General features: G+C 56.0%; 51 protein-coding genes and 1 pseudogene. 13 read left to right on the top strand and 39 right to left on the bottom strand.

Annotated elements, in window-relative coordinates:
* Nucleotides 1-7: 7 nt before the first annotated feature.
* Nucleotides 8-574 (bottom strand): nitroreductase family protein, encoded by a 567-nt coding sequence (locus RBR60_RS07720; protein WP_320355401.1) that lies wholly within the window; start codon nt 572-574, stop codon nt 8-10.
* 27 nt (nt 575-601) lie between these two features.
* The gene (locus RBR60_RS07715) at nt 602-1,261 is read right to left on the bottom strand and encodes an XTP/dITP diphosphatase (protein ID WP_320355399.1); all 660 of its coding nucleotides are present in this window, start codon (nt 1,259-1,261) and stop codon (nt 602-604) included.
* Between the two features lie 425 nt (nt 1,262-1,686).
* Between RBR60_RS07715 and iorA the strand changes: the two genes are divergently transcribed.
* From iorA to RBR60_RS07690, 5 genes are all read left to right on the top strand, one after another.
* On the top strand, nt 1,687-3,543 hold the full coding sequence (iorA, locus tag RBR60_RS07710; protein WP_320355397.1) for an indolepyruvate ferredoxin oxidoreductase subunit alpha: 1,857 nt from the start codon (nt 1,687-1,689) through the stop codon (nt 3,541-3,543).
* 49 nt (nt 3,544-3,592) lie between these two features.
* Nucleotides 3,593-4,180 carry an indolepyruvate oxidoreductase subunit beta gene (locus RBR60_RS07705; protein WP_320355395.1) on the top strand — a complete coding sequence of 196 codons (588 nt, stop codon included), beginning with the start codon at nt 3,593-3,595 and terminating at the stop codon, nt 4,178-4,180.
* 447 nt (nt 4,181-4,627) lie between these two features.
* On the top strand, nt 4,628-5,470 hold the full coding sequence (locus tag RBR60_RS07700; RefSeq protein WP_320355393.1) for a diguanylate cyclase: 843 nt from the start codon (nt 4,628-4,630) through the stop codon (nt 5,468-5,470).
* A complete protein-coding gene (locus RBR60_RS07695) occupies nt 5,434-5,889 on the top strand; it encodes a GNAT family N-acetyltransferase (protein WP_320355391.1) in 456 nt (151 codons plus the stop codon). The genes RBR60_RS07700 and RBR60_RS07695 overlap by 37 nt, the downstream gene beginning before the upstream one ends.
* Nucleotides 5,886-6,803 (top strand): DUF2156 domain-containing protein, encoded by a 918-nt coding sequence (locus RBR60_RS07690; protein ID WP_320355389.1) that lies wholly within the window; start codon nt 5,886-5,888, stop codon nt 6,801-6,803. Before RBR60_RS07695 ends, RBR60_RS07690 begins: the two co-directional genes overlap by 4 nt.
* 118 nt (nt 6,804-6,921) lie before the next feature.
* Here RBR60_RS07690 and RBR60_RS07685 read toward each other — a convergent pair whose 3' ends face one another.
* The 10 genes from RBR60_RS07685 to RBR60_RS07640 all read right to left on the bottom strand — a co-directional run bounded on the left by RBR60_RS07685 (nt 6,922) and on the right by RBR60_RS07640 (nt 22,383).
* A complete protein-coding gene (locus RBR60_RS07685) occupies nt 6,922-9,813 on the bottom strand; it encodes an EAL domain-containing protein (RefSeq protein WP_320355387.1) in 2,892 nt (963 codons plus the stop codon).
* A gap of 38 nt (nt 9,814-9,851) precedes the next feature.
* Nucleotides 9,852-10,955, bottom strand: coding sequence for a lipocalin-like domain-containing protein (locus RBR60_RS07680; RefSeq protein ID WP_320355385.1), 1,104 nt, complete (start codon nt 10,953-10,955; stop codon nt 9,852-9,854).
* Complete coding sequence (locus RBR60_RS07675) at nt 10,952-13,543, bottom strand: FtsX-like permease family protein (RefSeq protein WP_320355383.1); 2,592 nt, start codon at nt 13,541-13,543, stop codon at nt 10,952-10,954. The genes RBR60_RS07680 and RBR60_RS07675 overlap by 4 nt, the downstream gene beginning before the upstream one ends.
* Nucleotides 13,540-14,307: an ABC transporter ATP-binding protein gene (locus tag RBR60_RS07670; protein WP_320355381.1), complete on the bottom strand. Its 768-nt coding sequence runs from the start codon at nt 14,305-14,307 to the stop codon at nt 13,540-13,542. Before RBR60_RS07670 ends, RBR60_RS07675 begins: the two co-directional genes overlap by 4 nt.
* Before the next feature lie 188 nt (nt 14,308-14,495).
* Entirely contained in the window at nt 14,496-14,807 is a 312-nt protein-coding gene (locus RBR60_RS07665) for a hypothetical protein (protein WP_320355379.1), read from the bottom strand.
* Nucleotides 14,808-15,065: 258 nt separating this feature from the next.
* Complete coding sequence (locus tag RBR60_RS07660; protein WP_320355377.1) at nt 15,066-17,396, bottom strand: hypothetical protein; 2,331 nt, start codon at nt 17,394-17,396, stop codon at nt 15,066-15,068.
* A gap of 17 nt (nt 17,397-17,413) precedes the next feature.
* Nucleotides 17,414-18,271, bottom strand: a complete 858-nt coding sequence (locus RBR60_RS07655; RefSeq protein ID WP_320355375.1) for a hypothetical protein — start codon at nt 18,269-18,271, stop codon at nt 17,414-17,416.
* A 257-nt stretch (nt 18,272-18,528) separates the two neighbouring features.
* Nucleotides 18,529-19,206, bottom strand: a complete 678-nt coding sequence (locus tag RBR60_RS07650; RefSeq protein ID WP_320355373.1) for an arylesterase — start codon at nt 19,204-19,206, stop codon at nt 18,529-18,531.
* Nucleotides 19,207-19,229: 23 nt separating this feature from the next.
* The gene (locus RBR60_RS07645; protein ID WP_320355371.1) at nt 19,230-21,728 is read right to left on the bottom strand and encodes an ABC transporter permease; all 2,499 of its coding nucleotides are present in this window, start codon (nt 21,726-21,728) and stop codon (nt 19,230-19,232) included.
* Complete coding sequence (locus RBR60_RS07640; protein ID WP_320355370.1) at nt 21,712-22,383, bottom strand: ABC transporter ATP-binding protein; 672 nt, start codon at nt 22,381-22,383, stop codon at nt 21,712-21,714. Before RBR60_RS07640 ends, RBR60_RS07645 begins: the two co-directional genes overlap by 17 nt.
* Nucleotides 22,384-22,517: 134 nt before the next feature.
* Between RBR60_RS07640 and RBR60_RS07635 the strand changes: the two genes are divergently transcribed.
* On the top strand, nt 22,518-22,949 hold the full coding sequence (locus tag RBR60_RS07635) for an NUDIX hydrolase (RefSeq protein ID WP_320355368.1): 432 nt from the start codon (nt 22,518-22,520) through the stop codon (nt 22,947-22,949).
* Between the two features lie 12 nt (nt 22,950-22,961).
* On the opposite strand, the gene RBR60_RS07630 is transcribed toward RBR60_RS07635, so the two are convergent.
* From RBR60_RS07630 to RBR60_RS07570, 13 genes are all read right to left on the bottom strand, one after another.
* Nucleotides 22,962-23,813 carry a rhomboid family intramembrane serine protease gene (locus tag RBR60_RS07630; RefSeq protein WP_320355364.1) on the bottom strand — a complete coding sequence of 284 codons (852 nt, stop codon included), beginning with the start codon at nt 23,811-23,813 and terminating at the stop codon, nt 22,962-22,964.
* A gap of 29 nt (nt 23,814-23,842) precedes the next feature.
* Nucleotides 23,843-24,880, bottom strand: a complete 1,038-nt coding sequence (gene rlmN / locus RBR60_RS07625) for a 23S rRNA (adenine(2503)-C(2))-methyltransferase RlmN (protein ID WP_320355362.1) — start codon at nt 24,878-24,880, stop codon at nt 23,843-23,845.
* 28 nt (nt 24,881-24,908) lie between these two features.
* Entirely contained in the window at nt 24,909-25,232 is a 324-nt protein-coding gene (locus tag RBR60_RS07620) for a hypothetical protein (RefSeq protein ID WP_320355360.1), read from the bottom strand.
* A gap of 100 nt (nt 25,233-25,332) precedes the next feature.
* Nucleotides 25,333-25,950, bottom strand: coding sequence for a PIN domain-containing protein (locus RBR60_RS07615; protein WP_320355359.1), 618 nt, complete (start codon nt 25,948-25,950; stop codon nt 25,333-25,335).
* Nucleotides 25,950-26,300: an STAS-like domain-containing protein gene (locus tag RBR60_RS07610; RefSeq protein WP_320355357.1), complete on the bottom strand. Its 351-nt coding sequence runs from the start codon at nt 26,298-26,300 to the stop codon at nt 25,950-25,952. The genes RBR60_RS07615 and RBR60_RS07610 overlap by 1 nt, the downstream gene beginning before the upstream one ends.
* A 15-nt stretch (nt 26,301-26,315) precedes the next feature.
* On the bottom strand, nt 26,316-26,513 hold the full coding sequence (locus tag RBR60_RS07605; protein WP_320355355.1) for a hypothetical protein: 198 nt from the start codon (nt 26,511-26,513) through the stop codon (nt 26,316-26,318).
* The gene (locus RBR60_RS07600) at nt 26,500-27,225 is read right to left on the bottom strand and encodes a hypothetical protein (RefSeq protein ID WP_320355353.1); all 726 of its coding nucleotides are present in this window, start codon (nt 27,223-27,225) and stop codon (nt 26,500-26,502) included. The genes RBR60_RS07605 and RBR60_RS07600 overlap by 14 nt, the downstream gene beginning before the upstream one ends.
* A gap of 32 nt (nt 27,226-27,257) precedes the next feature.
* Entirely contained in the window at nt 27,258-29,081 is a 1,824-nt protein-coding gene (locus RBR60_RS07595) for a UbiD family decarboxylase (protein ID WP_320355352.1), read from the bottom strand.
* Nucleotides 29,078-29,581 carry a pyridoxamine 5'-phosphate oxidase family protein gene (locus tag RBR60_RS07590; protein ID WP_320355350.1) on the bottom strand — a complete coding sequence of 168 codons (504 nt, stop codon included), beginning with the start codon at nt 29,579-29,581 and terminating at the stop codon, nt 29,078-29,080. The genes RBR60_RS07595 and RBR60_RS07590 overlap by 4 nt, the downstream gene beginning before the upstream one ends.
* Nucleotides 29,578-29,838: a DUF4405 domain-containing protein gene (locus RBR60_RS07585; protein WP_320355348.1), complete on the bottom strand. Its 261-nt coding sequence runs from the start codon at nt 29,836-29,838 to the stop codon at nt 29,578-29,580. Before RBR60_RS07585 ends, RBR60_RS07590 begins: the two co-directional genes overlap by 4 nt.
* A gap of 137 nt (nt 29,839-29,975) precedes the next feature.
* The gene (locus RBR60_RS07580) at nt 29,976-33,686 is read right to left on the bottom strand and encodes a pyruvate carboxylase (protein ID WP_320355346.1); all 3,711 of its coding nucleotides are present in this window, start codon (nt 33,684-33,686) and stop codon (nt 29,976-29,978) included.
* Between the two features lie 54 nt (nt 33,687-33,740).
* On the bottom strand, nt 33,741-34,607 hold the full coding sequence (locus RBR60_RS07575) for a hypothetical protein (RefSeq protein ID WP_320355344.1): 867 nt from the start codon (nt 34,605-34,607) through the stop codon (nt 33,741-33,743).
* The gene (locus tag RBR60_RS07570; protein WP_320355342.1) at nt 34,607-36,298 is read right to left on the bottom strand and encodes a glutamine--tRNA ligase/YqeY domain fusion protein; all 1,692 of its coding nucleotides are present in this window, start codon (nt 36,296-36,298) and stop codon (nt 34,607-34,609) included. The genes RBR60_RS07575 and RBR60_RS07570 overlap by 1 nt, the downstream gene beginning before the upstream one ends.
* Before the next feature lie 162 nt (nt 36,299-36,460).
* On the opposite strand from RBR60_RS07570, the gene RBR60_RS07565 reads away from it, so the two are divergent.
* Nucleotides 36,461-37,015: an inosine/xanthosine triphosphatase gene (locus RBR60_RS07565; protein ID WP_320355340.1), complete on the top strand. Its 555-nt coding sequence runs from the start codon at nt 36,461-36,463 to the stop codon at nt 37,013-37,015.
* Here the strand turns inward: RBR60_RS07565 and RBR60_RS07560 are convergent.
* Entirely contained in the window at nt 37,012-37,890 is an 879-nt protein-coding gene (locus tag RBR60_RS07560) for a pyruvate, water dikinase regulatory protein (protein WP_320355337.1), read from the bottom strand. The genes RBR60_RS07565 and RBR60_RS07560 overlap by 4 nt on opposite strands.
* A gap of 165 nt (nt 37,891-38,055) precedes the next feature.
* Between RBR60_RS07560 and RBR60_RS07555 the strand changes: the two genes are divergently transcribed.
* Nucleotides 38,056-38,643, top strand: a complete 588-nt coding sequence (locus RBR60_RS07555; protein WP_320355335.1) for a hypothetical protein — start codon at nt 38,056-38,058, stop codon at nt 38,641-38,643.
* Here the strand turns inward: RBR60_RS07555 and mnmH are convergent.
* The 3 genes from mnmH to RBR60_RS07540 form a co-directional block, all read right to left on the bottom strand.
* Nucleotides 38,586-39,836 (bottom strand): tRNA 2-selenouridine(34) synthase MnmH, encoded by a 1,251-nt coding sequence (gene mnmH, locus RBR60_RS07550; protein ID WP_320355450.1) that lies wholly within the window; start codon nt 39,834-39,836, stop codon nt 38,586-38,588. The genes RBR60_RS07555 and mnmH overlap by 58 nt on opposite strands.
* Before the next feature lie 93 nt (nt 39,837-39,929).
* Nucleotides 39,930-40,433 carry a dihydrofolate reductase family protein gene (locus RBR60_RS07545; protein ID WP_320355333.1) on the bottom strand — a complete coding sequence of 168 codons (504 nt, stop codon included), beginning with the start codon at nt 40,431-40,433 and terminating at the stop codon, nt 39,930-39,932.
* A 4-nt stretch (nt 40,434-40,437) separates the two neighbouring features.
* Complete coding sequence (locus tag RBR60_RS07540) at nt 40,438-40,827, bottom strand: hypothetical protein (RefSeq protein ID WP_320355331.1); 390 nt, start codon at nt 40,825-40,827, stop codon at nt 40,438-40,440.
* 237 nt (nt 40,828-41,064) lie between these two features.
* On the opposite strand from RBR60_RS07540, the gene RBR60_RS07535 reads away from it, so the two are divergent.
* The 5 genes from RBR60_RS07535 to RBR60_RS07515 all read left to right on the top strand — a co-directional run bounded on the left by RBR60_RS07535 (nt 41,065) and on the right by RBR60_RS07515 (nt 45,966).
* Entirely contained in the window at nt 41,065-42,168 is a 1,104-nt protein-coding gene (locus RBR60_RS07535) for a hypothetical protein (RefSeq protein WP_320355330.1), read from the top strand.
* The gene (locus tag RBR60_RS07530) at nt 42,165-42,674 is read left to right on the top strand and encodes a hypothetical protein (RefSeq protein ID WP_320355328.1); all 510 of its coding nucleotides are present in this window, start codon (nt 42,165-42,167) and stop codon (nt 42,672-42,674) included. Before RBR60_RS07535 ends, RBR60_RS07530 begins: the two co-directional genes overlap by 4 nt.
* A 211-nt stretch (nt 42,675-42,885) precedes the next feature.
* Nucleotides 42,886-44,133, top strand: a complete 1,248-nt coding sequence (locus tag RBR60_RS07525) for a glycosyltransferase family 4 protein (protein WP_320355326.1) — start codon at nt 42,886-42,888, stop codon at nt 44,131-44,133.
* Nucleotides 44,120-44,836 (top strand): class I SAM-dependent methyltransferase, encoded by a 717-nt coding sequence (locus RBR60_RS07520; RefSeq protein WP_320355324.1) that lies wholly within the window; start codon nt 44,120-44,122, stop codon nt 44,834-44,836. Before RBR60_RS07525 ends, RBR60_RS07520 begins: the two co-directional genes overlap by 14 nt.
* A 257-nt stretch (nt 44,837-45,093) precedes the next feature.
* The gene (locus tag RBR60_RS07515; protein WP_320355322.1) at nt 45,094-45,966 is read left to right on the top strand and encodes a hypothetical protein; all 873 of its coding nucleotides are present in this window, start codon (nt 45,094-45,096) and stop codon (nt 45,964-45,966) included.
* Nucleotides 45,967-46,006: 40 nt separating this feature from the next.
* Here RBR60_RS07515 and RBR60_RS07510 read toward each other — a convergent pair whose 3' ends face one another.
* The 10 genes and pseudogenes from RBR60_RS07510 to RBR60_RS07465 all read right to left on the bottom strand — a co-directional run.
* Nucleotides 46,007-47,263 carry a type IV pilus twitching motility protein PilT gene (locus RBR60_RS07510; RefSeq protein WP_320355320.1) on the bottom strand — a complete coding sequence of 419 codons (1,257 nt, stop codon included), beginning with the start codon at nt 47,261-47,263 and terminating at the stop codon, nt 46,007-46,009.
* 30 nt (nt 47,264-47,293) lie between these two features.
* Entirely contained in the window at nt 47,294-48,220 is a 927-nt protein-coding gene (locus RBR60_RS07505; protein ID WP_320355318.1) for a hypothetical protein, read from the bottom strand.
* 39 nt (nt 48,221-48,259) lie between these two features.
* Complete coding sequence (locus RBR60_RS07500; RefSeq protein ID WP_320355316.1) at nt 48,260-50,698, bottom strand: immune inhibitor A domain-containing protein; 2,439 nt, start codon at nt 50,696-50,698, stop codon at nt 48,260-48,262.
* Nucleotides 50,691-51,413: a type II secretion system protein gene (locus RBR60_RS07495; protein ID WP_320355314.1), complete on the bottom strand. Its 723-nt coding sequence runs from the start codon at nt 51,411-51,413 to the stop codon at nt 50,691-50,693. The genes RBR60_RS07500 and RBR60_RS07495 overlap by 8 nt, the downstream gene beginning before the upstream one ends.
* A gap of 15 nt (nt 51,414-51,428) precedes the next feature.
* Nucleotides 51,429-51,869, bottom strand: coding sequence for a hypothetical protein (locus RBR60_RS07490; RefSeq protein WP_320355312.1), 441 nt, complete (start codon nt 51,867-51,869; stop codon nt 51,429-51,431).
* Nucleotides 51,866-52,372, bottom strand: coding sequence for a type II secretion system protein (locus RBR60_RS07485; RefSeq protein WP_320355310.1), 507 nt, complete (start codon nt 52,370-52,372; stop codon nt 51,866-51,868). The genes RBR60_RS07490 and RBR60_RS07485 overlap by 4 nt, the downstream gene beginning before the upstream one ends.
* Nucleotides 52,372-53,583 carry a type II secretion system F family protein gene (locus RBR60_RS07480; protein ID WP_320355308.1) on the bottom strand — a complete coding sequence of 404 codons (1,212 nt, stop codon included), beginning with the start codon at nt 53,581-53,583 and terminating at the stop codon, nt 52,372-52,374. Before RBR60_RS07480 ends, RBR60_RS07485 begins: the two co-directional genes overlap by 1 nt.
* A gap of 1 nt (nt 53,584) precedes the next feature.
* Nucleotides 53,585-55,303: a GspE/PulE family protein gene (locus tag RBR60_RS07475; protein ID WP_320355306.1), complete on the bottom strand. Its 1,719-nt coding sequence runs from the start codon at nt 55,301-55,303 to the stop codon at nt 53,585-53,587.
* 9 nt (nt 55,304-55,312) lie between these two features.
* Nucleotides 55,313-56,860: an ExeA family protein gene (locus RBR60_RS07470; protein ID WP_320355304.1), complete on the bottom strand. Its 1,548-nt coding sequence runs from the start codon at nt 56,858-56,860 to the stop codon at nt 55,313-55,315.
* Nucleotides 56,861-56,896: 36 nt separating this feature from the next.
* A pseudogene (locus RBR60_RS07465) lies at nt 56,897-57,671 on the bottom strand (type IV pilus secretin PilQ); the annotation flags it as partial.

Genomic DNA, 57,671 nt, shown 5'->3' with positions numbered 1-57,671 from the left:
TCTGCACTTACAGAAGAAGCCCGGCAAGGTCACGCTTAGGCACATGATGCACCCCCCGCTCATCCCGCCAGTACCGCACGGAACCCTCCGGCTCCATGGGTTCCAGCACCACGGTTTCCGCAGGCTTTCCCAGGGCGAGGGTCAGGAGAATTTCCAGATCTTCAGGAATTTTAAGAACCTCCCGGAGAACCCCCTTATCCATGTTTGCCAGCATGCAGCACCCAAGCCCCCTTTCCGCAGCCCCCAGAGCCAGGGTCTGAGCGGCAATGCCCAGATCGCAGAAAACAAGGGAACCCCCCTTCACGGGCCCGCAGATCACCACATAGGCCGCAGGACGTTCTCCTGGCTCCGGCCCCTTCCAGTCCTTTAAATAAGCGGCCCACCCAAGGGCCGGAAAAATCCCGGCCCTTTCTTCTGAATCCAAAACCAAACGGTAGCGCAGCACCTGCAGATTTCCCGCCGATGGAACAAGACGGGTAAAATCCACCAGATCCTCCAGCACCTGCCGTCCCGGCACTTCTCCCTCCACAAAACGGCGGATGGACCGGCTCCGGGTCACAAGGGACTTCAGCATTTTCTACCTCCTAATTTTTCAAAAAAATCAGGTCTCCTCTGAACGCACGCAGGCAAAGCGCTGGAAACGGGGAAGATTCTGCTCAAGCCATATGAGAATTTTCTCAAACTCGGCCCGGACTTCCTTTAAAGCCCTTCCCCTGTGGCTGACCGCAGCCTTTTCCGCCAGATCCGCCTCCCCAAAGGTCTTACCCAGCTCGGGACAGAAAAACAGGGGATCATAGCCAAAGCCCTTTTCCCCTCGGGGTGCGTCAAGAATCTCGCCCTGGCAAAGGCCTTCGTAGGTCAGGGCCTGGCCTGTGGGTACGGCAATGGAAATCACACAGTGGAAGGCCGCTTTACGATTTTCCACTCCTCGCATGGCAGCAAGGAGTTTTTCATTGTTGGTCGCATCCGTAGCTCCTTCTCCTGCATAACGTGCGGAATGTACGCCCGGCGCACCATCCAGGGCTTCCACAGCAAGGCCGGAATCATCGGCCATGGTGGCAAAACCCAGATACCGGGCTGTGAGGGAAGCCTTTTTATAGGCATTGGCGTCAAAGGTATCCCCATCTTCATCAATCTCCGGAATGGGACCAAAGTCCGAAAGATTTCTGATATCCACGGGAAATCCTTCCAGCATGGCCGCAAGCTCCCGGACTTTTCCCGGATTCCTGGTTGCAAGAACCAGAGTGATTTTCTGTTTCATTTCTTCTTCTCCCAACGGTCCTGAAAGGCCAAAAGATCGGCACGCATCGTGCTTATGCTTAAATCACAAAGCTTATAGTCGAGGGGACTCGCCTTGTAAAGGAATGCCACCGTTTCCCGGACAAAGTCCAGATCTTAAAAGGTAGACATGGGACACGAAGAAAGAGATCTGTCCAGAAGCGTTCATCAACTCCGCAGCCCACGCGTAAAATCGTCAGGAAGGGCCATCATAAAAAAGGTTTACACCCCGAATACCCTTGGTATATGAATTTCCGACATTGTATGCGGCGCGTTCCAGGATCCACAGATCCGGCGTACGCCCCCAAACGCCTCTGCACCTTGCCTCAAGTGGCCCCTTCCTTTTTCCGGATGCCCCCTGAAGCAATGCGGAGCTTCTCGCCGTCATTTTTACCCAAGGAATTGACCATGCACAGACTTCTCACCGACAAACCCGGCGAAGCCATGTTCCTGCTCGGAAACGAGGCCATCGCCCGGGGAGCCATGGAAGCGGGTGTGGCCTTTACATCCACCTACCCCGGCACGCCTTCCTCCGAACTTTCTCTGAACTTCTTTCAGATGTCCAAGGAAAGTGATCTTTATTTTGAATACAGCACCAATGAAAAGGTGTCCCTGGAGGTGGCTGCCGCTGCGGCCAACTGCGGTATCCGCAGCATGTGCATGATGAAGCACGTGGGACTGAACGTAGCTGCGGACGTACTCATGACCCTTGCCTATGTGGGGGTTACGGGTGGCCTTGTCATCCTCACGGCCGACGATCCCTTCATGTTCTCCAGCCAGAACGAACAGGACAACCGTTATTACGCCAAATTCGGCGGCCTGCCCATGCTGGAGCCCTCCTCCGTGGAAGAAGCAAAGGAAATGGTGAAAGAAGCCTTCACCCTTTCCGAAAGCCTGGGTCGCCCCGTCCTCTTCCGCACCACCACCCGCATCAACCACTCCACCGCCGTGGTCACCCTCGGGGAGCTGCCTCTCCGCAAGACCAAGGGAAGCTTCAAAAAAGACCCCATGCGCTGCGTCACCGTGCCTGCGGTTTCAAGGGGGCTCCATGTGAAGCTCCTGGCCGACCTCGACAGAGCCCAGGAAATGGCGGAAAGCTCTTCCTTCAACTTCGTTGAGGGTGAAGGCCGTTTCGGTGTCATCGCCAACGGCGTGAGCTATACCTATGCGGCGGATGCGGTGAAGGATCTCAAGGCCGAAGGACAGGTCAAAATCCTGCGTCTGGGCTTCACCAATCCCATGCCCGCAAACACCATCAAGAATTTCCTGAAAACCTGCGACAAGGTTCTTGTGATTGAAGAGGGCGAGCCCTTCATGGAAGAGGCGGTCAAGGCCTTTGCCCAGGAAGAGGGTCTCACCCTTCCCATTGCAGGAAAGGACAAGACCCTCTTTTCCCGGCTCTACGAATTCGATCCCGCCATGGTGCGGAAAAACGTGGCCACCTTCTTTGGCTTTGACTGCCCGGCCACCCAGGCCGTGGATGCCTCCGGCATTCCCGATCTTCCCATGCGGCCGCCCACCCTCTGCGCCGGATGCTCCCACAGATCCGTCTTCTATGCGGCCAAAAAGGCCTGCGAAGGCATGGATGTGGTCTTTCCCTCGGATATCGGCTGCTACACCTTAGGCTTTCTTCCGCCCCTCGGCATGGGGGACTTTGTGGTCTGCATGGGCGCTTCCGCTGGCACGGCCTGCGGCTTTTCCACGGTAACGGATCAGAAGGTGGTGGCCTTCATCGGTGATTCCACCTTCTTCCATTCCGGTCTTTCCGGGCTCATCAACGGGGTGTTCAACAACCACAACTATACCCTCGTCATCCTCGACAACCGCACCACGGCCATGACCGGCCATCAGCCCAACCCCGGCGTGGATATGACTGAGCTTGCCATGGAAAACTACAACATGGTGGACATCGAGACCGTGGTGCGGGCCGTTGGTGTTAAGCATGTTTCCGTGGTGCGGGCCTACAACGTGAAAAAAACCATGGAAGCCATACGGGAAGCCGTGGCCTTTGAGGGTGTTTCCGTCATCATTGCCAAGGAAAAATGCGCCCTCTACGCCAAGGCCCTCAAGCAGCTTAAGGGCAAGCCCTTCCAGGTGGACCCGGAAAAATGCAAAAATCACAGGGAATGCGTGGACGCCCTGGGATGCCCGGCCTTTTACCTGGAAAACAACATGCCCCGCATCCATGCCCACCTCTGCGTGGGATGCGCCCTCTGCGCCCAGGCCTGCCCTGAAAAGGCCATTGTTCCGGCAAAGAGCCTGTAAACGCCAACGGGCCGGTATTCCGGCCCTTATCCAACAATAAGGGAAACCCATGGAACCCAAACGTCTCATCATTGTTGCCGTCGGCGGTCAGGGCAACCTGCTCGCCTCCCATGTTCTTGGTGAAGCCGCCCTCATGTCCGGCATTCCCGTACGCATGAGCGAAATCCACGGCATGGCCCAGAGGGGCGGTGTGGTGGAATCGGCTCTTGTGTTCGGAGATGCCCGGTCCAACATCATCTCCGACGGGGAAGCCGATCTCTTTGTGAGTTTTGAACCCTGCGAGGCTCTGCGGGCTCTGAAAAAATGCAACCCCAATACCGTGACCATCACCAACACCCGGCCCCTGCCCCCCTTCACCGCCGTGATCGGCAGGGGAAAATATCCGGAACTGGATACGGTGACGGAAGTGCTGAAGGCCAAAACCGGCCGCCTCATCGCCTTTGACGCCACAAGCCTTGCCGAGGAAGCGGGCAACCCCATGTGCCTTAACATGGTTCTCCTCGGCACCCTCGTGGGCACAGGCATTCTGCCCATTTCCGCAGAAGCCGTCCGGGAAGCCATCCGCACCCGCACCAAAAAAAGCTTTGTGGACATGAACTTAAGCGCCTTTGAAAAGGGTTTTGCAAAAGCCGCCTGACCCCTTCCAAGCCCAGCGTCTGGGCTTTAAGCGAACCCGTTTCTTATTTCTGTCTTCATCCCCCTGGGCCAGTACGCCTCCAAGGATCTGGCCCAGGGTCGCATTTTTTTAAGTTCTACCCTTTTCTCCTTGGATCTTCCATCCCCGCACCTGGCTATGCTATGGTACCCCATGGAAGCGGAAACTTTGAAGTCCCCTCTCCGCTCCCGTAAAAAGGGCTGTGTCTGGTTTTCAGATTTCCTGATCCAAACCCTCTTTTTGTTTCATCCGGATTTTCCGCGCCCGCGACATCTTGCAATGGACCCAAGGCTTAAGGAAACCTCCACATGACACGCATTCTCGTTGTGGACGACGACAGCGCCATCCGTTCCGCCATGGAAACCTATATCCGTATGGGATGGTTTTGACACCGCCGCTGTGTCCAGTGCAGAGGAGGCCATCGCCTACATGGAAAGCAAAGGGCCTGTGGATGTGGTGATTACCGATATCATGATGGGCGGCATGTCCGGCCTTGAACTCACCGATCACATCCGTTCCCACTATGACACGGATGTCATCATCATGACCGGGTACAGCGCCGAATATTCCTATGAAGAGGCCATTCGCAGGGGAGCCAGTGACATTCTTTTCAAACCCGCACGCTTTGAGGAGATCCTTCTGCGCCTCAAACGGGTTCTGCGGGAAAGAAAGCTCACCCAGGAAAGGGAAATCATGATGGCCAAGCTCAAGGAGTTGTCCATCACCGATGAACTGACCCGGCTTTACAATTCCCGGCATTTTTACACCCGCATCGAAAAAGAGGTGGAGCGCTGCTACCGATACCAGCACTCCCTATCCCTCCTGCTCCTCGACATTGACCATTTCAAGGATTATAATGATACCTTCGGTCACCTGGAAGGAGACCGGGTACTGATGCGCATGGGCACTATCATTAAAAACTCCTTGCGGGCCATGGATTCAGGATTCCGCTATGGCGGCGAAGAATTCACCATCCTTCTACCGGAAACCCACGCAGGCGAATCCCTGGTGGTCGCCCGCCGCATTCAGGAAGCCTTAAGCTGGGAAAAATTTCTGCCTGCCAGCACCTCCAGCCCTGTTGAGGTCACCGTGAGCATCGGCGCCACCGAGTATCGGATGCAGGAAAACATCACCACCTTTATCCAGAGGGCGGATATGGCCATGTACTGCTCCAAGAAAAACGGCCGCAACCAGATCACAACCCTTCTGGACACCCATTCCAAGGAATACCTCCAATGCCTCAATTCCTGGTCCTCCAAGACCCCGGACTGAATGAATGTCTGGAAATTCTCACCCTCTACCAGACAGAAAACTGGTGGCAGGGACCTCCGGACACCCACATGGTTGCCCGCATCGTCGCTGGTAGCCATCTTTTTTTGACCGCCCAAATAAAGGGCCGCATCATCGGTATGGGCCGAGTGATCAGTGACGGCGTATCCGATGCCTACATCCAGGATGTCACCGTAGCCCCACCGCACCGGGGAAACAACATCGGAGGCCGTCTCATTGAAGAGCTCTGCCGCCTTCTTTTTGAGCAGGGCATCGAGTGGATCGGCCTCATTGCCGAGCGGGGCTCCCATCCTTTTTATGAAAAGCTGGGTTTTGGGGTCATGCCCAGGTCCCTGCCCATGCTCCATGAAAAAACCCTTCACATCATGGGCCTTGGCCCGGAACATTCGGAAAGCAGATGAAGTTTCACAAGATCACCCTGCAAGACTATGACAGACTGGCTCCTTTTTTCAGAAATCAGGCCTACCCGCTGTGCAGCTATTCCCTGCCTTCCCTTCTCTCCTGGCAGACCCAGGCCTATTATCCTGTGGCCGCCCTTACGGAAGACAGCCTCATCATCGCCGCGGAATACACCCAGAAGACAGAACTGAGGCATCTGATCCTGCCGCTGGCTCCGGAAAAAGACTGGACGCCCGAGGCCCTGCATCGGCTTTGCCTGGATTCCGGTTTTCCCACCTACTGGTTTGTACCCGAAACCTGGATCCGCAAGGTGGGAGAAAAGGACCTTGAGGTTTTCTTTCGGGTGGAAGAACAAAGCGCCTACACGGACTATATTTACCTCAAAGAGGATCTTAGCGAGCTCAAGGGGAGAAAATACTCCAAAAAACGCAACCTCATCTCTCAGTTTGAACGCAGCTTCACGGAAGACCGCATTCACATTGCCGCCATAGGCCCTGAGGATATTCCCGAATGTCTGGATTTTCTTGAGCTCTGGTGCAGGGAAAGAAACTGTGAGCGGGATCCGGAAGCGGACATGGCCTGTGAAAAAATCGCCGCAGCCAACGCCATCCGCCTCATTGACGACTCGCATTTCAGAGGCCTGCGTCTCTCAATCGATGGCAGGCTTGTGGCCTTTGGCATTGCCAATCGCCTCACCCAGGACATGGGCGTACTCCACTTTGAAAAGGCTCTCGGGTCCATCAAGGGACTTTATCAATATTTTGACCGGGAGTGCTGCCGCAGGCTCTTTTCACCGGATATCGTGTTCATCAACAAGGAGTCGGACATGGACGAGCCGGGGCTGGCCCATGCCAAAAACTCCTACCACCCCATCCGCAAAGAAAAATCCTTTGTTCTCACGGCAAAAGACCTCTGATCCCAAGGGAAAAATTCTCCATCCCCTTGGCCCATAAAAATCCCGGAATCCGCATTTTAAGACTTCTCGCGCAGATTCCGGGAATTTTTTCTTCTCTTCTGGAAAAATCCTTCCGTCTTTACCCCACCATCCGGCTGGTGAGGGCATTTTTCAGGTCCAGGGAGGCAGGGGCGGGTTTGCCGATCAAAAAACCCTGAACATAATCCACGCCTATTTCCGACAAGAGGGTCAGGGTTTCGGGTTTTTCCACAAACTCCGCCACCGTGCGGATGCCCATTTCCCTGGCCACCTGGACAATGGCCCGCACCACGCTGCGATCCTCCTGTCTTTCGTGCAGGTTCCGCACAAAAGAGCCGTCAATCTTGATAAAATCCACCCCCAACTCCCGCAGGTAGACAAAACTGGTGAACCCCACACCAAAATCATCCAAAGAAAAACGGCAGCCCAGGGCCTTCATCTGGCTGATGAACTCCAGGGCCCTGTCCATATCCTGGATGGCTGCGGTTTCCGTGATCTCAAAAATCAGCCGCTTGGGATCTGCCCCCGTTTCCTGGATGCTTTTTTTCAAAAAAACCGCCATCCCCGCATCCGCAAGATCCCTGCCCGAAAGATTCATGGAAAAGGATACCAGTCGTCCCTTTTCTTTCAGCCGGGTCTGGTAGGCAAAGGTTTTCCGCGCCACCACCCGGTCGATGGAACCCACCAGACCATGTCGTTCCGCAGCCTGGATAAAAGCGCCGGGCAGCACAATCCTGCCGTCCGGCTCCCGCAGGCGCACAAGCGCTTCATAGTGCAGAACAGTTTGCGAGGACACATGGAGAATGGGCTGATACCAGACCTCAAAACGGTCTCCGGCCAGGGCATCCAGAATGCGTTGTTTCTGATAAAAGGTAGCCCGTTTCAGCTCCCCTTCCCGATCTTCGGGTACAAAAATTCTGCACCGGTTTTTCCCCAGCTCCTTGGCCTTGCCCAGGGCGGCATCCAGTACGGCAAGAAAGGTGATGGCATCCCCCGCGTGCTCGGGAATGAGGGCCAGACCCACGGATACGGTCAGGCGTACGCCTCCGTCTTCAAAACGGCTGGCCTCCACATGGCTGCGGATTTCCTCTCCCAGAGCCAGGCATTCCGCAGCCCCCATATTCTGCACAAAAACAGCCATCTGATCTCCGCCAAAACGTCCCATGAACCAGGAATTCGCATGCAGCCGGGCATCCAGGATCTGACGCACACTCCGGATCAGAAATCTCAGCACCCGATCCCCTTTGGCGTAACCGATCTGATCATTAACCAGCTTGAAGCTGTCAATGTCAATGAGCATACCCGCACCGCCACCGGAAAAGGCTTCTCCCAATCTGCGGATGAAACTGTCCCGGTTGAGAAGGCCGGTCTGAACATCATAGGTTTCCAGGTACAGGGCTCGCGCTTCCGTCTGCTTTTTTTCTGTGATGTCTTCCTGGATGGCCAGGAAATTGACGATTTCCCCTCCCAATCCCCGCACCGGTGAAATGAGCCCCTTGCCCCAGTAATACCTGCCCGTCTTGGTCTTGTTTTTAAAATCACCCCGCCAGGAATGACCGGAAAGGATAGTTTCCCAGAGCGCGGCATAGGTTTCAGGCCGGGTTTCTCCTGAAGCCAGGATGCGGGGATTCTGACCAATGGCCTCTTCCCGCAGGTAGCCTGTCACCTTTTCAAACATGGCGTTCACATAGGTGATATGCCCTTCCCTGTCCGTGATAAAAACAATGTTCGTACTCTGCTCCATGGCCATGGTCAGCTTCTGCAGCTCGGCCTCCACCCGTTTTTTTTCCGTGATGTCCTGCACCGTGCCCACAAGCCTCTGCACCTCACCTTCGGCATCCCGCACCGCCCTGCCCGTGACCGAAAGCACCCGCAGCTCGCCATCCACATCAATCCCGTGTTCAAGCCCAATGGTTCTGCCATCCGTCCAGGCCGCATCCAGAGCCTCGCGCACAGCCTTTCTGTCGCCTTCGCTCACCCGTCGCAAAAAGGTTTCCAGGGAAGGTACGCTGCCCTTTTCCGGCATGCCCAGGATCCTGAACATCTGAGCGCTCCAGTAGACCTTATCCGTGCCCCGCTCCCACTTCCAGCTCCCGATGCCCGCCATCTTCTGGGCTTCGGAAAGATTTTCTTCACTTTCTTTTAAGGCCCGCAGGGTACGCATGGCGTCAGAGATATCCCGCACCAGCATGGCAAAAACCGCAACCTCGCCGGTTTCAATGCGCTGCAGGCGCAGCTCCGCCTCATAGCAGGTTTTGTCCTTGCGGCAGATATGGGCTGTAAAAAGCCGACCGCATTCCGTACTCTGGTCCATATCTTCCACCAGATCCCGGAATCCCTCTTCCGTAAGCCCCATGAAAAGTTCCCAGGCGTGGCACTCCCGCAATTCCTCCAGCGCATATCCGGAATTGAACAGGGCGCTGGCATTGGCTTCCTCAAAAAGGAGGGTTTCCGTATCAATGAGAAAGATCTCTTCCTTGAGATTTTCAAAAATACGGCCAAAGCGCCGTTGCAGTTCCCTGGCCCTGCGGGCTTCTCCCACATCCATGACACTGGTGATCTTGTAGCGTCTGCCTTCCTTGTCCTGCAAAAGCCCGGCTGTGGCCAGAATCCGGAGAGGGCTGCCGTCTTTATGCAGAACTTCCCATTCCATGGAAGGTTCTGCGCCGTTTTTAAAAAAAAGATCCAGGGCTTTCTGTCCCATCTCCCTTTTTTCCGGCGGCAGCATCCGGGTAAAAGATTTTCCCAGAAGCTCTTCCCTTGTGTATCCGTAAATACGGGTATAAGCGGGATTCACATCCACAAAACAGCCCGCTTCATCCACAATGCAAAGGCCCGTATCCGCCACATCCCAGGCCCCAAGACGCAGTCTGTCCGCTGCATCCAGTGGATCCGCCCCCTTTCCCAGAACCTGGGAAAGTTCACGGATACGCCGCTCAAGGGTTTCAAGGACCATTTCAAGGTCCTGGGGTAAAACGGATGTCTCGGCCATAATAACCTTCCTCTTTTTTAAAAAAAATCAAACGCTTTTCACAGTCGTCCCGCCAGGGACCCCGCATAGCCCGTTAACTCGGCATAGCCTTGTCCTTTCACGGATTTTCCCCTGTGCCTGCCCGAAACAGCAATGCTGCCCTCCCAGTACACCACACTGCCCGGCGTTTCCTGAGAACGCATTTCCTGATCTTCCAGACGGCTTTCCAGGAAGAGAACAAGATCCAGGGTGGGAATCTTCAGGCGCCACGAGGCGGGATAAAGCCCTCCCGTCCCAGGGCTGCGCCATGTGGACAAAACCGATAATGCCACATCTTTCATGGGGATTGGAAGGCTTTTTCCCTCCGGATCCACAAGCGTTCCCGATGTCATCAGGCCGCTGCCATCCTTGGCCCGTACCTGAAAAACCATCAGATCATACCCATCGGCAAGCTGGATGGAAAACCAGTCCCAGCCCACGGCCTCCGGGTCCAGGGGTTCTGAGGAGAATTCATGGTCCATCCAGGAAAGCCCCCTCACCCGGTAGGATTGCCCGCCCATCTCCACCATTCCCTCTGTTTGCAGCCGGGTAAAGGAATAATAGCAGCTCGCCCTTTCCGGTGCGTTTCCCTTGAGGCTGTATCCCCCTTCCCCATGCAGGATCAAAGGTTTTTCCGGAACCAGATCCAGGTGAAAGGCAAAATCCGGACTTTCCGCCGTCAGCGTGTGCCGCCCTTCACCCAGCCCCAGACGCCAGCTTCCCATGGTCAGGGTAAAATGTCCTTTCTCCATGGAAACCTGCACCAGGCCAGGATTTTCCCGCATAAGTCGTGAGGCATGGACATGCCTTTTTCCTTGCATATCTGAGACCGCGGCATGGGCCATCCATACCTCTTCCGCGCGCCAGGCCGAGGGGTTTTCAGACGGTGGAATCCGGCCTGGAGCCACGAGGCGGGAACGAAAAAAGGTCAGTTGATACCCGAAATCCCGGCCTGCTTCCGTCCGAACATTTCCCGTGTAGTACCACCATTCCGTACGAAAATCCCGATGCGGACCGTGATCTTCAGGAAAACGCAGGTCACATGGGCCCTCCACCCTGGGAAAGTCCTTGGCAAAGGTCCAGAAAGGCAGAAGGCAAAGACAGAATATTCCGATGATCTTCATCCATTTCCCTCCCGAAGGGCGTCCGCTGGCCGGGCTTTCAGGGCCACGGCAATGGCAGGGCCTGCGGCGAGAAATCCTGCGCCTGCAATCAGACCCAGCCCAAAAATCAATCCCTGAACATCAAGGCTTACGATAAAGGTCCACCCAAAGGACTGGCGGTTGACGCCATGGATGAGCAGCCAGGAAAGCACAGCACCGCAACCAAGGCCCGCAAGAAGACAGAAGATCAGCAAAAGGCTCGCCTCCCAGCGCACCATACCGCGGATCTGGGACCGCGAAGCTCCCAGGGCCTTCAGGGTGACAAACCCCACCTTGCCTGCCATCACCCTGAGGGTGAGGGTAGTGGCCACCCCCAGTCCCGCAATGGCAAGGGCCATGGAGAGAAGCACAAAGGTAATGGCAAAGGTCTCATCAAAAATCTTAAGAATCCTTTTTCTCAGAAAAAGCCCGTCTGCCACCTCAATCTCATCCCCAAAATCCGCCAACAGACGACTCTGCAGACCTCCTGTCTCCGCCTCCAGCGCTCTTGCGTTCAGGTTCCTTTCCTTTTTTGCAAAAAGTCGCACACCGGAGATGATATCCCGTCCCGTTTTCCGGGAAAGGGCCTCTCTGTCACAAAAAAGCGCCAGGGTTCGGGTTCGGAAATCCCGAACCACAGCCTTGATTTCAAAAAGAACGGGCTTGCCATCCACCACAAACTCCAGCCGCATGCCAGGCGCCAGGCCATGGAGATGCAAGCCGGGTTCCGAGACAAGCAGGCCAAGGGGGCCTTCGTCCCTCGTACTCAGAACTGTCCTGGGATCACCGGACACAGCCAGAAAATCCCCATGCCGGAAAAGAACCTCAAGGTCCATGGCCTCCAGGTCAAAGGCAAGCCCTCCTTGTTCAAGGTGAATCCTGCGATAGGAAAGAAGATCCCAGCCATCAAGTCCTTCAAGCCGATTTTTCACCTCAGATCCCAGGGAATAGCGGTAACCATTCCACTCCGCCATTCTCGGCCGCACAAATAAGTCTCCCCCTATGCTCTGCTCCACCCAGGTGCGCACCGTCTCCCGAAAACTGGTCACCATGACCGAAAGGGCCACAAAGAGGGCCACCGCCGTGGTCAGCGATCCGGCAGCAAGGGCAATGCGGCCTCCGCTTTCCCGAAACTGGCGACCCGCAAGAAAGGCGGAAGGGCCGAAACCACGGCCCAGAATACGGGCCAACCCCGGCCCCATCCGGGCAAAAAACCACGGCATGAAAAGAGCTGTTCCGCCAAAAAGGGAAAAGGCCGCAAGGTAAGCCCCAAGAGGCAAGCCCCAGAAAGTGGGCAGCCTTGAAAAAAAAGGAACGAGAACCCAGAGTGCAAGGCCCAGCATCAGGGATCGCGCCTGTTTTTTTTCTCCCCCGCCCAGAATATCCGATACTGCAAGAACCCCCTTGGGAGAAAGTCCCATGGCCTGCAAGGCCGGTTGCAGGGCAGCAAGGGCAGACACCAGGAGCGTCAAGCCCAGGGTGAGAAAAAAATCCTGAAAACGAAACGCAAAGGCCGCACCAGCCCTACTTCCCCAGAACAGGGTGGAAAGCGTTCCGCCCACGCCTTCCTGCAAAAAAGGATAGGCCAGCAGGGTGAGGGGCAGGGAAAAAAGCCAGCCCCAAAGCCCCAGCATCAGGCCTTCTGTCAGAAAAAGCAGAAAAACACGACTGCGGGAAACCCCTAAGGCCCGGAGCATGGCCACTTCCCCACTGCGGGATGCGGCGTTCAGAGCAACCACGCTATAAACAAGGAACATCCCCACAAAAAGGGAAACAAAGCCCATCACAAGCAGGTTCATGCGGTACGCCCGCACCATGGCAAGACCTGTGTTCCGGAAATCCGACGCGGGCTTCAGCGTAAGATCCGGCGAAAGCAGGGCCTGGATGCGGTGGATCGCCGCACCCGGCCGAAGGATGAGATCCACCCGATCCACCACGCCAATGCGACCGGTACTTTCCTGGAAAGTGGCCAAGTCCCCAAGGGCAAGGCCGCCACCTTCGGCCAGGGCCAGCCCCTCGTCCACCAGAATGCCCGCCACAAATACCCTTGCGGGTCTGCCGCCGTGCAGGATTGTGAAGGCATCGCCCGGTTCAAGATTCAGGCGATGGGCCAGGCTTTCGGTGAGAAGCAGGGCTCCGGGGTGCGTCACAAGCTCCGCAATCCCCCCTCCGGCTTCCCCATCCGGACGCCAAGCTCGGAACGGTGGATCCAGAAAGGGATCCAGCCCCATGAGCAGAAAGGGGCGCTCTTCTCCTGTCTCCTGCCTGCGGGCCTGGACATGCACGACTGAAAAGGGTGCTGCGGCCCGCACATCCGGATGGTGTACCAGGCTTGCCACCAGCCCTTCCGGAACCCCTTCGGCTCCGGATGTGATATGAAATTCCGCTAAGCCTGTAATCCGGTCCATGGATGCGGAAAAGGCCTCCCCTGCGCCATCAATGGCCATGCGTACGCTTGAAAAAACCGAGGCCCCCAGGGCAATGGCGAAAAGGGCCGCAAAGGTTCTCACCCTCTGACGGCGCAAATGACGCAGAGAAACCCGGAACAAAAGAAAAAAAAAGACTCTCATCCCGGACCTCCTCCGATCCCGCCGTCCACAAGGTGAATCACATGGCTTGCAAAGGCATCGGCCATATCACTGTGCGTAGCCATGATGAGGGTCCGTCCCTCTTCTACCCGATCCGCCAGCAGACGGATCACGGCCATGGCGTTTTTTTCATCGAGGTTCCCCGTGGGTTCATCCGCAAGGAGCAGGGGCGGGTCATTGATCAGGGCGCGGGCAAGGGCTACCCGCTGCATTTCTCCGCCTGAAAGTTTTGCGGGCAGATGCAGGGCCCGATGGCCCATGTCAAGGGATGCCAGCAGGGTTTTGGCTTTTTTTCTCGCCTCGCCCTCCCTTCTGCCCGCAAGCAAGGCGGGAAGAAGGACGTTTTCCTCCGCAGAAAGGGTGGCAAGCAGGTTAAAGGTCTGGAAAATCACCCCCACCCCATGGCGACGGAAGCTGTCCAGATCCGGATTCAGGCCAGAGGAAAGATCCTGATCGCCCACGCGGAGGGTTCCGGAATCCGGCCGATCCAGACCGGCAAGGAGAGACAGGAGGGTGGTTTTTCCGGAACCGCTGCGACCTTTTAAAAGAACAAAAGCGCCCTTTTCCACATCCAGATCCACATGATCCAGGGCCATGAAGGGTTTTTCCCCTCCTCCATAGAGACGGCACAGGGCCCTTGCCTGAACCAGAGGACCTTCACCCCTCCGGAGCACAGAAGAAGACTCCGCCCTGAACAGGGGCATGGCCGAACCCTCACCTGCCTCCCCGCCTTCCTGCACACGCATGGGGCCTCCTTTATTCTTTTTACGGATAAGATTTTCTTACAATGGATTCAAAAAATCCCACTGTTGATTTTGATCCGCCCTCAGAATCCCGGCAGGGCAGCATGAAATCATTCTTTTCCTGCTAAAAAGGCGGGAGGCCTCGCCTTCCCGCCCGAACCATTTTTTTTTAAGAATTTACCACAAACCCCTTATCCGGCAATGGACACCGGCGCATACCGTCCGATCTCTTCCATGGTTTTCTCATAGCGTCCCCGCATATCCACGTGGGCTTCATCAATGCGGTCTTTCACCGGAGCCCACTGTGCAGGGCATTCATAGCGAAGCTGGTGAATACGATCTTCCAGCTCCGCCACGATCATGTGCAGATCCTCAATGTGCGGGGTCACCTTTTCCTTGTCCGCGGAAGCCAAACGGTCGAATTTCCGCATCATGTCATAAAGCTTGGCTTTCCATGCGGTGAGTTCCATTTCCGTACCTTTGCAGTAGTCTTTGACATCCATGGTGGTACTCCTTGCTTGGGGTAAGAATTCTTGGAGGGAAAAGAACAGGAAGGAAAGATATCGGGTCACTCAGAAGAACAGAGCAACCGAAGGACTGGCGAAAAATTAAGACCTCCTTTCTTGCTTGTAAAGGTGAGCCGAAAAGAACGCCGGTAAAAAATGGGGGTTACGCAAAATCCCCATGCTTCCCACACCGCAACAGAATTCTGGAAGGGTTTCCCTCCGCGCCCGCTTGACGCGGAGGGAAACGCCCTTTACCTATTCCACACTGAAACCCACAATGCTGGCATCTTCGACAATGGTTCGTCCCTGCTGGTTCACCGCGTCAATGATGTCTACGCCTTCATCAATGCGGCCGTTGCGATTCACATCCACGATCACATAATACTTACCCGGTTTCATGGGGGCACGCCAGATGGTCATCATGCCAGCGCCATTGTAACAGGACGGCTGGATGGCAAGGGTGGATTTACGCCCCCGCACATCCACAGCGTCGTTCAGTTCTCCTGCGTGTCCATATTGGCTGAGATCAAAGGTCTTTGCATCCACAATGTACACGTCCACATAGCTTCCATAGTAAATACCGGCGATCTCCTCTTTCGGATTGGGATTGTCAAACCACCTGAAATAGGGATTAAAGACTGCCTTGACCCCATACCCGCCTCCTGTGGGATTGGTGCCTCTGCCATCGGCCTGGAACAGATCCCTGTAATCGCAGTATTCGGAATATACGGTCCAGTGCTGCTGCCAGGTATTCCCAAAAACCCCACCGGAAGCAATGTTGGCGTAAGAAACCCGGGGCAGGCCATTGGCTTCCGTATTCAGAATCACAATCCCCAGCACCTTATCATCCCCATCAAAAACCCCATTCCGATTTCTGTCGATGATAAGATCATAGCTGCTGTCTTCGGGTCTCGGATTGATCACCTTGTGTTCCCCATTGAGATCCCAGACGGGAATCACACCGCTGCCCTCCTGATCCCGAACCGAAAGTCTGCGAGCTGTGATGGCATCTCCCGGATTCCATTCTTTTTTATGCCGAACCACATGGATATCATAGGGCAAAGCGCCTGACGGCATGTTGTGTACTTTCAGATAAACAAAAGTTTTACCATTTTTCGTATTGGATTCATCAAAAAACTGCGTCGGCTGACTGCATGCTGCGTCCGCACAGGTGCTGTATTCAGGCTGGCGCTCCACATACAGAATACGCACCGCATCCTTGATGAGGATGTCGCCTGCATCATAGGCACCGTTGTTGTTAAGATCCACAATCAGATCCAGAAGAACATCCGCGCTCAGATCACCAGAAGGAGAAGGGTGCTTATAGGTGTGGCTATCCTGATTTATGGTTTTTGTATTGAGAAACTCCACATTTTCCACAAAGGGAAGAAGACGCAGACCTGCTGCGGCCTGTACGGGAATATCCTTACGGTTTAAAATAAGATCGCCATCAGGGTTTCTCAAAAGAATACCAATCAGATCCCCACCCAACGGAGGGTTCTGCTGCGGGAAAACGATGTTGTCCATGTTAAAAAAGAGACGTTTTTCGTTGTTTCTTTCCGGGATCGCGTTCACCGCGTTCCCGGCTTCATCCCTGATGATGATGAAAAGATCATTGGCTGGGGTATTCAGAACGATAAAACCCGGTACCCCCATGCCATCAATCCCGTCAATGTAATCATCCACAAGGCCATCCCGGGTTGTATCCACGCCCAGGTCAAAACGACCATTCTGGTCCACGTCCATGACAATCATATAGGCCATATTGTCTTCATGGGGATTCACAAGCTTGGGCCCCTCGTTCAGATCCCAGAGCAAAGCCCCTTCAATAAAACGTTCGCCCTGAGCGTTGGTCTCTACAGCAACGGTTTTCACAATATCACTCTTCAGCACAGCACCGTTTTCCAATAAACCGCCATGAAAGGGCAGAACATAAAAATCCACCTGCGTGATATCCCGACGGCCTATTTTCGCAGGAATTCGCCGCGCTTCCACATAGACCTTTGTCTTATCGCTGGGATCCACACCATTGGGCTTACGGCTTTGGCTCTCCTCAAAGGCGTTTTCCGGGTAAAACTTTCCATCCGTCGAATCCCGGTACACCGCATACACAACGGGCTTGGGATTGGTGGTCTGGTTGGGATCTTTCTTGAAACGGATCCACATGGGCTGGCGGAAATCGGTCTGACCGTCTGAAAGACTTTTTACCCGTACATGGAAAGCTTCGATGTCCACATCTCCGACCTTCCGGACTACGGGCGGCTTATCCTTGGCTTCCCTGTAAAGACCCATGTCATACCAGAGAGGAACCTGATCAATGAGTCCCCTCTCATCACTCTGCACCTCAATGCGGGTGATCTCCCGCCCCTGGGCATCCGTTACAAAAACCGCATAATATTTTTCCGGTCCCAGACCCGCCACCCGGACATACATGGTATCCATGGGCGCAAACGTTTTGGTTTCCTGCAACTCGGAATTGTACAGGGTAACAATCTTGTCCCCCAGAATGGGTCGGGTATTGCAGGCGCTGAGGAACAGGGCCATGAAGATCAGAGCCAGACAGGCGGCATTCATGTGACGTTTCATTTTTCACCTCCCCTTTTTCAGCGGTCTTTTCCGCCAAAGATTTTTCCCAGGGGGATTTCCACGGCGGCATACCCCATCCAGTAGCTGTTGTCTTCCTTTTTCCCCTTATCTTCCGCCGCTTTTTCTTCCAGGGCGTTGAAAAGACTCACGCCCAGGCTGAACCATCCGGATTTAAGCTTAGCCCCGAAATTGACAATATGATCTTCCTTGTCACGGTTGATCCCTTGAATCTCAGCCACAAGGTAGAGGGTTTCCCAGAGTACCAGATCCGCGCCTGCACTGAAAAAAGCTTCGCCGCTTTCGCCTTCATTGTACAGGACTTCGGCAACGCCGGTGACGGAAAACATGGCCTTTTCCGTTCCCAGGGGAACCTGGATGGTTGCCGCAAGGTAGGGGTTGAACAGAATCTCATCTTTGGAGGAAAACTCGTTGTCCGAAAGGGAGACGGCATGGATTCCCACGGCAAGCTGGGGAATATAGTGATCCGTCATGTGAAAAACCCTGGCCTTGAAATGAAAGGTGTCCATTTCAAGGTCTGTCTTATCGAAATTATCCCAGATAAACTGACGCCGGGTGTAGCCCAGCTCCACATCCTCCGACGTTCCCGCCATGATGGTGGCTGCCGTCAGATACAGGTTATCCCCTTCCAGTTTTCCGGCGTCCTGAACCGATCCCGCAAGATAGATGTTCCCCTTGCCCAGAGTCACGGCTTTGGGAACGGTGATCAATCCATTTTCTCCCCAATGGTACACAGGGGAAATGGAGCGCTTAAAAAGGGCGAAGGAAGCCTCCCGGCTTCCCGCCCATGCCCCCGTGGCCCCGCCCAGTGCCATGGACGCAACCAGACACACCACCCACCATGTTCTCTTTCCCATACGACCCTCCTTTGCCTTTATGGTTTGTGCGCCCCATGGATACAGAACCTGAATGCCTTTCAGGGCCTGCAGAAAGGAAAAATGATGGGGACTTTCGCGTACAAAAGCCTTCTCCTCCTTCTGGAAACCCATGGGAACAGCGCACACATCAGACAGAAATGAATTGGGATACGGTATGTATATGCCACAGATTCAGGAGAGATACAAGATGGGAAGTTTTTTTCAGGGCGCATCCGAAAATCCTGGCAGGTCTTCCATCATGGGGTTGACCTGGCATGCCGGGTCAGGGCTTTTTCCACATAGGGAAGAATGCGCCGCACGATTTCCCCGTACCCTTCGGCATTGGGATGGATGCCGTCGGGCTGGTTCATGGATGGTGAGGCTGCCACGCCTTCCAGGAAAAAGGGAATGAGGTCCACCTTTTTTTCCTTGGCAAGCCTTGGGTAAACGGCCTCAAACTCCCGGACATAGGCAGGACCCAGATTGAAAAACATCCGCATGCCCCCAAGAATCACAGGAACTCCCGCCTCTTCAAAGCGATTCAGAAGGGCGCGGATGTTGACCTCCATGGCATCCACGGGAAGACGCCGCAGACCATCGTTGGCCCCTGTCACGAGAATCACAAGGTCAGGCTTCAGGCGATGAATGATCCAGTCCGCCCTGGAAAGAGCGCCTGCGGAAGTTTCTCCGCTGACCCCGGCGTTGATCACGGTCACAGGCCATCCCCTCTCCCGCAATGCGACCTCCAGGCGGGCGGGATAGGAAGCATCGGGCAGAACGCCTAAGCCTTCGGTGAGACTGTCGCCCATGGCCACGAGGGTGTAGGTATCCATGCGGGCAGGCCTTTCCCGCCGCTCTGCCTCGGCATCGGGTTTCTGCCCGCAGGATGTGATGAGAAAAAAACAAAGCAGCATGCCCCAAAAAACGTGTTTCATAAGGGTTTTCCTTTCAGAAAGCATCATCTCTCCCTTGCCCGCACCGCATCCGCAGGCCGTGTTCCCATGGAAGGCAGGGCCGCCACCAGCCCCAGCAGGACCATCACTCCCAGTGCCAGAATTCCGGCCCCCAGCATAAGAAGGATTTCCGGATCATAGGAAAGGCCAAAACCCCGGATCACCACATAGGCCGCCAGCCCTTGGGCAATGAGCATGCCGAGGATCATGGCAAAAAGTCCCTGCACCCCGGTTTCCATAATGCCCGTTCCAAGAAGAAAGCGATGGTCTGCCCCCAGAATGCGCAGTAAAACCGCATCCTTTTCCCGCTCCGCCGCAGTGGCGGAAAGGCCCCCCAGCCAGACAAGAAGCCCTGCGCCAAAGGCTGCCATGGAAAAGGCCCGCAAAAGGACAGCCATCTGCCGGGCAAGTTCTGCATGGCGTTCAATCATGTCCCGGACATCAATGAGACGAATGTTGGAAAAATTTTCCGCAAGCTGGCGCTCCAGCACTTCCTGTCCTTCCCTGTCCGCGGAAAGGGCGGCGAAAAAGGTGTGGGGCGCATCCACAAGATCCTTTTCCATGAAGTTAAAGACAAAAAAAGGCCTCAGACTGCCATCTTTGCGTTTACGCACACTGCTGATCACCGCCGTCATCTCCACACCCTGAATGCGGAAGGTGATACGATCCCCCAGACGTAAGGGATAGGTGGCCCGGATATAGTCCAGGATGGAAACCTGAGGCATGTCCGTATCCTCCCTGAAAAGAGACCGTCCTTCCACAAGGGTTTCATCCTCCATCAGCCCATGCCAGGTGAGGCTGAACTCCCGGCCCAGGTTGTCCCCTCTTTTCTTTCTTTCCACAGCCGCATCAATGGGTTTTCCGTTCACGGCCATCACCCGCGCCCGCACCATGGGAAAAAAAAGGGCGTCCGGCCCCACGAAGGCTTCCACAGCCTTTTTCTGATCCGGCTGGATATCAATGACATACAGACTTGGGGTGTTTTCCGGAAAGGCTTCCAGAAAAAGTCTTGTCAGGTTGCGTTCCATGAGGACTAAGGCCAGCACCATGCCCGTGGCAATGGCCATGGACGCCACCGTGGCCACAGGGGTTGCGCCGGGCCGCTTCAGGGCCTGCATCACCACCCGGTGACGGGCTCCCTGGGCGGGAAAACGGCGCGCCAGCCCAACGAGCAACCAGGCACAGAGTACGGTACCCGAAGAAAACCCCAAGAGAATCAGGATGGGGATACGGCTGCCTCCGGCCTGCTGCAGCATCCGGCCTGCAAGAAAAACAAGAAAAATCACCCCCACCCAGAAAATCCCCTGTGCCAGCCGCCCCGCTCCCTGCCCTCCCCCGCCCTGCTGCAAAAGCCGCACAGGCGGGGTACGCACCATACGGCTGAAGGGCAGGATGGAAAAAAGAAAGGTGAATCCAAAGCCCACGCCAAAGGTGGTAAGGAGGGTTTCCGGTGACAGCGCCACATCCAGTCCCCTGGGCAGCACATCCGCCATCAGAGCCCCCATGCCAAGGGCCAGTCCGTACCCTGCCAACCAGCCCACAAAAAGGGCTGGAATAACAAGGCTTAGCAGAAAAAGCGCCATGTGCCCGCCCACGCGCCAAGGCCCTGCGCCCAGGGTTTTCATCAGGGCGACTCCCTTTTCCTTACGCATCCAAAGCGCCACAAGGCTGCCCCGGATACCAAAACCGGACAGGACCAGAATGCCCATGCCGCAAAGCCGAAGGTAATAAAAGAGGGAATCCAGCCAGCGCAGGGCCTGGGAGCCCGTATCTTCATAGGTCCGCAGCTCTTCAACGCCAGGCGACAGCACCTCGCCAAGCTCTTTTTTCACCCAGGCCCTGTCCTCTTCCTTCTGCAGGGCCACCAGAAGGCGATAGCGCACCCGGCTTCCCGTCACCGCAAGCCCCGTTCGCTCCAGGTCTTCGTGGGGGATGAAAACTCTGGGCGCCAGCCCCACCATGTCAATGGGACGATCCGGCTCCGCAAGAACGGCGTCTTTCACCATAAAAACTCCGTCCCCCAGCCGAGCCATGGAGCCGCTTTTCACGCCCATGCGACGCAGGGCCATGGGATCTGCAAGAAAGCTTCCCTTCTCCAGCACTTCCCCAAGGGGGCGGCCCGAACGCAAACGCACCTGGCCATAAAAAGGATAGCCCTCTGACACCGCCTTCACTGCCACCAGGGTGGGGCGTCCCTCCTCGGGAAGGGCCATGGCCATGAACTCCGTGGCAAAGGCCGTGCGTATGCGTCCTTCGTCTTCAAGGCGGGTGGCCCTCTCCAGAACCAAAGCCGACAGGTTGAAGGCCGAACGCACCTCCATGTCCGCAGCAATGAAACTTTTGGCCTCCTGCCGCAGCATGCGGTCTGCGGCCATGCGCAGACTTTCCACGCCGGAAAAGGCCGCTACGGAAAGAGCCACACAGACAAAAAACAAAAAAGCGGTTTTCGGCGCATGCCGCCACTCCGCCCGCACAGGCCCCAGAAACCTAGCCAGCACTGTCATGGCGCACCTCTCCGTCGGACAAAAGGATGAGCCGATCCGCCCTTTCCGCCACTTCCCGACTGTGGGTCACCACCACCAGGGTAGCGCCCTCCCGCTCCTGCAGGTCCACAAGAAGAGACATCACATCCTCTGCCGCTCCCGAATCCAGATTCCCCGTGGGCTCATCGGCAAAAATAATCTTAGGTCGGTTCACCACAGCCCGGCAGATGGCCACCCGCTGCTGTTCCCCGCCTGAAAGCTGACGGGGCAGATGTCCCCTGCGCTCCCATAGGCCCACCTGACGCAGAAGAATTTCCGCACGGAAGGCCGCCTTGGGCTCCTTTGCCAGTTCCGCAGGAAAAAGCACATTCTCAAAGGCCGTCATGCCGGGAATCAGGTGAAAATCCTGAAACACAAAACCGATTTTTCCATTCCGGAAGGCCGCCATGCGGGATTCGGGCCAGTCCGTGATGTCCTCTCCATCCAGTATCAGCCTGCCCGCCGTGGGCTTATCCAGACCGGAAAGCAGCGTCAGAAGGGTGGTTTTTCCCGAGCCGCTGCGACCCTGGATAGCCACAAATGCTCCTGCGCGGATATGCAGATCCAGAGGACGCACAACGGGCAGTTTGCGTCCATCCACTTCGTAGGACTTTTCAAGGCCCTGGGCCAGAATCATAAAGCCTCCAATGGGGATTGCTTCACAGGTAAACGTGACGTACAAAGTTTTTTGCCACAAAAGCCCGGATGCATTACAGGGGAAGTATGCACAATTTCCCAGACAATGAACAGCCCGCAAAGAAAGACATTTTCATGGAAAAAGACCTCCTTTACCCCGTACCCGCCGTAGGTGCTGTGGTGTTCCATCAGAAAAGGGTTCTGCTTGTGAAAAGGGGAAAAGCACCTGCCGCAGGTTTATGGACCATCCCTGGCGGCAGAATGCAACTCGGTGAAGGGTACGCCCAGGCGGCGGAAAGGGAAATCCTTGAGGAAACGGGCATCCGCATCCGGGCAGGAGACGTGGTCTGGGTTATGGATCTTATCCAGCGCGACGCCGAAGGCCGTCTGCTGCACCACTATCTCATTGTGGATGTCCTGGGCCACTATCTGGGAGGCGAACTCTGCGCCGGTGATGATGCAAAGGAGGCTGCATGGATTTCAGAGGAAGAACTCATAGGGCTTGCGGTTTCACCGGATACCCGGAACATGCTGGCTGCGGTTTTCGGGTTCGGGAAAAGAGCTTAAATCCCAATTGCCTTAAATGAGCCTTCCCAGACTCCCCCGGAAAATCAGCGCTGTGATGGCCACCCAGATGAGAAGAGCCAGCACGGCAAGGGCCAGGATCCCGACAAAAAGACGAAGTCTGTCCTTTTCGCGCCGGATTTCCGAATATCCCAGCAGGGCTGCGGCCACAATACCGGCCACCAACCCGCCGCCATGCCCCCAATTATTGATTCCTGGCATGATAAAGCCAATAACCACAAGTCCGATGACCCAGCCCTGGGTATGTTTGTACATGATTCTGCCATGCAAGCCCCCTCGCCGCTTCGCGTAGTACAAAAGAGCGCCGATCAACCCGCAGATGGCGGCGGAAGCTCCGACGGTAAGGGTTACCCCCCCTGCCAGTGAAAGGGCGAAACCCGCGACACTGCTGACAAGATAAATCAGAAGCATACGAAAGGGGCCAAAAACCCTTTCTGCAAGCTGCCCCACATGGTAAAGGGCTGTCATGTTAAAAAGCAGATGCAAAAGACCACCATGAAGAAACCCTGCGGTGACGAGCGTAAACCAGTCCCCATGTTTCAGGACAGGCCAGGTGCCTGTGGCTCCCAGCATGAGCAGGCTCCGGGTATCCGGCGCAAGGGCTGCAAAGGGATTGAGCGTCCACTTGGTTTCTGCGGGGTTGAGCAGCAGGGATAACAGAAAAAAAATTCCATTCACCCAGAGCAGCCCCTTCACCGCCTCACCGGGTCGTCCTATGCGCGCCACCATATGCTGGACACTGAACCAGTGGCCTGGCTGCTTCTGACCACACCAGGGGCAGATGGCCTCGTCCCGGCTGAGCATCCTGCGGCACCGTGGGCACATCATGGCCTTGTTTTCTTTCATGAATCCTCCTTTTCACCCGGAATTTTGCTTCAAGCCCCGCTCTCCGGTCTGCCCCCCAGCTGACCGCAGCCCGCCATCACCTCCCTGCCCCGGCTCCAGCGCTTGCGCACAAAAAGTCCCTTTTCGTACAAAAGAGCGCCAAAGCGGTGAATGTCTTCATCCTCCGTTGCAGGCCACTTTCCCTCCCGTCCCGGATTGTAGGGAATGAGATTGATACGCACGGGAAGCCCTGAGGCAAAGGCTGTGAGGGCTTTGGCATCTTCCCGGCTGTCGTTCACGCCGGGGATGAGCACATAGGCAAGGAGAATGGCTCCGCCCGGAGGCAGGGGAAAATCCTCAATGGCTTTCCTAAGCCTTTCCAGGGGAAAGGCCCGGTTCACGGGCATGAGGACATCCCGAAGAGCATTGGTGGCCGCATTGAGGCTCACGGAAAGATGGAGGTTCTTAAGCCTCCTTGCCCCAAGCTTTTCCATGCCCGGCACAAGTCCCACCGTGGAAAGGGTCTGACGCCGCAAAGGAATGTTGAAACCCCGCTGATCCGCCAGCACTTCCGCAGCCTTCAGCACCGCATCCAGATTATCCAGGGGTTCGCCCATGCCCATGTACACCACATTCCGGACAGGCCGTTTCAGCTGATGCCGCGCGGAAAAGACCTGGAGGACAATCTCTTCTGTTTTCAGCTGGCGGATGAGCCCCATGGTGCCGGTCTCACAGAAAGCGCAGCCCATCCGACAGCCCACCTGGGTGGAAACACAGAGGGTCTCGTGACGGTCCATGGTGAGAATCACGGACTCAATGCGCAGATCGTCCTCAAGGGCTGTCACAAATTTAAAAGAATCCTCCGTGCCTGCGGTCTCCACAATGCGGGCTTCGGGAATCTCAAGCTTTCCTGCAATGCGCAAGGCAAGATCCCCGGATTTTTCAAAGGCAGAAAGTCCCCCGAAGTCGGGATTTCCAAGATCCAGCACCTCACGGTAAATGGCCTTTGCATGAAAGGCCCCCTTACCCATGTGAAGCCGCAGCCAGTTTTCAAGATCCCCGCAGGTCATGGAAAAAAGTGAATGCATGGCATACCCGCCGGAAAAAAGTGAGGGTTCAGGCCCGCCCGGAAAGAAACTCATCGATCATGCGGGTCAGAAACTCCGTGGCATCCATCTCCGCTTCTTCGGCATGTTTCCTTGCATCATGCCAGAGACGCTTTTCCAGGGGAAAATGCACATACTGCAGGGCCTCGGCCTCGCTCATGCCGGAAGCCGCCCGTGCCCGGCAGGGGATGGCTGCGGTTTTTTTTGGGTCTGTTTTCTTGGCATAGGCATTCAGCACAAAATCCACCAGATCCTCAAGATCCAGGCCAAAATTTGCCGAGCGCTTCTGATACCACTTTACAAGGTCCTCATTTAAATTCAGGGTCACTTCCATATGCAAAAAACCTCTCCTAAGGATTCCCGATACAAAAAAAACATATAACATGTTGTTTTATTTTCAATAACAAGCAAATGCAAAACAAGACTGCTCCCATCTAAGTACGAAGCACAAGCTTTCCCTGAGACTTCGCAGCCTGAATAACATTCCGGTTGGCCGTAAAAACCTGAATGCCGGGTACGGTAGCAAAGTCGCCATCGTCTGTAATAATCTGAGCCACACCATGATGCCCCATGGATTCAAGCATGAAAAGATCATAGCCATCAACGTATTCGCTTTGCAGCCGCTTCAGAGCGGAATCGCTCACAGCTCCATCAATGGTAAGGGCCAGAGGCTCTGCAAGACTGGTCACCTGCGCCCAGGCAGCCTGTATCTCAGACACAACACGTCCACGCTGCCCGGCCAGATTATGGCGGAATTCTTTAGGCCGGATGCTGTTGCGAATATTACGCTCATAAATCTCACGTTCCGTCTTTTCGATGATATGGGACAGTTCCGCCAAAGTCAGGCCCGAATGAAAAACCCTGGCCGATACCTCCAGAGCATTGTTCAGATAACGCGGATAATCGGAAATCTGTGCTGGAACGTGTGAGGTGGCATTGGGATAGGTCATCCAATACCAGACATTGCTGTCCACCAGAAAAGCATCCGCAGCCTTCGGGGTATCAGCGCAGATGTCCACCACCTTGGCCCGCACAGTATAGTGGATTGCCATCAGCCCGACTCCCTGGCCTGCTGTTCCAGAATATCATCCACGATCTTGCGGTAATCTCTGTCACCGTGGTACCTGGCGGCATTCTCAATGACCCGTTCCACCACCAGTCTGCCGGTCTCATTGAGATGCTCCATCTGCAGCAGACGATGCAGCTCGTCTTCGGAGATGTCCTTCAGCAGCTGTCCAATGGCGAAATTGAAAAAGGGAGAGGCGAACTGGTTCACCCCTTCAAAATCAAGGATAACGGTTTCACCGCTTTTAAGCGGCCCATGAATGGCATCATAAATCCTTTGTCCATCCTCCCTGATGATGCAGCGCGGACCAATCTGATCCCTGATGGATAGTTCCATAAATCTGCTCCCCTCTTAAAGGCTGTCCGTTTCCTCACGGAACCGGTAGAGCTTCTCGTCACAGCGCAGGGTGATATGCACCACCGTACCTTCAAACGAGATGTCACGATTCTCAAACCTTTCTCCGTCTTTGGCAAGAATGGCATAACCATCGTTGCTGTAGATCTCAAGCTTTCCCTGATTCAGCTGGACAAATTCCTTAAAGCAGGTCAAGACCAAGTCCACGGGCAACACCACCTGCACAGGTGCTGTTGCCACGTCCAAAAGCCCATTTCAGACATGCCGCACCTGAAAGCCTCGAAACCAGAGACTCTTCGACATACTGACGGAGAAAGGATCGCACATTGGCAGGAATTCCTCGACCAAAATCCACAACGGAAAGGATCAGGTCGTTTTGCCGCCCATAATGCTGGCCGCAGGAAAAGACACCGATCTTGGTACCGCTGTGTTCAATGGCATTGCTGTAAATTTCCCACATGCGCCCGGCAATGGCGTCACGCAGCCGATCACTGACATGCACCCACCCCCTGCCGATCCAGCCGTAGGTCAGATAATCCATAATGCCATTCATATCGAGAACCTTATTATCGAGCCCCTTATCCTCCCGATACGGAATGGAATTCCCGTCCCACCCTGAGGACGGATAGGCAAAGGTTCCGGCAAAACCACTCTGACAAAGATTTACCATCACCGCATGATTACGCAGCGTATGCCAGTCAAAAAGCACCGATCCCCTGCGGGACTCAATCAGCCGCGCCAGGCCACCGAGAAAAGCCACGGCATTGGGCCTCAGAAAGTTGCAGCGGGAAAAATCGAAACGGACATTCCCCCCGTTCTGGTTCACCGCCTTCCAGATCCCAAACAGACGGGCAAAATCGTGCGGGCCATCGTTCAGGGTTGGAATCTCAATGACCTTCTCTGTCATACGCTCCCGCATCCTCCCATGGGTTTCGGCTTTCAGAACACCCCATGCAACGGCCCGCCCGGTGCGGCCAGGGCTTCCACCCTCTTTTCCACCGCAGGATCCGTTTCAAGGCCCGGCGCGTGGTGGTCCTTTACCCGGGCATCAATGACAAGGGGTCCCTTGCAGCCCCAGTGCTTGTCCCGGATGAAACTCCCGCCACCGTGCACGTCCCTTGCGGGATCACTGCGGGTGAAGGCCACCCAGAGCCAGTTGGCCTCCCGTCTGGCCGCAAAGGCCGCGTCATCCACGAGAAGCACCAGGGGAAACGCCCCGGAAAGCCCTTTTTGCCTGTGGAGCGCCCTGGCGATCCGGCGGGCGCTTTGGCCCGCCTCCTTTCCAGGCGCCATGCCGGATACGGCAAGAATACCGGGAAGCACCACGCAAACCGCATCCAGCCCTTCGGGAAGCCTGAAGCCTTCGGGAAGCTTTACGCCCAGGCGGCGTTTGCGGGGTCCGCAGGCCGTTACCACAAGCTTGGAACCCTGATTCAGGCCGGAACCCGAATAATCCAGGGTATCCATGGTGGTGCGGGTATGGAAATGCAGATCCCGCTCCCAGTCCACCCGTTCCAGCAGATGGGTGAAAAAGGCGGGAATGTCGTGGATATCCAGCGTCGGATCATCTTCCTTCGCCACCATGAAAAGGTATTTGGCAAGGGAGCAGTGACCAAAACCCAGAATGGCCGAGGTCTGGGTGAGCAGCTCCATGGGCCGGGAATGCTCCGGACCAAAACGCTCCTGACCGATGGCTAAAAGCAGAGGATGCACGCCCGCCGCATCCACGGCATGTACCGAAGCCACACCGGGCAGGGAAACGGGTACCATGGGGGCTGTGATCTCATGGATGAGCTGACCGAAAACCGTGTCTTCCGCAGGCGGCCTGCCCACCACGGTAAAGGGCCAGAGGGGATTTTTCCGGTGATGAACCCGCACCCCTTCCAGATAGGGAAAGTCATGTACCAGGCTGTAATACCCCAGATGATCCCCGAAGGGGCCTTCGGGTTTTTTACCTTCGGCCACATACCCTGTGATGCAGAAATCCGCATCCAGACTGAGAATATGATCGCCTTTGCGGGCATAACGGAAATTCCTGCCTCCGAGAGCGCCTGCAAAGACCAGCTCGGAAAGTCCTTCGGGAAGGGGCATGACCGCAGCCAGGGTATGGGCCGGAGGCCCGCCCACAAAAATGCTCACCGGAAGTCTTTTCCCCAGAGCCGCAGCCCTGCTGTGGTGGATGCCGATATCCCTGCGGATCTGGTAATGCAGCCCCACTTCCGCATCCTGCCGGTAAGCGTTGCCCGAAAGCTGTACCCGGTACATGCCAAGATTGGTGGCAAAGATTCCCGGTTTTTCAGGATCTTCACTGAGCACCTGGGGAAGAAGGATAAATCCCCCCCCGTCCTTTGGCCAGCAGCGCACCGCTGGCAGCTTCGAGATGCGGGTTTCATGGGCCAGCACAGGCCCTGTCCCCCTACGAAGGGGAAGGGAGGCCATCAGGGTGCGGGGAAGGGAAAGAAGGGAGGACGGCCTTCGCAGAAGCCCTGCGGGATCGGCCTTGGCCGCCACCAGGGTCTGCACGGCTTCAAGGGTATCCCGGAACAGAAAACGGGCCCGCTCCAGGGTACCGAAAAGATTGGAAACCGCAGGAAAGGGAGACCCCTTCACCCGCTCATAAAGAAGGGCAGGCCCTCCCGCCTCCTGCACCCTGCGGTGGATGGCGGCCATTTCCAGATCCGGGTTCACTTCCTCGGCAATGCGCACAAGATCTCCCTTTTTTTCCAGATCCAGCACGGCCTCCCAGAGGCTTTGGTATCTCATGCCTGCTCTTCCTCCGTCATGGTCACCTGACGCTTAAAACCAAAGCCCAGGCGGTTATCTCCGTAAAGAACATATTCCGGTATGAAGCGGAAAAAGCGGTTGCCAAAACGCTCTCCGAACTGCTTGGGGTCGTACATCCCTGCTCCGGCCATTTCCTTGATAAAGGGAAATTTCCTTAAGTACCGGGCAAAGGCCGAAGGGGAGCCGCTGCCCCCCGGCCGGATGCGGCCTGTCATCTGAAGACCGCAGATCTTCTTCCAGTTGCCGCCATCCTGATACACACTGGCCGAAGCCTGTCTGCCATGGCGGATATGCCGGGATTCCGGTGATGAAAAAAACCAGAACGCCCCTTCGGAAAAGACATAGTACACCGGAGCCGCCCAGGGCCCATCGGGTCCGCAGACGCCGAGGATCATCACCTGTTTTTCCTTAGCCAGCTCCCGCGCCCGCATGTTCAGGGCCTCCTGGGAAAGGGATTTTCCATCCCTTCCGAGGATCATGACCACCAGCCCATGTCTTTCAGATTCTTACGGATATAAGACCAGTGCAACCAGAGATGCAGCAGGATTCCACAGAAAAAAACCACAGCCGTGACGGCATGCACATCCTGCAGAAAATGCCTGAAACTCTGGAGAGCCCCCGGATTCGCCCTGCCATGGGGGATCATCCAGGACAAAAAACCTGTCAGCGCCAGAAAAAGAAAACAAAGGGCCAGAGCAAGATCCACCATCCATCCTAACCGGGCTTTGGCGTTCATGGGACGTCCTTTCCTTTTCAGAGTCCAAGCCTGAAAGCCCCCCTTTTTTCATGGGGCTGTGTGCAAAAAGGCGGCCCGAAGGCCGCCTTCTGTCATGGCATAAATGGGAGCTGTGTCAAGAGCTCGCCCTGTTTTTTCTAACCCTGCTTTTTACCGCAGGCCGGACAGAAAACATAGACTTCCTGAACCGGTGCGCCGCAGCCCCTGCAGCGGTTGGCGGAAACGGGCTCCAGTTCCACAAGAAGCTCCCCGTCCTTCACAGGCACCATCTTCCGGTCCACCTGGTATCGGGCCGCCTTGAGCACCCGCTTCACCCGGCCATCCACAGTGGTGCGCACGGCCTTTTCCTGCTTCATGATGGAGATGTTGAAAATCTCCTCCCCGGCCTTCACCATGTCGCCCACATTCACATGGGTGACCCAGAGATCGCCGTTGGAAGGGGAAGCGATGTGGTAAGGATTTTCCCGATCGGCAAGCTCCATTCCTGCCGAACCGCCCCGCACAGGCTGGGCCACCTTCACCACATGGGTGAGGATTTCCGAATCCAGATGGTAACGCACCACCGCATTGCCGTCGTCGTCCGGCTCGGAGATATCGAGAATGGTCATCTCATGGGGCATGCCTCGGCTGTCCCGGAAAGAACAGGAGCTGCCCTTCTCCACCCCTTCAAACCAGACATCCAGGGGCAGGTTATTGGGTTCTCCGTATTTTTCCTGGAACCGGATGGTTTTCAGGGCGTCTCCGGGATGGTTGAGGTAAAGGACAATCTCCTCGGGCGTGGGTTCCCGGTTAAGGGCCTTGACCAGGGCATCCCTTTCCGTCTTGAGATCCATGGGAGGAAGGTATTTTAAAGGAGAATCCTCGGTACGGTTTTCCATGGCCTTTCTGTAATCCGGTCCAAAGGCGGATTCATACACCCAGTCCGGCGGAAAGCCTAAGGGCAGACGACCGAATTTCCCCACAATGAGATCCCGGAAGGCATCATTGGCATCTTTGTAAATCTCCAGACGGGCTTTTTTCAGCTCCTGGGACAAGGCCGCCTCCGGTGTGTTCACCACCGCTTCCAGTACATCAAGAAGTCTGCGTACATTTTTCTCCCCCCCCCGCTTGAAAGCCCCGGTCACGGCAAGGAAAGCCGTGTTCCAGGTGATCTGGGAGCCAGGAGTGACATCGTGATAGCGCACAATCTGACGGATACCAGCCAGATACTTCAGCATATAGGGAAGGAGATGAATATAGCCCTGCTTCATGGCCCCTTCCTGGGAAGAGCTGGTGGCACCGCCGGGCATACCATGCTGCACCACCTCATAGTCCACACCCTGGAAATAAGGGGCCGTATAGCGGTCGTAGTAGGGCATGATCTGTTTCAGCACAAACCCCGCATCCCGCACCTTCTCCTTATCGAGACTGATGGGCAGACCATATTCCTCCTCCATCAAGGCTGCTGTGGCCAGCACATCCCCCTGACCGTACCAACGCACGGAAGCGCCGATGGCCGCATCGAGAATATGGCAGCCCGCCTGACCGGCTGCGGCAAGGGCGGGGGAGAAAAGCCCGTCCGTGCAGTGGCGGTGATAGTGCAGCACGAGATCGGGATATTTTTCCCGGAGTTTTGCCACCAGATCCCGGATCATGCGGGGCGGGCAGACACCAGCCATATCCTTTAAGCCCAGAATGATGATGCGGGTGGCCTCTTCCACGGAAACACCCGCCACATCCGCCACCATATCCAGGATCTCCGCAGTGACAGAAAGGTAATGCGCCGTATCAAAGCCCTTGGCGTAACTCATGGAAATGGCAGGCTGGAAGATCTTGGTCTTTTTGGGCAGCACCACCTCGGCAAAGGGCCGCATGTTTTCAATGTGGTTCAGAAAATCAAAGCAGCGGATCACATCATAGTGTTCACAGATCATCTCCCCTGTGACACGCATGAGGTTTTTGGGCTGGGGCTTGTAACCCAGCACATTGGTGGAACGGATGAGAATCTGCTTTAAGGTATGCGGCGCAAACTCATTCCATTCCTCCGCTTCTTTGAAGGGATAGGTCATGTTACCCAACATGGCCACATGGAAATGGGCACCGCCCCCATTTTCAAGGGAGAAAAAGCCGCATTTATCGAGGATGGGCCCGATGAGCCGGTCTTCGGCCAGACGGAAACGGTTTCCGGAGTTGGACTGGGTCTGATCCCGGCATGTGGTATCCGAAAAGAAAATTTTTCCCGCCGTACGCACATAATCAAGAATGCTCTCCCGGCTCTGTCCCCTGTCCAGGGGGGAAGGGTCCCTGAAGCCCCTGTCCAGCATGCCCGGAATCACGGGGTTGCAGGGCCCGAGACGCTTGTCATGCACCCCTCTGTAGGCATCCAGAGAAAGGAATTCGTTGTATCCCTTGGCGGAGATGTCCGCAATGAGACGGGAAAGGCGTAAGGCTTCGGGCTGCTGATCCACATAATCAAAAATATCCGGATTCCGGTGTACATACTTGGTGTCGTACTGCCCCGCCACAAAGTCTTTCCGTTCCAGAACGGCCTTGAAAAAGGGAATGGTGGTTTTCACCCCGGAAATCATGTACTCGCTCAAAGCCCGCCGCATCTGGGACACGCACTTGGGCCAGGTGCTGGAATAGGTGATGAGCAGGGCCGCTGCGGAATCGTACTGGGAGGGAAATTCATAGCCTGCGGATACGCAGGAGTCCAGCCTTACCCCGGGGCCGCCGGGAGAAATGTAGCGGGTAATGCGGCCTGCGTTGGGCGCAAACCCTTTTTTAGGATCCTCACAGTTCACCCGCACCTGCATGACAAACTGGTTGGGCCTTGTGTTTTCCTCGTTGAAGCGCAGCTTGCAGCCATAGGCAATGGCAATCTGCTCTTCCACCAGGTCCACCCCATAGCGACATTCGGTGATGCCGTGCTCCACCTGAAGGCGGGTATTGGCCTCAATGAGATAGGGGTTGCCCTCCATATCCACAAGAAATTCCACCGTGACAAGGGAGTAATACTCCACGGCCTTCACAAGGCGGATGGCATATTCCTTAAGCCTTGCCCGAAGCGCTTCTGTCATGCCCGGCCAGGGGGAAGGGGTAATCTCAACCAGCTTCTGATGGTTGCGCTGCACCGTGCAGTCCCGCTCATCAAAGGCAAAGACATTGCCGTATCTGTCCGCAATCACCTGAATCTCGATGTGCCGGACAGAAGGAAGCAGCCTTTCCACAAAGAGCCTCGGGTTCCCGAAGCTGGCTTCCGCCAGGGCAGAAGCCTTAACAAAGCTGGATTCCAGATCATCATCGGAATACACCTCATAAATCCCCCTTCCGCCCCCGCCGCCTTCGGCCTTGAGCATGATGGGAAAACCCAGCTTGTAGGCAATCTCCCTGGCTTCGGGGATGGTCACCTCTTTTTCGGAACCGGGCACCACAGGCACCCCCACCCTCTGGGCCAGCCTGCGCACGGCCACCTTGTTGCCCAGCTCGTGCATGGCTGCCTGGGGAGGGCCGATGAAGATAATCCCCTCTTTTTCACATATGGCGGGAAAGGAATCATCTTCCGCACCAAAGCCCCAGCCGGGATGGATGGCCTCAATCCCATCGGCTTTGGCTTTCTGAACAATGCGTTCCAGATTCAGATAGGCCGTCGGGTTTTCTCCTAACAGCATGAGCCTTCTGGCGGCAACGGCCGCAGGGGAGGTTTTGTCCACATCCGTTGCGGTCACGCAGGCCGTAGCCCCCAGCTCGGTGATGGCCCGGCTGATGCGACGGGCGGGAATGCCTCGGTTGGCGATGAGAATACGGACATCGTCACCTGACTTCCGTCTCATGGCGATTTGTTCACGGAATTCTTCAAAGGTTTTCATACCCAATGCGATCCCTTCCTTTTCTGGCCCTGGTAGTGAGCACAATTTTTTATTCTATGCGGAACCGATACTGCCCGAGTACAGAAGAATCTCCTTTTTCCCGGACAACAGGCGCAAGGCACCATCTCCGGCAAGGCCAAGCAGCACAGCACTGAAGGCCGCCCCCTCCGAAGGATATACCCGCACCGGGCGATCTTTCCGCCACAGCCTCTGAGTCAAAGCGGGTACTACATCATAATCGGGAATTTTTTCAAGCATTTTTGCTAGAAACTTCCCCGCATGCTGCACCATATCCTTCCAGAACAGAAAAAAAACATCATCAGATTGTCTCTGATTCAGGGATCTTGCACAGATGGAAGCGTTTTCCCGCAGCTCATGGACCAAAGGTGCCGCCACCAGGTTCATTCCGATACCCGCAAAAATCCGATCCGGGCCGGACCGGATGAGAATCCCTCCAAGCTTTCCGTCTTCCAGAACAAGATCGTTGGGCCATTTGACGGCCACCCGGATTCCCCTTGCCTCCAGGGCCAGAGCCAGGGCAGCCCCCACCATGAGGGGCAGAAGACTGCCTCTTTCCAGCAGAGAGACGGGCAGCTTCCATACGGCGTGCAGATTTCCCGGAGGCGAAATCCAGGTTCTCCCGTACTGCCCCACCCCTGCCCGCTGGCTTAAGGCCAGCACCGAATCCCAGTCCTGAAGAAGTCCCTCTTTCTCCAACCAGTGCGCCACATCAAAGGCTGAGCTGCAGTCTCCGCAGACCCGGATGACAGGGCCTTCTCCCCCGCTCCCATCCGCAGCCACCCAGTCTTCCCTTTCCTCCGGTGAGGGCACAAAGCCTGCCCAGTCCCGGAAAAAAGCCGCATCCAGGGGGTCCGCAACCCCAGGCGCGCCACTGCGCCAGAACAGCACGGAAGAGCACATCAGGTATCCTTTCCCGCCACCTTGGCCCAGGAATCCCTCAGCCCGATGGTGCGGCTCAGCACAGGATTTCCGCCTTCAGAATCCGGGTCCACACAAAAATAGCCCACCCTTTCCAGCTGAAAGACCTCACCTGCACCCGCCTCCCCGAGGGAAGGCTCCAGCCAGGCCCTTTTCACCTGAAGGGAATCGGGATTGATGGCATCCAGGAAGGTCTTGCCTTCGGGCATGTCTTCAGGATCTTCCTTTGTGAACAGGCGGTCATAGAGACGGACTTCCGCAGCCAGGGCCTGGGGTGCCGACACCCAGTGGATGGTGGCCTTCACCTTGCGGCCATCGGGGGCATTGCCGCCCAGGGTTTGGGGATCGTAGGTGCAGCGCAGCTCCACCACCTCGCCCGTTACCGGGTCTTTCACCACCTCCTCGCAGGTGACAAAGTAGGCAAAACGCAGCCGCACTTCCCGGCCCGGAGACAGACGGAAAAATTTCTTGGGCGGGTTTTCCATGAAATCCTCCCGCTCAATCCAGAGTTCCCTGGAAAAGGGGATGGACCGTTTTCCCGCATCCGGATCTTCCGGGTGGTTCACCGCATCCAGCCACTCGGTTTTTCCTTCGGGATAATTGGTGATGACAAGTTTCACCGGGTCCAGCACCCCCATGCGACGCTCAGCACTCTTATTGAGATGATCCCGCACGCAGAACTCAAAGAGGGCCAGATCCACGGTGCTGTCCTTTTTCGCCACCCCGATGCGCTCGCAGAAGTCCCGCACGGAAGCCGCGGGAATTCCCCTGCGCCTTAAGCCGGAGAGGGTGGGCATGCGGGGGTCGTCCCAGCCCTTCACATGGCCTTCTCTCACCAGCTGGATGAGTTTGCGCTTGCTGAGAACCGTGTAGGAGAGATTTAAGCGGGCAAACTCGTACTGCCGGGGACGGCTGGGGGCATCAATGTTGTCCAGCACCCAGTCATAAAGCTCCCGGTTGTTCTCAAACTCCAGGGTGCAGATGGAATGGGTGATGTGTTCCAGGGCATCGGAGATGCAGTGGGTGAAGTCATACATGGGGTAGATGCACCAAGCGTCTCCCGTTCTGTGGTGATGCACCTTGCGGATGCGGTAGATGGTGGGGTCCCGCATGAGGATGTTGGGAGCGGCCATGTCGATTTTAAGCCTCAGCACATGGCTGCCCTCCTCAAACTCTCCGGCCCGCATCCGGGAAAAAAGATCAAGATTCTCCTCCACACTGCGGCTGCGGTAGGGGCTGTTTTTTCCAGGTTCCGTGAGGGTTCCCCGAAAGCTGCGGATTTCTTCCGCAGAAAGGGAGCACACATAGGCCTTGCCCGCACGGATCAGATCCACGGCGAAATCATGGAGCTTTTCAAAATAATCGGAAGCGTAGAATTCCCGGTCTTCCCAGTCAAAACCCAGCCAGCGCACATCTTTTTTAATGGCATTGACGTATTCGATGGATTCTTTTTCCGGGTTGGTGTCGTCAAAGCGCAGGTTGCATCTGCCCTTGAATTCCTCTGCCATACCGAAGTTGAGGCAGATGGACTTGGCATGCCCCATGTGCAGATATCCGTTGGGCTCCGGCGGAAAACGGGTATGCACCCGGCCCTGATGGGTTCCCGCCGCAAGGTCTGCGGCAATGATGGTCCGGATAAAGTGGGAAGGGCCGCTTGTTTCTGTGCTGCTCATGGCTATCCTTTCCGGGCTTGAAAACGCCCAAGGGGTATTTCGGAATCCCGGCTGACCGCTTAAGGGGTAAAACCGGTTGAACTTTAAAGCCAGAAGGCCTATCTCACGCAAAGGCCCAAAGGGGCAAAAACAAAATTAAAAACCGTGTAAGGACAGACGCCCATGCATTTTCGACTCGGCTCCCTCAATCCCGTCAAAAAAGAAGCGCTTTTTCAGGCCCTTGAAGAATCCGGACGTTTTCCGAACATCAGAATCCATGCCCTCAGCCTGCCTTCGGGCGTGCCCGATCAGCCCATCGGCCTTGAAAGCACCTTAACCGGCGCACGCAACCGGGCCAGGGCCGCCTGGAGTCCGGAGGTGTTTTTCGGTGTGGGCATCGAATCCGGGCTGGTTGAAGTTCCCCTGACCCGGACGGGATACATGAACCTCACCGCCTGCGTCCTCTTTGACGGAAAAAACTTCTTCACAGGCTTAGGCCCTGCCTTTGAGCTGCCCGGAGAGATCACCCGCAGGGTGGTGGAAGAAGGTATGGAGCTGGATGCCGCCGTCCAGGCCGCAGGATTCAGCGCCAACCCCCGCATCGGTTACAGCGAAGGCCTCATCGGTATTCTCACCCGGAACGTGGTCACCCGGCTCATCTATACCAAACCCGCCGTACACATGGCCCTGGCTGCCCTGCCGGAAGCTGAAAAACCAGGGGAAAATCCGGGGTTCTAAGGTTCCACCCTGAGTTTACCCAGCTTGTGGGCGCCCTCGGGAAACCTTTTCTCGATGATGGAGATGACTTCGTCAGCACTGGATTCAATGGGCTTATTGCTCACATTGATGGAGTTAAAACTATGACGGCGATACAGCTCCCGCACGGCATCCACCTCCCGGTACACTTCCTTCACCCCGGAATAGGCCATGTCATCGCTGAGGCCAAGGCGCTTTCTGCGGATCTGTCTGTGGGCGGCCAGCTGCTCGGGATCAATGTAGAGGGCCACAATGCGTTTCCGGTTGATGGCCATAAGCTCCGCCGGAAGCGGGATGCCGATGACAATGGGCACATTGGCCACCTTCCAGCCATGGACGGAAAGGTACATGCTCAAAGGAGTCTTGCCGGAACGGGACAGGCCCACCAGCACAATCTCCGCCTTGCCCAGGTCCTGGGGGTTGAGGCCGTCGTCATGGGCCACGGCAAACTCAATGGCTGCCACCCGGTCCATATTGATCTGATTGAATTTGCGGTAACGACCCGGCTCACAGAGGGGCGGCTCCCCGAAGACCCTGCACAGCATCTCCAAAGAAGGCCCCATGAGATCCACGCAAGCAATGCCCCGGCGCTCACACTCCTGCCGCACAAGCTCCCGCACCTCAGAATCCACGATGGTGTAAACCACCATACCCTGATCTTCCGCAACCCTGTCCAGGGCCTGGAAAACGTCTTCACGATGGACGACATGGGGAACCCGGTGCACCTTGCTCCGCACCGAAGGAAACTGTACCAGGGCCGAGCGGATCATCTGCTCCCCGTTGATCCCCTGACCACAGGACAGCACATACACAGGGGGTCCCTGCCGGGTTATGGTTGTCACTTCTCCCACTGACATGGGCATCTCCTTCATGATAAATTCAAAAACATTCCGATAGCGCCGCATCCGCCCTCTTACCGCAAGATCTTTTGACAAGAATGGGGATCTCGACTATGGGTACAGAGTTTTTTAACATCCCTTCAGGCTGCGTTTTAAGGTAAAGATCCGGATATGGAGACAGACATGGGCATGATCATAGAAAAATTACGCCAGTTCAAGAAAAACCAGGATATCGTGGAAATCGGACGACGTCATTTTTCCGAAACCCCCATCCTCGGACAGATCCGGGCCCTTTCCGAAACCCTGGTGCAGATTACAGAGTATGACACCTCAGGCCGTTACAACGGCATCTCCGTTCTCTACACCGACGACATCACGGATCTGCTCTGGGAAACCCGGGACACCCGGTCCGTGCAGCGCCTCGCCCGGCTGCGCACCCCCTTTGAGGTGCCCGAACTGCGCCTGAGTTCTCTCAGGCTTCTCATTGAAGACGTGCAGCAGCGTTTCAGCGCCGCAGCCTTTCTCAATGAAATGGCAGGGCCCTCGGCCATGTGCGGCGATGTTCTCGCCGTGGACAACGAGTGGGTCCACATCCTCGAATACGCCCCCCGCAGTGAGGATGGCCGTTTTCAGAGCCTCACCCGGCTGGATCTGGTTACCCGCATTGCTACGGACACGCCCGCAATCCGGGATCTGCTCCGCATGCACAAACGTCAGGATGCGGGGGAATCCCCTTCATCCCCAGCCCCCCTCCCCCTGGAACCCTCCTGAATAGCCCCCACCCAGTCCTTCCACAGAGCCGCCACCGTGCGGGCTGCGGCTTCGGTATGGTCACTGCACACCGTGCATGCCGGAGGACTGGGATTTTCCCTGTACCCCTTATCGTAGTAAAGGCTTAAAATCTCTTCAAGAAAGCTCTCTATTCTCCCCGCATCCAAGAGATCCTGCCAGCGCCGCACCCAAGGCCCGCCCACCCGTCGGGTCAGATAGACCAGGGCCTCACGCACCCCGCCAACCCCATCCCCATCCTCTCCGAAGTACTCCCGTCGCAAACGCGCAACCCGCAAGGCCATGGCCGACTCCAGACGGATATGCGGCCCCTTCTCCAGGGCGCGGAAAAGGGCCGGAGGCACCTGAACCCGGCCGATCCTGCGGCTTTCCATTTCCGTGATCAGGGGCGGAAAACCGCCATCTTTTTTTCGCCACCGCAGAAGCGCCAGATACAGGCGGGTCTCAAAGGCCTGCTGATCCACGGCAGGGTCCATGCCAAGCCTTGAAAAACGAAGATGCCCGAAAACCGACGCCGCATGCCCTGCTGCGGCTTCCAGATGGAGTACGGGAACTTCCCCATGACGGGCTTCCAGAAATTCCAGCACCTCGGATTTACCGCATCCCGTGGGACCGGAAAGGGGCCAGAGGGTGAAATCACCATGGTAGAGCAGACGCTGCACCTGCCTTCTGAACCCCCGCCAGCCCCCCGTCAGGCGCACCACCGCAAGGCCATGGCGCTCCAGAAGTCCGGCCACATATCCGCTGCGTCCCCCTCCTCGCCAGCAGTACAGCACAAGCAGCCCGCCTGCGGAAAGGCGCCTGGCCCTTTCCACATAAGCGGCCTCTTTTTGCTGTGCGAGGTACAAGGCATAACGCAGAGCCGTCTTGTGGTTATGGCGCTTATACAAAAGCCCCACCTCATGGCGCTCCACATCACTTAAAATAGGCAGGGAAAAGGCTGTCGGAATGCCATCTTTTGCATATTCCGACTCCGAACGCACATCCACCACAAAGACCCCGGTGTTTTCCCCCCTGATATTCTGGCAGAGCATGTCGCCAAAGGCTTCCTGGGAAATCTCCCTCACCGCAGGCTCTAAAATGGCCTGCGCCACTTCCGGCAGATCCAGCGTCCGGACACGCGCACAAAGGGCCTCAAGCTCCGCCTGCTGGCTTCCTTCCCTTCCACCCCCCATTGACACACTACATCCCTTTCCTGTCCTTATTTCCGGGCAGCACCGACAAAAAGCATCTTTTTTTAGTTTCCTCCCTCCATCCCTCAGGGGATGTCAGGCAACCCGATAGTGGAGTACAAGGGAGTTCTCCCCAAGGGGGCTCACATCCACAAGCTTAAGGTCCATGGCAATATCTTCCGGAAACAAGGTCGGACCCTCTCCGAAAAAAAGGGGACTCAGGGTCACAAAAACCGCATCAATCCGGCCCGCCCTGGCAAAGGCTCCGTTGAGGCGGCCTCCACCGATGAGGGCCGCCTCCTTGTATCCTGCCTCCGCAAAACGTTCCAGCACCGTTTCCACAGTCTCGGAAGTAAAGAGCAGATCCTCCGAAGAAGGGGGACGTCTTTCCGGAAAACGGGTGAAAACCACATTTTTCCGGAAAGGCAGCGGGCCGCCCATGGCATCAAAGGTGGAAGACCCCATGAACACAAGCCCCAGGCGACGGGTTAAGGCCGAAAAGTGCGCCTTGTCTGCGGCCTCGGTCCAGTCTACGGGATCGTCAGGGCCACGGGCAATGCGGCCATCCAGGGTCTGGGCCATGACAAGAACAATGCGCAAGGTCTCAGGCCTCCTGCGCCAGGGCCAGAGCATCAAAGGGTTTTCCCTGGTACTGTGCCTCATATACCCCATGCACGCTGTCCAGGGGGTGCTGATTCAGGATATGGGCCGTCATTTCTTCGGCCAGCTCCGGGTCCTGGACATCATTTTTAATCCGTGCCATCAGCACCAGGCGCACCAACTGCACCTTGGAGTCTTTATAACGTATGGCCTTGTCTAAAGCGCGGATATCCTCTTCGTCCATGTCTTCGCCCATGCGAAAAACGGGAACCCCCGCATCTTCCAGTACGGCGGCCTGCTCCGGAACCGGAATCCGGCGCAGACGAACAGAAAGCCCCTGGGGCAGGCGGCCCAGGGCAACACGCACCGCGTCATCGGTAGTCCTTGCTTCCATCGGGGTGTCTCCTCCTTACATATTTACGGGTCTTTGCTGAATCCAATCCTTATTCCCACGCTCACTTCCTGGCCGCCCCAAGCCACAGGGCTTTGAGGCCTCAGGTTCCGGGCGAATGTAAAACACCCGCTTCTCAGGGTCAAGTTTTACAGAAAAAGGCACAGTTTTTGCTTTTTCACCTACCGGAAGCAGGCGGACCGACGGCTTCCCAACCCCAGACTCTACCGGAGAAAAGCCATGAAACCTTTGAACATACTGTGCTTATGCCTCTGTTTTTTTCTTTATGCCTGTACGGAAAATGCGACTTCACAGAAGGCTTCTCCCCCAACCCCGGAGCCCGGATCCTACGCCGCAGCCCTGTCCATGGACAGCCGGGGCGGCGTGCTTCAGGTGACGGATCCCGACAACCCGGTTTTCAGGGCCGCCGTATCCATTCCTGAAAATCAGCTTTCTTCGCCCACCACCATCCGTATCCGGGACATCGCCATGCCAGCCCCCCTGCCCACGCCCCTGCGGGCTGCGGGCCCGGCTGTGGATTTCGGCCCGGATGGCCTCCTTTTCACCCCACCGGCCCTGCTCACCCTGCCCTATCTCAGCCGCTTTGCCAATGGAACCCTGGTTCCGGATTATCAGGTTGGCGTCCGTTATTATGATCCCGTTGCGCGTCAATGGACCCCCATGCCCGTCAAAAAACGAGACAGGGAAAATAAAACCGTTTCCTTTGAAAGCCGTCATTTCAGTGTCTATATTGCGGCTGTGGAAGCTCCCGGAGAAGATCCCTTCACCTATCCCAGGGAACTCAGGGTTGGGGAATATTTTCTCGGAACGCCGGAGTTCAGGCTTGAAAATGGTGAATATATACTGATAGAAAAGGGACGTATAGGCCGTCCGGGCATTCCCGCTGCCAATCCCTTCCATCTTCTGGCCCATTTTCACCCCAGAGAAGGGCTGATTCTTGGTGTGGATCAGCTGCCTTCTGTCAATGAAACCGCAGGATACCGCGCCCGTTTTACGGAAGACGGCACAGGCGGCATTCTGGACACCTTCACGATGTTTGAAAAAATCCGGGCTTCCGGAGATGCAAGGCACTGGCGATGGGAAGCCGTGTTTATCCTGGATTACACCCGACTGAACAATTATGTGGCCGTAGATCCCCAGGATCCCCATGCACCGGCCTTTCCTGAAGCCCAGAGGATTTACGCAGCCATTGAAGCCCTCAATGCCCGGGAAGTTCTCATCTCCTGGGGCATTGATCTGCCCGCTGAAATGGACAGGGGCAACCTCCTTTGCATTGCCTTTGAAGCCACCTACCTGGGTCCACCCGATGGAGAGCTGCCATGAAAAAACCCCTTGTCATCACCCTTGGCGTCGTTCTGGTCCTCATTCTCATCATCGGGCTGGCTCTGTACAAGCCCTATTATGACCAGAAACATACCTTCTCCGGCCTGGGAAAAATCTATGAGGCCCGCAGGGGCTCCTGGGAGGCCCAGCGCCAGCGGCGCATGTTCTTTGAACCCGGATCTCAGCCGCCCATTGAAGAAACAGCCCACATGGCCTCTTACACCTTCCGCTTTGCCACAACCCTTGTGGATCAGAGCTTTTTCGGCCTGGAACTGACCTTCCGTTTTGCGGATTCCAGCGGGATCACGGAAATCCGGCAGAAGTCCGAGCGCATCCACCACGCCCTCACCATCGCCCTTTCCGCTTATACCCGAGAGGATCTGGAAGGAAACGAAACACGGGTTCTGGCCCTCACAGACAGCATCCTCAACCGCTATCTCCAATCAGAAATCCGTTTTCTCTACCTGACGGGCTACACCTTAAGCGGGGGGGTTGGAAAAAAATAAAAGAAAACGAAAAAGGGGTTCCTTTGCATACAAAAAAAACCCCAGACTGCGCGCCTCCCGCCTTTTTTCATGGTAAAAAACCTTGACGAAACAAGCCCTGAGGACATAAGGGACTCTTTTATCATCGGAACAGACCGGTGACCGGGGGCATGCCAAAAAAGGTTATGCTCCCGGATTTTTTCATTGTTACACGGAAGCCATCGGAGTCAGAATGCCAGAAAATCAGGGCCAGCCCTTACGCATCTGCATGATCAGCTACCGGAGCAACCCCCACTCCGGCGGCCAGGGCGTTTATATCAGAAACCTTGCCAAAGCCCTCTGTGAACTGGGACATCAGGTAGACGTACTGGCCGGTCCCCCGGATCCCCTGCTGGAAGGCGGCCCCCGCCTCATTCCCGTGGAAACTCTGGATCTCTACAACCCCCAAGCCCTTTTCCGGACCCCCAGCCTTCAGGAACTCCGGGATCCGGTGAACCTCATGGAGTGGCTCAGTGTCTCCACCATGGGATACCCTGAGCCCTTCACCTTCGGATTCCGGGCAGTCCGCCATCTGAAAGAGAGGTTGCAGGACTACGACATCCTCCATGACAACCAGAGTCTTTCCTATGGCATCGGCAAACTCAGCGCCCGAATTCCCACGGTGGCCACCATTCACCACCCCATGACCGTGGATCGGAAACTCGCCATACGCAGTGTCCGCTCGCCCTGGAAAAAATTCAAGCATCTGCGCTGGTACTCCTTCATCGGCATGCAGAAACGGGTCAGCCGCAGACTTCCCAGAATCATTACGGTGAGTGAATTTTCAAAGCAGGACATAGCCAGGGAATACGCCATCCCCGCTTCCCGGTTTTCCGTGGTGCCCAACGGCATCAGCACGGAACTGTTCTACCCCATGCCCCAGATTCCGCGGGAACCGGGACGCCTTATCGTCACCAACAGCGCGGATATGCCCTTAAAAGGCCTTTACCACCTTCTTCAGGCCCTGCATAAGGTTTCCAGGACCCATCCTGTCCGCCTCACTGTCATCGGCAAAGCCAAAGAAAACGGAGGCATTGAAAAGCTCATCCGAAAGCTTGAAATCTCCCATCTCATTGACTTCACAGGACGCATCAGCCACGAACAGTTTGTCCGGGAATACGCCAGGGCGTCCATTGCCGTTGTGCCTTCCCTGTATGAGGGCTTCGGCCTGCCCGTGGGCGAGGCCATGGCCACAGCCACGCCTGTGATTTCCACCACAGGCGGCGCACTTCCGGAAGTGGCGGGAGACGCGGCCCTTCTCGTGCCGCCGGGCAATGCCCAGGCCCTGGCGGACGCCATCCGCACCCTTCTCGACAATCCTGCAAAGCGGGAACAGCTGGGAGCTGCGGGCTATGCCCGGGTTCATCAGCATTTCACATGGAAAAAGGCTGCGGAAAAAACCGTAGAAACCTACAGGGAGGTCATCCGTGATTACCGTTGATTTTCAGCGCATGCACATCCAGCCCGGCTTTAAGGTTCTGGACATCGGCAGCGGTCCCGGCCGTCATACCGCAGCCGCCTATGGACTTGAAAAAGTCACGGCCATCGGCGCAGATCTCTGCCACACCGATCTCCTTTTGGCAAAGGAGCGTCTCTGCAACCACGATCTCATGGGCTGGCACGGCGGCGGCTCCTGGGGACTCACCACAGCGGACATCACCCGCCTGCCTTTTAAGGATCAGGCCTTTGATGCGGTGATCTGTTCAGAAGTCATGGAGCACATTCCCCATGACAAGGCTGCGGCAAAGGAGCTGATCCGGGTGGCAAAACCCGGTGCGGATGTGGTGGTGAGCGTGCCCCGGTTCTGGCCGGAAAAAATCTGCTGGTGGCTGGCCAAAGACTACAGCCACGCCAACCAGGGGCATATCCGGATTTACAGAAAAAAAGCGCTTATTCGCATGCTGGTCGCCAGCGGGCTGGAATACCAGGGCAGCCATTACGCCCACAGTCTCCACAGCCCCTTCTGGTGGCTCAAATGCCTGGTCGGCCCCACCCGGGATAAGCACCCCCTGGTGCAGCTCTACCATCGCTTTCTTGTCTGGGATATCATGGAAAAGCCGAGACTCACCCGTTTTCTCGATGCCCTCTGTAACCCGTTCATGGGAAAAAGCCTTGTGCTTTACTTCAAAAAACCCCTGGACTGAAAGCCCCTCTCCCAGACGGGCCTTGGACTGAAAGAATATTTTTTTCGTCCGGATTGCATCGGAAAAACAGAAATGATATTGTACGGTTTCACGCGGGGGGAAGGGGCAAAGCCCCGCGCATCATCCGTGGCGCAGGCTTTCCTTCCTTACATATTTTTAAGATGCTGAAATTCCCATGCCCAGGGATGCAACCCTGGCGGTATTGCTCCGACATCATCAGGCCCCATGTGGGGTATTGTCTTTCGGGGAGAAGTCCTATGAAAACATCTGTTACAGGCCATCTCATACATACCCTTCTGCTGCTCTTGCTGAGCATGGCGGCCGGGACGCTTGCCTGGGCGGATGCCGGAAACAAAGTTTCCGAAGCACCAACCTTTTCCTTACAGCTTCATGCCCATACCCAGGATCAGCCCGCCCTTCTTACCCCCCACTGGAGCCATGCCGACCATGCCATGCTCTTAGGCACAGAAAACCCTGGCGCTCTCCAGGGCATGGATCTGCGCATGTCCGTGGACCGTCTGCATTTCAAATCCTCCATCCAGCAGGAAAGAAGCCTGAAGGATATGGATCCCCTCTCCGGTCATTACAACGCCAGCGCCACAGAAGCCACACACATGGCCGCAGGGGTGGGGTATCAGTGGAATCTCCTGAACCAGCGCCTCTCTCTGATCCCCATGATGGGGCTTTCCTATCACGGAAAATCCATTGATCCCAAAACCTCCGTCACCCTGTCCCCGGATCAGGACAGCATCCGGAGGGAAACAGGGCTTTCGGAGTGGAACAGCTGGTGGTTCGGTCTGGATCTCCGGGCCCAACCCCATCCCGATCTTTCCGTGGAATCCTCCCTGCTTTTCCACACCGCAAAATTTGCGGAAAAAAATCCTGAATGGGGCGATCTTTCCGAAAGCGCCATTCACAGAAGTGAAGGGGAAGGCCGGATTTTCAGGCTGGGGCTTCGCCAGCAGCTGAGCAGCTCCTGGAGTGCGGGCATTCTGTACAGCTGGCAGCAGTGGATGGCGGAAAAGGGCGAATTGTCCCAGGCTCTTCCCTCCGGAGACCGCACGCGGAGCGACATTCCCTTCAACGGCAACATCCAGGAACTCAACATTTCCTTAAGCTACGGCTTCTGAAAAATAAGGGGCTTTATAACCATTTAAGCCCCTCCCTTTCTCACAGATCCTTCAGAAGATCCGACATGGTCAGATCCTCCTCCTCAATCTCATAAGCCCCCCCGCCCATGCCCGAAAGCCTTTTGGCTGTCAGGGATTCCGCTTCCGTCCCAGGCCGGGAGGAGGACGGAACCCCAGCCCCTCCATGGGAAGAAGGCCAGGAGGCCCCCCTTTGCTTTGCCGGACCCTCAACGAGCAGGGCTGAGGTGTGGGATGGTTCCCTCACCTCCTCCGGTGACGGCCGGAAAATACGATGGGGTGGCGTCAGATTTTTCTGCTGACGGAGATACTCCCTGCGGTACTGCTCCTGGGTCATCATCCCCGCTTCCTTGCCCATCTGAATGGCACTTTCAATCTGGGAAAAACGATTTTCCCGGATCAGCCCCTTCACGCCAGAACTTCCCCGAAGAAGGGAGAGCACAGGCACCCGGAACCCGGCTGCCAGATCCCTTTCCAGATGCTGCACCACCAGAAGGGCCAGGGTAGAGGCCAGCTGGTTTCTCACAAGATCCTGGATTTCCGGCTGAAAGGAATTGCAGATCCGATACAGGGCATCCTCGGAATGGGTGGCGTGCAGGCTTGCGATGACCAGATGTCCGGACTCCACAGCGTTTAAGGTCAGGCGAATGGTTTCCGGCTCCCGGAGTTCGCCCACCACAATCACATCCGGATCCTGACGAAGCACATCCCGGAGCCCCTGATCAAAGGAGGGCATGTGAGCGCCCAGCTCCCTTTGCTCCACATAGGATTTCGCCGAAGAAAACCGGTATTCAATGGGGTCTTCCAGGGTAATGATGTGCTCACTCCGGGTATGGTTGATCTCATCCACCATGGCCGCAATGGTGGTGGATTTTCCCGATCCCGTGGACCCGCAGATCAGAACCAGGCCCTTGGGCAGGCGGCAGGCCTCCCGGATGAGGGGGTGGAGATTGAGCTGATTCAGGGTAGGAGGATGGCCGGGCAAGAGCCTCACGGAAAAACTCAGGCCCCTGGATGTGGAAAAAACATGAATCCGCACCCGCACACCCTGCATGGATCGGGCAAGATCCACGGAAAGGCGGGTCTGGAGCATGCCCTTTTCCCTGGGCGTCAGCAGTTTGTTCGCAAGATCGTCAAGATACTGGGGTGAAAAGCGGATTTCAGGCTGAAAACCAATGGCCCCTTCTTTTCGAAAAACCAGGGGATGGGCCCCTGTGAGATGCAGATCCGAGTATCCGGACTGCATGGCCGTCCGGATGAGGGTTTCAAAATTTTCCATACCGTCACTTTCAAAAAGCACAAAAAGGGGTCAGACCCCTTTTTCTCTGATCAGCAGGTCAAGTCCCCCATCCCCCGCAGCAAGGACGGCCTCCACCTTTTCCGGAGTCAGACGGGTGATCTGGGCAATATCTGCGGGCTGCATGTTGAATTTCCTGAGATTCAGGATGGTCTGAAACTTCTCCTTGCAGATGCCCTCCGTCATGCCCTGGGTCCGGCCCTGCGCCATACCTTGAGCCATGCCTTCCGTACGGCCTTTTTCCCGGATGTATTCTGCCAGCATATGGGTTTCCTCCTGCTCTGTGATTTCCCGTAAAAGGGCTTCCCGCTCCTCTTCCTGCACAGCCGCATAGATGTCGATAAAATCAACGTATTTATCAAAAAGAGATGCGGAAACCAGCTCATAAAGCCCCTGCCAGGCCCTGCGTATCACCATTCCCCTCTCTTCCGGTGCGTAGCTCATCTTGGGAAGAAAGATCTTTGCCACAGGGTTCTCATAATTATAATAATCCCTTGCCTGATAGTCAAAAAGACGGATCATCTGGTACTCAAAATGGACAAAAGTGCGGCTCCCAAGACGGCTTTCAAGGAAGCGATCCACATCCTTTCGCCATTTCCTGCGGTCTGTGAAGAGAACCGTAGGGATGATACGGGCCTTCGGGTAGCTTTCCATATAATCTGCGGTGTAATGCAGAAGCCTGTGGATGGAAAACCGCGCCTTATCCTCCTGAAATTCCAGGAGCCAGAGGATCAGATCGCCCTTCTCGAAACGGAACAGAATGGGCATATCCAGGGCCAGGTGTCCGTCCTGAAGCTTTCGTTTTCCCGGCTCCTGACGGATAAACTCAAAATTCTCAAGTTTTCCCATACACTCCAGGGCTTCCGGAAGAAACCAGCTCAAGGATTCCACAGGAAAATCCAGAACTACATTTTTGAAATTGTGGTCATGGGATATCATGGCATCCTCCTTGTTTGCATGGCAGTTCCGATAAAAATTTCACTCCTGTATCGGAGGAAGAAAGCCTGCCTGACCTCCGGCAACCCCGGAGCCAAGCTGGATGCCAAAATCATCAAACCAGGTACTGCTTGAATTCAGACCCCAGGCATGAAGCCCCAGTTCCGGCCTGTTTTCCGCAAAATTTTTGGGGGAGGTATAGGTACTGGACAAAAACCGCTCATCCCGGTCCCGGATAATGGTGCCTGCATACGCCCCTGTTCCGGCAAGTCGCGCAGTACTTCCCAGCGTTCCTATCAGGTTGGTCTGATCCCAGACCATGAGGGTAAAATAATCTGTTTCAGCCGTGGTGTCTGCAAGGTTAATGGGAGGCCACTTCTGGGTTCCCCTGGGATGGGGAAGACGTTCCATGTCCGTAAAACTGGAAGATGCCGTTCCCTTTCCCGACTGGCTGGCAATCATAAGCTGAATGTCATTCACGAGCCTCGTTGCATCCTCCGGATCTTTCTTTTCCTCCACGCGGACGAGAAGGGTCTGCCATTCTGCGGGTTGAATGATGCTGATGTCATCAATATACCAGCCATCCCTTACAACCGAGCCATCGGATTGAAGACGAAAACGAATCCTGAAATTGGAACTGGGCAGATGGGCGGATAAATCATAAGTGGCATTCACCCAGCCACCACTGCTCCCGGCAAAGCGAGCGATACGAGTCCAGCTACTCCCTCCATTCGTAGAAATCTCAACGGCTCCCCAATCATACCATGTACCCCACAGCCAATGTCTTGGCTCAATATCGTACCATTGTCGAAACTGAAGCGTTGCACTCGACACACCAGAAAGATCTAATACTCTTGATGTTAACCGTGTATCGCTATTATTATTGTAATTACCCGACGGGCTGTCCGTATAAGCATAATCTGTGGGCTCCCCCCCCTCATAGGCTACGGGAACCCTCCCCCAGCTTTTACCACTGCCAGAAAGTGACCAGTCCTGAGTAAAGGTATCCTCGTCTTCTGCATCGTCAAAGAAAAGAGACCCCGTAATATCAGGGGTCAACGCCTTATACGCCAGCCACTGCCAGTTCAGGGTTGATCCATTTCTCACCTGCTTCCATAAAACAAGGAGGGGCCGATTGCTCACTGGGGTCAGTCCATCCGGAATCCCATCCACATCCCCCCACCACCAGCTACTTCCCCGCCGCCCCTGAAGCAAAGACATTCCATAACTGTTCCCATCCTTATCCGCACGGAAAGAAATCCCGGAAGCATAATAAGGTGCTCCGTCCGTAATCTTCAGCTTCACCTGTGCGTCATAATTCAGTTTTTTATCATTGTACCACCAGCTCCAGGCAAGATTGGGGACACCTCCCGCTGTACTGCCAGGATTGATGGATGCATAGGCCAGATTATAAAGGCGTGAACTGGAAGCAGATCCCATGCGCATGGCCTGATCCCCTCCTTCACTGGCAAAACTGAAACCCGTCACCGCATCTCCCATAACAGCCGTCAGCCAGTTTCCCAGACCTGATGAAGAAGCGGTACTGGGAGTAAGCCAGTTTTCCGGGGTATTCATGCGATCATGCCATTTCACATGCTGTCCCTGGGTCAGGGAAGAAAGATAGCCAATGGGTACATGGTAACGCACCGTACGGCGTGCGGCAAATGCACCGTCACCCATAAAGCCCGTACTCTCATAAAAAATGAATTTTCCGGGAATAATATCGCTTCCTGAAGGAAGAACCTGCCCAAAGGGAGAAACATAATTAGGATCCGAAGATTTATAGGGATCTCTGAGTCCTGTCAGAGTGTCCCCGTTTTTTTGCGTATAGCCTATAGTGCGGCCAGCAGCGATCAACAAGCCATTCCTCTGGGAGAAATAGGCCCCCATGCCCGACGACAAGACAAGAGTGCCGCCCTCCTGCAAGGTCTGCTCCGTCGCCAGCGTAACGACAGGAAACACATTGATCCCCTGGGGGATGTCCGGGTGGTTTCCCTGCAAGGTCAGAATGCGGGTACCTGCACTTTCAGTGACTGCCGTATAATTAAAAAGACCATAAACCTCGCTGCCGTCATTGGATACCACCTGAACACGGCCATTTGTAGGCAGAACAAGATCCGCAGGCCATGCCCCATAGGTACGGACGGAAAGGGATCTGGAATTTGCGGAGGCAGCAGAAGCCGTACGGAAAAAATAGGATGACAGGGATAGGGTAAAGGAACCCGTACTGCCCATGGCAAGGGTTTTTCCATGAAGATCATTCAGAATCGCATCCTTGGCGGCTTCCGTTGTCTGGGAAAGATACATCATGGCCCCGAAACGGTAACCTGCCTCAGCCAGGTAGTAGGCCTGACGGGCACCCTGACCTGAAACCGGCGTAAACGTGGAAGAGTTGGTCAGAACCAGAACCCCTGCACTGAGGGAAGCCAGAAGGGTGAGGGTAACAATCAGTCCGATCAGAATACTGCCCTTGCTATCCATTCCGAGACCTCCTTATCAACAGAAGCCCAAGCCAGCCCCAGACACTGGCTCCCACAGCAGCCGGAATGAAAAGAGCCCATCCGTCCATCTTTTGCTGCCCAAGGCTTGTGATAAAACAATAACTCACCGTAGGTGTTGAAGTCGGCGGCGGCGCACCGCCGTAGTTCCGGGTGTTGCGCATATGAACGCGGGTGGGAAAGCGGATGGCTGCACTGCCCGAACGCGCCATGTCGAGACGCAGATCCATGTAAATCAGATCTTCAATACTGTTCCCCTGAGTCCACGCCCCCTGATTGCCATCCCCATCCACGGTTCCATACGTTAAAACAAGCCCGGCAACCCCATCCGTAAGAACAGGGCTTGCCGTATCCAGCGTCACACTTCCCTGGGCAAGGCGAACAGCACCATCATGAAATCCCAGGGTGAATGTCCCTGAAGGATTGGTAAACACTACCCGCGAGGCTTCCGCCGCTGAAACCGCCGTCAGCTCCATCAGCTCCCTTGACATCCGTATCAGAGCGAACTGGGCTTTCTGGGCAATCTCCGTGTTTTCCTCCACACTCAAATAGGCCCGCACACCACTTACAATGCCCATGCCCGCCACGGCGGTCAGAATCCCCAGCAGTACAAGGGAAACCACCACTTCAATCAGGGTAAAGCCCTGCCTGCTCCGCCCCATATACTGCCAAAGGCCTTTTCGTGAGAAAAACGGCATGGCTATCCTCCAGAGTTATCGGGTAAAAAGCGTGGTCAGGCGCTGGCCTCTGAAACCGATGGTCACTTCCAGAATACGGGCATCTGTACTGCTGGTTTCTTTCAGCGCAAAATCGCCCCCGCTCCTTTCAACTTCATAGTAACGGGTTGCCGCATAATCATAAGCTCCGTAAATGGAGTCCTCTTTTCCTGCATTGGCTTCGATGGCCGTTTTCAGATCCAAAAGAAAATTTGCAGACTCATTGCCGAGATTGTTGACAGCACGTCTTCGGTAATCCGAGGTGATGGTTTCCATTACCTGAGAAAGATGGCTGCCTGACTGCACGGCTCCCACATTCTCTGCACTGATGAAAAGCGGCCGTCCCGTAATCTGCACCAGAAGGGTTCCCACAATGGCTGCAATGAGAAGGCAGACAATGATTTCAAGCAGGGTGATACCGCTTTCTTCTCTTTTCATTGTATGGCCCCTGTGATCCGATTGATGGTGAGACTTTTTCCTCCCATGGAAATGGTCTGATCCGCCCCCAGGGCATTGTCACTGCCATCCACAGGAATCCCCCTGTCACTGAAACGCACCACCTGTTCCGCACCAAAACCATGGGCAACGGATACACTGTCTTCAGAAAGGCCAGGAAAAGGTACTTTTGTACCGGCTGGGTTCTGCATCCAGTAGGCATTCCCTGAAAAGGTAACTCCCCAGCCTCCCCCCGCAGCCATGGCTCTTGACTGGGCATACCGCAACCGGCTCCGCACCTCATGATACTGCTGGATCACTTCCCTTTCCCCCGAACCCTGGAGACGGGGAAGCACCACCGCCGCCAGTATCCCGAGAATCACCAGCACGGCAATGATCTCGATCATGGTGAAGCCGCCTTCATAAAAGGGGCCACAAAAGGGGTCAGACCCCTTTTTATTCTTTTTAAAAAGGGGTCTGACCCCTTTTATATTTGTATTTTCCATCATTTCACCATCTGTGTGAGGTCCCACATGGGCAGGAAAATGGCGGCCGCGAAAAAACCCACCACCACAGCAAGGCCCACCGTCAGCAGAGGCCCTACGGCGTCGGAAAGCCTTTTGGTGGCATAGCCCACCTCATCATCGTAGTGCACGGCCACCTCCTGCATCATTTCCTCGAGGTTACCGGACTCCTCGCCAATGGCCACCATATTCACCACCATGGGTGTAAAGTACCGGGCCTCGCTCAGGGGGCCGGCAATGCCCTTGCCCTCGCTGAGCTTTTCCCCGATCTGATCAAATTCGTAGGCCACGGCTGCATTGCCAATGGCACCGGAGAGAATCTTTAAGGTATCCAGCACAGGAATGCCGCTGGCCTGAAGGATGGAAAAGATGCTGGCAAAACGGGACATGGCGGCCTTGGCAAAGAGCTTGCCGAAAAGGGGCAGGGCCAGAAGAAAGCGATCCCGCAGAAGACGCCCCGTGGGTGTGCGGAACCAGAGAACCAGAGCCAGAATGCCTCCCACAAGCCCGAAAAGCAGAAGCACCCAGAAATTCTCCAGAAAGGCATAGAGGTTCAGGGCGATCTTTGTGGGCAGGGGCAGGTCAATTCCCACCTTGTCAAATATGGAGACAAATTTCGGAATCACAAAGGTCAGAAGAACAAAAAAAGCCACCACCAGAAAAAGACTTACAATGATGGGATACTGCAAAGCGCTTTTGATGTCGGATCTTACCTTGTGTTCATGCTCAATGATATAGGTGAGACGCTCCAGCACCTGAGGAAGACTTCCGCTCTGTTCCCCTGCACGGATCATGTTGCAGTAAAGGGGAGAAAACACGGACGGATGGTTGTGAAAGGCCTCAAAAAGACCGGCTCCGTCACGGATGTCCCGCCCCATGGCGGCAAGGACAGACCGCAGTTTCGTGTTTTCCGTCTGTTTTTCCAGCACTTCCAGAATCCGGAGAATGCCCACCCCGGCCCGGAGCAGGGTACGAAACTGCTTGGTGAACAGAATCAGCTCTTCGGCTTTCACACTCGCAAAACGCCCCAGCCCCACCCCCCTGCCCGCCGCAGCGGTCAGAGCCTTGACCTCCATGGGCACCAGATCCCTTTCAAGGAGCATGCGCTCTGCGCCCTCAAGGCTTTCCGCCTCCAGGGTTCCCTTCTGTTTCCTGCCCGATTCATCAAGGGCCTTATACGCGTACCGCGCCATTTCACACCATCACCGCAGATGCGGCCTCCTCAAAGGTGGTCTTTCCCGCCAGAATCTTATCCACCGCGTCTTCCTTCAGGGTTTTCAGCTTTCCCGCCTCCTGAAGGGTTCTGCTGATTTCCTTGGCCGAACGGTTCTCCAGAATCATTTCCTGCACGCCCTCATCATTGATGAGAAGCTCATAAATCCCCACGCGGCCCAGATACCCCGTGTGCATGCAGTTGGGGCAGCCCTTACCCCGCATGAAGGTTCCGCCTTTATGATCCTGAAGTCCCCAGTTTTCCAGCACAGCCGCCGCAGGCTGATAGAATTCCGCGCAGTACGGGCAGATGCGGCGCACCAGACGCTGGGCAATGGTGGCCAGCATCACCGAAGACACCAGAAAGGGCTCCACTCCCATATCCAGAAAACGCGTGATGGCGCCTGCGGCGTCGTTGGTATGCACGGTGCTGAAAACCCTGTGCCCCGTAAGCCCGGCCTGCACCGCAATGGAAGCGGTTTCGCTGTCCCGGATCTCGCCCACCATGACCACATCCGGGTCCTGACGCAGGATAGACCGAAGACCGCTCGCAAAGGTCATTCCCGCCTTTCTGTTCAACTGCACCTGGCGGATCTTGTCCACACGGAACTCCACAGGATCCTCCAGGGTCACAATGTTGATATCCGGTCGGTTGATCTCCTTGAGCATGGCATAAAGGCTCGTGCTTTTACCACTGCCCGTGGGGCCTGCGGCGAGAATCATGCCATAGGGTTTCCGGATGACGCCACGAATGGCTTCCTGGGTGCGGGGGTCCATGCCAAGGTTTTCCAGAGACTGCACCCCGGCGGAGGTGTCCAGGATGCGCATGACAATATTTTCACCGTAAATGGTGGGCAGGGTGGAAACACGGATATTGATTTCCTTCTGCCCCATGCGGATGGTGAAGCGACCGTCCTGGGGAATACGGGAAACCGCAATATCCAGCCCGGCCAGTACCTTGATGCGGGAAACCATGGGCAGAAAAAGCCGCTGGGGAGGGGCTGGCACCTCAAAAAGCTTGCCATCCACACGAAAGCGCACCTGCACATGATCCTTTTCAGGGCTGATGTGCACGTCACTGGCCCTTTCCCGCACAGCCTGGGACAAAAGGGTGTTCACAAGCTTCACCACGGGCGCATCCGCAGCCATGGCCTGAAGGGAGGTGACATCCAGATCCCTTGTCACAGGGGCAGTTTCAATGCCGCTGTCCGCGTCTTCGGCCTCAACCTTTTCCCGGATTTCCTCCAGAGCGCCCACAAGCCCGGAACTCGCGCCATACACCGCAGCCACAAGCTGGTTGAACTCCTGCTCCGTGCAGATCACCGCCTCAACTTCAAGGTTGGTGAACACTTCCAGGGCATCCAGCACATAGATATCCGTGGGATCCCGCAGGGCCATCACCAGCACCGAGCCCTTGCGCACCAGGGGCACGGCCTGGTACTTCATGACCTGGTTCACGGGCAGATAGTCCGCAAGGCTGCTGTCCACGGGAAAAAGCTCCGACTGGTAGCGCCGCACACCCAGCTGCCGGGAAACAACCGAGATCATGTCCTCTTCCCGTATCAGCCCTTCCCGCACCAGATATTCCCCAAGTTTCTGACCGGAGCGTCCCTGGGGTTCCAGAATTTCTTCCAGACGTTCCGGGGAGATGAGCTTTTCTTCCACCAGCATCTCGCCCAGACGTTTGCGTTTGATCACCATCGTTTGCCCTTACCTCTCAGGACCACAGGTCAGTTCCGGATCTGCATAGAATATAAGGCCCTCTTCCCAGGGCTGCACAGAAGGCTCCCCTTCCCCATCCCTGAGAGCGCTTCCCTTCGCCCGCCATTCTTCGAGACTCTGCGGATCCTGGAAACAGGCATTGGGAACCAGACGAAAACGCAACCCCAGATCCTCCCGCCAGACAGGAACCATCCGGACGGGCAGCACAGGGTCCAGTGCTTTCAGGCGTTTCCAGGCAGAGTGCAGATCTCCGGACTCAGAAAGCACCAGGGTGGGGTACCGGGGCCGCAGGGCCAGGGGCCTTGCCGGAAAGATCAGGCGCTCCCCCGGATGAATGCGGTTCAGATCCTGAATATCCGCATTGGCCGCAGCCACAAAGGCCATCTGCTCCCGGTTTGCCAGCCCGTAAATTCGCCAGACCATGGCCGTGGCCACATCACCGGGCCGCACCACCAGGCTACCGAGAATCGTCGGCGCCTTTGGCTTCAGTACAGCTTCGGGGGGATTTTCCGGCTTTTTTTCCTCCACCGCCACGCTCAGCGCAAAGCGCTCCGGCAGCAGGGAAGCAAGGGCCGGAGCCGCAGCGGACGAAGCCACAGGTGCGGCCTTGCTTCCGCCCTCGCCCCAGATCCAGAGGCCCAGCCCCACAAGCAGAACGATATTCAGGCTGAGAAGAAAAATAAAAGCCCTGCTCCCCTCTTCCTTTTTCCGCAGACCAGGCCGGACGCCGGAGGGCAGGCGGTCAGCGGCCTGGCCCACCATGCGCCAGCCTGCTTTTTTACGGTTCTGCACAAGGAGCAAAAGCAGGGTGTGGTGACAGAGGTGAATGATTTTTCTCGGATGCCCCCCGCTTTTCCGGTAAATGGCCAAAAGGGCTGCAAAACTGAAAAGCCTTGCGTCCTCGCGCCCGGCCATGCGCAAACGGTGACCAATGAGCGCGCAGGTATCCTGAAACCCCAGGGGCCTCAGGTGGTGGCAGAGGTGAACCCTGTCCATGAAGTTTTCCGGAGGCCGGTTTTCCGACAAAAGCTCCGGCTGCCCCACCAGCACCATCTGCACCAGTTTCTCACGGTTGGTTTCAAAGTTTAAAAACTCCCGCAGCACTTCCGTGACTTCGGCTTTGAGCTTCTGGGCCTCATCCATCAGCAGCACCACAATGCGGCCCTTTTCTCCGGCTTCCTTTAAGAAGAAGGCGCAGATGGCCTCCCGAAGGGCGGCCTCGTCCCCAGGGCATCCAATGCCAAGCCCCGCAGCCACATGGGCTAAAAAGGTTTCCACATTCCGGAATGCAGGATCCGGCACAAAAACCATCTGAATCTGGGGATCCCTGGAAAAGGCCGCATAAAGGTGGCGGCAGAGGGTGGTTTTGCCTGCCCCCACCTCGCCGATGACAAGGCTGAGTCCGCGCTTAAGCCTTAAGCTCAGCTCAATCTGCTGCAAACACGCCCTGTGGGGTCCGGAAAGGTAAAAAAAATCCGGATCCGGCGCGTTGGAAAAGGGTTCCTGCTCCAATTCCAGAAGATGAAAATACGCCATGAATCCCCTTCCTCGCCCTGTGCGGCCCAGACAGCATTAACCCGGCGTTTTTGCCGTATCCGGCTGCGCCGTGGCCTCGTTTTTCAGAATTCTCGGTGTGATGAAAATCAGCAGCTCCTCGGTTTCATTGAGCCGACTGCTGCCCCTGAACAGATGCCCCAGAACAGGAATGCTTCTTAAAAAGGGTACCCCGGAAACCCCCTCATTGGCCTTTTCCTTGTTCAGCCCGCCAATGACCGTGGTCTGCCCGTCAAAGAGCACCACCTGGGTCTGGGCCTCTTTCTTGATGATGATGGGATTTCCGCTGACCGTATTGCTCCAGTCCAGCTCGTCCTTGCTGGTCTTGATCTCAAGACGCAGGGTCCGGCCATCAATGACATGGGGTTGCACTTCCAGCCGGACCACGGCTTTCTTAAACTCCACCTTCACCTCTCCGTCTTCCACGGTCTGGTAAGGCACCTCCCTGCCTGACTCTATCACCGCCTTCTGGTTGTTGAGGGTGGTAATGGACGGCCTTGAAAGGATGTTCAGCTTTCCCTCCTTTTCCAGGGCGGAAAGCTGCACAGAAAGAATGCTTCTTCCCAGGTATTCGGAGATAAAGCCCAAGGAAAAACCGCCATCACTGATGTCGGCTGGAAAATTCACCACATTGCCCGTGGAAGGGTTCACCGAAGACGGGTTGGTGAGATCAAAGGAACGTAAGGCCTGGTTGCCCCCGGTCACCCAGTGGTTGCCTCCGCCCTTGTACACCCCGCCCCACTGGATACCCAGCTCGCGGGCCGTATCCCGTGTGGCTTCCACAATGTGGGCC

The organism is Desulfobotulus sp. (genome assembly GCF_034006065.1).
In the GTDB taxonomy this organism is placed as follows: domain Bacteria; phylum Desulfobacterota; class Desulfobacteria; order Desulfobacterales; family ASO4-4; genus Desulfobotulus.
This window is presented reverse-complemented; position numbering and strand designations above follow the sequence as displayed.

Coding starts and splice junctions, on each gene's coding strand:
- RBR60_RS07720 (WP_320355401.1), bottom strand. CDS start 574: ATGCTGAAGTCCCTTGTGACCCGGAGCCGGTCCATCCGCCGTTTTGTG.
- RBR60_RS07715 (WP_320355399.1), bottom strand. CDS start 1,261: ATGAAACAGAAAATCACTCTGGTTCTTGCAACCAGGAATCCGGGAAAA.
- iorA (WP_320355397.1), top strand. CDS start 1,687: ATGCACAGACTTCTCACCGACAAACCCGGCGAAGCCATGTTCCTGCTC.
- RBR60_RS07705 (WP_320355395.1), top strand. CDS start 3,593: ATGGAACCCAAACGTCTCATCATTGTTGCCGTCGGCGGTCAGGGCAAC.
- RBR60_RS07700 (WP_320355393.1), top strand. CDS start 4,628: ATGGAAAGCAAAGGGCCTGTGGATGTGGTGATTACCGATATCATGATG.
- RBR60_RS07695 (WP_320355391.1), top strand. CDS start 5,434: ATGCCTCAATTCCTGGTCCTCCAAGACCCCGGACTGAATGAATGTCTG.
- RBR60_RS07690 (WP_320355389.1), top strand. CDS start 5,886: ATGAAGTTTCACAAGATCACCCTGCAAGACTATGACAGACTGGCTCCT.
- RBR60_RS07685 (WP_320355387.1), bottom strand. CDS start 9,813: ATGGCCGAGACATCCGTTTTACCCCAGGACCTTGAAATGGTCCTTGAA.
- RBR60_RS07680 (WP_320355385.1), bottom strand. CDS start 10,955: ATGAAGATCATCGGAATATTCTGTCTTTGCCTTCTGCCTTTCTGGACC.
- RBR60_RS07675 (WP_320355383.1), bottom strand. CDS start 13,543: ATGAGAGTCTTTTTTTTTCTTTTGTTCCGGGTTTCTCTGCGTCATTTG.
- RBR60_RS07670 (WP_320355381.1), bottom strand. CDS start 14,307: ATGCGTGTGCAGGAAGGCGGGGAGGCAGGTGAGGGTTCGGCCATGCCC.
- RBR60_RS07665 (WP_320355379.1), bottom strand. CDS start 14,807: ATGGATGTCAAAGACTACTGCAAAGGTACGGAAATGGAACTCACCGCA.
- RBR60_RS07660 (WP_320355377.1), bottom strand. CDS start 17,396: ATGAAACGTCACATGAATGCCGCCTGTCTGGCTCTGATCTTCATGGCC.
- RBR60_RS07655 (WP_320355375.1), bottom strand. CDS start 18,271: ATGGGAAAGAGAACATGGTGGGTGGTGTGTCTGGTTGCGTCCATGGCA.
- RBR60_RS07650 (WP_320355373.1), bottom strand. CDS start 19,206: ATGAAACACGTTTTTTGGGGCATGCTGCTTTGTTTTTTTCTCATCACA.
- RBR60_RS07645 (WP_320355371.1), bottom strand. CDS start 21,728: ATGACAGTGCTGGCTAGGTTTCTGGGGCCTGTGCGGGCGGAGTGGCGG.
- RBR60_RS07640 (WP_320355370.1), bottom strand. CDS start 22,383: ATGATTCTGGCCCAGGGCCTTGAAAAGTCCTACGAAGTGGATGGACGC.
- RBR60_RS07635 (WP_320355368.1), top strand. CDS start 22,518: ATGGAAAAAGACCTCCTTTACCCCGTACCCGCCGTAGGTGCTGTGGTG.
- RBR60_RS07630 (WP_320355364.1), bottom strand. CDS start 23,813: ATGAAAGAAAACAAGGCCATGATGTGCCCACGGTGCCGCAGGATGCTC.
- rlmN (WP_320355362.1), bottom strand. CDS start 24,880: ATGCATTCACTTTTTTCCATGACCTGCGGGGATCTTGAAAACTGGCTG.
- RBR60_RS07620 (WP_320355360.1), bottom strand. CDS start 25,232: ATGGAAGTGACCCTGAATTTAAATGAGGACCTTGTAAAGTGGTATCAG.
- RBR60_RS07615 (WP_320355359.1), bottom strand. CDS start 25,950: ATGGCAATCCACTATACTGTGCGGGCCAAGGTGGTGGACATCTGCGCT.
- RBR60_RS07610 (WP_320355357.1), bottom strand. CDS start 26,300: ATGGAACTATCCATCAGGGATCAGATTGGTCCGCGCTGCATCATCAGG.
- RBR60_RS07600 (WP_320355353.1), bottom strand. CDS start 27,225: ATGACAGAGAAGGTCATTGAGATTCCAACCCTGAACGATGGCCCGCAC.
- RBR60_RS07595 (WP_320355352.1), bottom strand. CDS start 29,081: ATGAGATACCAAAGCCTCTGGGAGGCCGTGCTGGATCTGGAAAAAAAG.
- RBR60_RS07590 (WP_320355350.1), bottom strand. CDS start 29,581: ATGATCCTCGGAAGGGATGGAAAATCCCTTTCCCAGGAGGCCCTGAAC.
- RBR60_RS07585 (WP_320355348.1), bottom strand. CDS start 29,838: ATGAACGCCAAAGCCCGGTTAGGATGGATGGTGGATCTTGCTCTGGCC.
- RBR60_RS07580 (WP_320355346.1), bottom strand. CDS start 33,686: ATGAAAACCTTTGAAGAATTCCGTGAACAAATCGCCATGAGACGGAAG.
- RBR60_RS07575 (WP_320355344.1), bottom strand. CDS start 34,607: ATGTGCTCTTCCGTGCTGTTCTGGCGCAGTGGCGCGCCTGGGGTTGCG.
- RBR60_RS07570 (WP_320355342.1), bottom strand. CDS start 36,298: ATGAGCAGCACAGAAACAAGCGGCCCTTCCCACTTTATCCGGACCATC.
- RBR60_RS07565 (WP_320355340.1), top strand. CDS start 36,461: ATGCATTTTCGACTCGGCTCCCTCAATCCCGTCAAAAAAGAAGCGCTT.
- RBR60_RS07560 (WP_320355337.1), bottom strand. CDS start 37,890: ATGTCAGTGGGAGAAGTGACAACCATAACCCGGCAGGGACCCCCTGTG.
- RBR60_RS07555 (WP_320355335.1), top strand. CDS start 38,056: ATGGGCATGATCATAGAAAAATTACGCCAGTTCAAGAAAAACCAGGAT.
- mnmH (WP_320355450.1), bottom strand. CDS start 39,836: ATGGGGGGTGGAAGGGAAGGAAGCCAGCAGGCGGAGCTTGAGGCCCTT.
- RBR60_RS07540 (WP_320355331.1), bottom strand. CDS start 40,827: ATGGAAGCAAGGACTACCGATGACGCGGTGCGTGTTGCCCTGGGCCGC.
- RBR60_RS07535 (WP_320355330.1), top strand. CDS start 41,065: ATGAAACCTTTGAACATACTGTGCTTATGCCTCTGTTTTTTTCTTTAT.
- RBR60_RS07530 (WP_320355328.1), top strand. CDS start 42,165: ATGAAAAAACCCCTTGTCATCACCCTTGGCGTCGTTCTGGTCCTCATT.
- RBR60_RS07525 (WP_320355326.1), top strand. CDS start 42,886: ATGCCAGAAAATCAGGGCCAGCCCTTACGCATCTGCATGATCAGCTAC.
- RBR60_RS07515 (WP_320355322.1), top strand. CDS start 45,094: ATGAAAACATCTGTTACAGGCCATCTCATACATACCCTTCTGCTGCTC.
- RBR60_RS07510 (WP_320355320.1), bottom strand. CDS start 47,263: ATGGAAAATTTTGAAACCCTCATCCGGACGGCCATGCAGTCCGGATAC.
- RBR60_RS07505 (WP_320355318.1), bottom strand. CDS start 48,220: ATGATATCCCATGACCACAATTTCAAAAATGTAGTTCTGGATTTTCCT.
- RBR60_RS07500 (WP_320355316.1), bottom strand. CDS start 50,698: ATGGATAGCAAGGGCAGTATTCTGATCGGACTGATTGTTACCCTCACC.
- RBR60_RS07495 (WP_320355314.1), bottom strand. CDS start 51,413: ATGCCGTTTTTCTCACGAAAAGGCCTTTGGCAGTATATGGGGCGGAGC.
- RBR60_RS07490 (WP_320355312.1), bottom strand. CDS start 51,869: ATGAAAAGAGAAGAAAGCGGTATCACCCTGCTTGAAATCATTGTCTGC.
- RBR60_RS07485 (WP_320355310.1), bottom strand. CDS start 52,372: ATGGAAAATACAAATATAAAAGGGGTCAGACCCCTTTTTAAAAAGAAT.
- RBR60_RS07480 (WP_320355308.1), bottom strand. CDS start 53,583: ATGGCGCGGTACGCGTATAAGGCCCTTGATGAATCGGGCAGGAAACAG.
- RBR60_RS07475 (WP_320355306.1), bottom strand. CDS start 55,303: ATGGTGATCAAACGCAAACGTCTGGGCGAGATGCTGGTGGAAGAAAAG.
- RBR60_RS07470 (WP_320355304.1), bottom strand. CDS start 56,860: ATGGCGTATTTTCATCTTCTGGAATTGGAGCAGGAACCCTTTTCCAAC.